This window comes from Streptomyces sp. NPDC056373, assembly GCF_042262425.1.
Taxonomy (GTDB): Bacteria; Actinomycetota; Actinomycetes; order Streptomycetales; family Streptomycetaceae; genus Streptomyces.
The window spans coordinates 1-42,344 of the sequence record NZ_JBHJPX010000030.1; the positions used below are offsets into that span (position 1 = coordinate 1).

Below are 42,344 nucleotides of genomic sequence, written 5' to 3' on the forward strand. Positions count from 1 at the left end.
GACGTCCACACACCCCGCAAAACGAGGGCTACCACGTCCCGGAACAAGAAGTCGACCACTCCCCGCCCCCGCCGCACAGGTTAAAGATCAAGCTAGGGGGTGTTCTGAAAGTCCCGCACAGCACCCACGGCGCCCGGCACGCACCCTCGCCACGCCTGTGCGTCTGTGCCCCGCTCCAGGCCCGCGCCCGCGTGGAGTTGTGGGCATCGGTCCGGGTGGCCAGGGTGGTTCGTCGATCGCGGACCGTACGTGGCCGGTCGCGCAGTTCCCCGCGCCCCTCACCCCGCGCCTCACCTCAGCCCGAGACCAGCCGGGCCGCCTCGTCCGCACATCCCCAGGCCACGGTGACGCCCGCGCCGCCGTGGCCGTAGTTGTGCACCAGCAGCCGCCCGTCCGGCAGGGTGTCACGCTCCAGCCGGACCGCCGGCCGGGTGGGCCGCAGTCCCACCCGGTGCCCCAGCACCCGGGCCCCGGCGACCTCCGGCCGGAGGGCCGCACAGCGGCGGATGATCGCCTCGGCCGTCTCGGGGTCGGGCTCCAGCGACCACGCGTCCTCCTCGGAGGTACCGCCGAGGACGAGTCCGCCCGGCTGCGGGAACAGATACGCGTGTTCCCCGGCCGCGTCGGTGGAGACCAGCCAGGTGTCGATCCCCGGGTTCTCCACGACGACCAACTGCCCGCGCACGGGCCGCACGGAGGGGTCCGGTACGAGCTCCCGCGCGGCGAGACCCGTGCAGTTGACCACGACGGGTGCGTCCACCTCCGCGAAGGAGGACACCGAACGCGTCTCGACCACACCGCCCGCCGCCGTGAACCGCTCCCGCAGCCACGGCAGATGGGCCGGCATGTCGATGAGCGGCAGCCGCGCCCACAGGCCCGTCCCCGCGTATTCGCCGGCCGTGGCCGCCCGCAGCCCCGGCACCCGGCCCGCCAGCCACGCGTCGGCCTCGTCGAGGCGGACCTCGCCCTGCACCCCCTCGGCCATGCGTACGCCTGCCGGTTCGGGCCCTCGCGCCAGCTCCTCGTACACCTCCAGCGACCGCAGTGCCCACACGCGTGCCGTCGCGACCGGCTCGATCCGGTACGGCCACCACAGGGCGCCCGCGACGGCGGAGGTGGTCTCATCGACGGCGTCCCGCGTCCACACCCGCACCCGTCGGCCCCGCTCCGCGAGAGCCAGAGCGGTCGTCAGCCCGATGACCCCGCCGCCGACCACCACGATCTCGCCACCCGGTTCACGTGTCATGCCCCGGACCGTAGCGGAATCCGTCATGCCGTGCTCACATCACGCGCAGTGTGGGGATACTCACCGTATGTGTGCCGAGTACGCGACCTTCGGCCTGGCGCCCGCGATGCGGGCCGGGGGAGTACGCAACGACGGTGGTTACCAGGTCCACCGGGACTTCGTGGACTTCATCGTCGACGGACGCCCCCTGCTGTTCCAGCTCTCCGACCTCGACGCGGTCTCCCCGCTCGCCTCCGACGTCCCACCCGCGATCTTCACCGCGCAGGTCCGCAGCCTGCTCCTGGAAAGCCCGCCCCCGCTGCCCGGCGGTCGCTACGTCGTCTACGGCTGCCCCGAGTGCGAGGACCTGGCCTGCGGCGCCGTCACCGCGGTGATTCGCCGCGACGGCGATGACTTCGTCTGGCGGGACTTCGCCTGGCAGACCGACGAACACGCCGACCTGGAGCTCAACGGGTACCACGGCATCGGTCCCTTCCGCTTCCGCGGCGCCGAGTACCGGACGGCGCTGAGCGCCCTGCTGAACGGCTGCGCGCCCGATCCCCGGCGCCGCGTCCTGCTGATCGGCGCGCGCGTCGCCGTCCTCGCCAGGCTGGCCGCCGCCCTGCGCACCATCGGCGTCGGCGCCGACATCGCCCGGGACGCGGACGGCGTACCCGCCGACGAACTCAGCCGCTACGGCGCTGTCGCCTTCGGTCACGCGGCCGGGGAGCGGGAACGCGCCGCCGTCCGCCTCGCCTTCGAGCGCGCCGGGGTCCCGGTCGCCCACGTCGACGGCCTCGCCCCGATCGTGCCGCTCCTCGTCGCCCAGATCGAACACGCGCTGGACCGCAGCCCGGCCGAGCAGCGCCGCCTCACCGGCCTGAGGGTGACCGACGGCGGCGCGGACGTCGACATCACCTCGGCCTGCCGCGTCACCCTGACCGTGTACCGCCTCGACCGGCTCTCCCGCACCCGCGCCCACGAGGTCTTCGACGGCGTCCTCCCGGCGGGCCGTCACCGGCTCGCCCTCGACGCGAAGGCGGCCAGGGGCCGGTCGTTCGTCGTGGCGCGCACCTCCGGAAGCGTCCTGGTGGCGGCCGTACGGCAGTGAGCGGCCCGGCGGCTAGGATCGGCGGCCTGATGACTGCCACCCTCGTCGCCAAGAACCTCGCCGCCGGCCACGGCGACCGCTCCCTGTTCACCGGACTCGACCTGGTCGTCGCGCCCGGCGACGTGATCGGCCTGGTCGGTGCCAACGGCGCGGGCAAGTCCACCCTGCTCAGAATCCTCGCCGGACTCACCGCTCCCGAGCAGGGCGAACTGCGCCTGTCCCCGCCGACCGCCACCGTCGGCCACCTCCCGCAGGAACCGGACCGCCGGCCCGACGAGACCGTACGGGCGTTCCTGGCCCGCCGCACCGGCGTCGCCGAGGCCCAGTGGACCATGGACGAGGCGACCCAGGCCCTGGTCGACGGAGCGCCCGGCTCCGACGACGCCTACGCCACCGCCCTGGAGCGCTGGCTCGGGCTCGGCGGCGCCGACCTCGACGAACGCGCCGAGGAGGTCGCCGACGGCCTCGGCCTCGCGGTCGGCCTGGACCAGCCGATGACGTCCCTGTCCGGGGGACAGGCGGCCCGCGCCGGACTCGCCTCCCTGCTCCTGTCCCGCTACGACGTCTTCCTCCTGGACGAGCCGACCAACGACCTCGACCTGGACGGCCTGGAGCGTCTCGAACGCTTCGTGAGCGGTCTGCGCGCCGGGACGGTGGTCGTCAGCCACGACCGCGAGTTCCTCACCCGCACGGTCACCAAGGTCCTCGAACTCGACCTCGCCCAGCGGCAGATCAACCTCTTCGGCGGCGGCTACGAGGCCTACCTGGAGGAGCGGGAGGTGGCCCGCCGGCACGCACGCGACGAGTTCGAGGAGTACGCCGACAAGAAGGCGGCCCTCCAGGACCGCGCCCAGACGCAGCGCTCCTGGATGGACAAGGGCGTGAAGAACGCGCGCCGCAAGGCGGGCAACGACAACGACAAGATCGGCCGCAAGTTCCGCAGCGAGGCCAGCGAGAAGCAGGCCGCGAAGGCCCGCCAGACGCAGCGCATGATCGAACGCCTGGACGTCGTCGAGGAGCCCCGCAAGGAGTGGGAGCTGCGGATGGAGATCGCGTCGGCCCCGCGCTCGGGGGCGGTCGTCGCGACCCTGCGGGACGCCGAGGTGCGCCACGGCGGCTCCGGCGGGTTCGTCCTGGGGCCCGTCTCCCTGCAGATCGACTGGGCGGACCGGGTGGCGGTGACGGGTGCGAACGGCGCCGGCAAGTCCACGCTGCTCGCCGCTCTCCTCGGCCGGGTCCCGCTTCAGGCCGGGCACGCCGCGCTCGGCTCGGGCGTCCTGCTCGGCGAGGTCGACCAGGCCCGCAAGCTGTTCCACGGCGAGGAGTCGGTGCTCGACGCCTTCCGCACGTCCGTCCCGGACACCGAACCGGTCGAGATCCGCACTCTCCTGGCCAAGTTCGGCCTCAAGACCGATCACGTCCTGCGCCCGGCGGCGAGCCTCTCCCCGGGCGAACGCACCCGGGCCGCGCTGGCGCTGCTCCAGGGCCGGGGCGTCAACCTGCTGGTCCTCGACGAGCCGACCAACCACCTCGACCTGCCGGCCATCGAGCAACTGGAGTCCGCTCTCGACGCCTACGAGGGCACCCTCCTGCTGGTCACGCACGACCGCCGCATGCTGGACGCCGTGCGCGTCACCCGCCGCCTGGAGGTGGCGGACGGCAAGGTGACCGAGCGCTAACGGGCCGTCAGGCGCGTGGCCAACTGCGGGTAGCCGACGACGAACCCCCCGTCGTCGAACTCCAGGTCGCTGCGGAAGCCGCCGGAGGAGTACCGGGCCCGCCCGGGACCGAGATGCGTGTAGGTCTGCCGCGACGGCCGCACCGCCAGGTCCGGTACCGACACCCAGGCCATCAGGAACTCCCGCTCGCCGGGCGTCCGATGGAGCCCGTGCCGGAGCACCGGCATGGTGTTGGTGAGCGGGCACAGCCCGAGATCGCAGTCGAGCGCTCCGTCGACGTCCGGGAGCGGCTCGCCGTTCGCGGTCCAGCCGCCCTCACCGTCGTGGAGCAGATCGAGCGCGCGGGTCCCGGCCTCGGCCTCCGCCGTGACAGTCAACCGCCTGGTCACGAATCCTTCGGCGGTCTCCAGCTCGTACGAGATCCAATACGGCTCCGGAACGGTACCGACAGCCCGCCCACGCGCCCGCAGCACGCCTTCTCCGAGCTGGACCCAGGCGGTCTCGAACCCCTGGCTCCCGGACACTTCCCAGGTGATGGCACGCATTCGGCAAGCCTAGAACGGAAAGGGCGCGAAGCGCCTCTTTCCCAGGGGCGCGGGGAACTGCGCGACCAGCCACAACCGGCCCGCAGCTCCCCACGGCCTCCCCGACGGAACAGTCAGCGCTTGCCACCCTTGGGGTCCGCCAGCCCCGCGCGGCGCAGCGCATCGGCCATCGCGCTGTTGGCAGGCGGCGGCGCCTGACGCGAACCGCCACCACCGCCACGGCCACCACCACGCCCACCCTGCCGCTGCTGCGGCGGACGCCCGCCGCGCTGCCGCCGCTCACCGGAGCCGCCGCCCTGCTGCCCCTGCTGAGCCGCCTCGTCCTCCAGTCGCAGCGTCAGCGAGATCCGCTTGCGCGGGATGTCGACGTCGAGCACCTTCACCTTGACGATGTCGCCGGGCTTCACCACGTCCCGCGGGTCCTTCACGAACGTCTTCGACATGGCGGAGACGTGCACCAGGCCGTCCTGGTGGACACCGACGTCGACGAACGCGCCGAACGCGGCGACATTCGTCACGACGCCCTCCAGGACCATCCCGGACGACAGGTCGGAGATCTTCTCCACGCCCTCCTTGAAGGCGGCCGTCCTGAAGGCCGGGCGCGGGTCGCGACCGGGCTTCTCCAGCTCCTTCAGGATGTCGGTGACGGTGGGCAGACCGAACGTCTCGTCCACGAAGTCCTGCGGCTTCAGCGAGCGCAGCACCCCGGTGTTGCCGACGAGCGAGGCGACCTCCTGCCCGGTGGTCTTCACCATGCGCCGGACCACCGGGTACGCCTCGGGGTGCACGCTCGACGCGTCCAGCGGGTCGCCGCCGCGGATCCGCAGGAAGCCCGCGCACTGCTCGTACGCCTTCGGGCCGAGCCGCGCCACCTTCTTCAGCTCACCGCGGGCCTTGAACGGCCCGTTCTGGTCCCGGTGCGCCACGATGTTCTCGGCGAGTCCGGAGGTGATGCCGGAGACCCGGGCGAGCAGCGGGGCCGACGCGGTGTTGACGTCCACCCCCACGCCGTTCACACAGTCCTCCACCACCGCGTCCAGCGAACGCGACAGCTTCACCTCGGACAGGTCGTGCTGGTACTGGCCGACGCCGATCGACTTGGGGTCGATCTTCACCAGTTCGGCCAGCGGGTCCTGCAGCCGGCGGGCGATCGACACGGCGCCGCGCAGCGACACGTCCATGTCGGGCAGTTCCTGCGAGGCGAAGGCGGACGCCGAGTACACGGACGCGCCCGCCTCGGACACCATCACCTTCGTCAGGTTCAGCTCGGGGTGCTTGGTGATCAGTTCGCCGGCGAGCTTGTCGGTCTCGCGGGACGCCGTGCCGTTGCCGATGGCGACCAGCTCGACCGCGTGCTCCTTCGCGAGCCGGGCCAGCTTGGCGATGGCCTCGTCCCAGCGGTTGGCCGGCACGTGGGGGTGGATGACGTCCGTGGCGACGACCTTGCCGGTCGCGTCGACCACGGCGACCTTCACGCCCGTACGGAAACCGGGGTCCAGGCCGAGCGTCGCGCGCGTGCCCGCGGGGGCGGCCAGCAGCAGGTCGCGCAGGTTCGCCGCGAAGACCCGCACCGCCTCGTCCTCGGCGGCCGTACGCAGCCGCAGCCGCAGGTCGATTCCGAGGTGGACGAGGATGCGGGTGCGCCACGCCCAGCGGACCGTGTCCTTCAGCCACTTGTCCCCGGGGCGGCCCCGGTCGGCGATGTCGAACTTGTGGGCGACGATCCCCTCGTACGAGGAGGGGCCGTCCGTCTGCTCCTCGGGCTCCAGGACAAGGTCGAGGACCTCCTCCTTCTCGCCGCGCAGCATCGCGAGGATGCGGTGCGAGGGCAGCTCGGTGAACGGCTCGGCGAAGTCGAAGTAGTCGGAGAACTTGGCCCCCGCTTCCTCCTTGCCGTCCCGCACCTTGGCGGCCAGCCGCCCGCGCACCCACATGCGCTCGCGCAATTCGCCGATCAGGTCGGCGTCCTCCGAGAACCGCTCGGTGAGGATCGCCCGGGCGCCGTCCAGCGCGGCCTGCGGATCGGCGACGCCCTTGCCGGCGTCGACGAACGCGGCGGCCGCCGCGAGGGGATCCACGGCGGGGTCGGCGAGCAGCCCCTCCGCCAGCGGCTCGAGCCCCGCCTCGCGGGCGATCTGCGCCTTGGTGCGCCGCTTGGGCTTGTACGGGAGATAGATGTCCTCCAGGCGCGCCTTGGTCTCGGCGCCCCGGATGCTCGCCTCCAGCTCCTCGGTGAGCTTGCCCTGCTCGCGCACCGACTCCAGGATCGCGGTCCGCCGCTCCTCCAGCTCCCGCAGGTAGCGCAGTCGCTCCTCGACGGTGCGCAGTTGCGCGTCGTCGAGCATCTCCGTCGCTTCCTTGCGGTAGCGGGCGATGAAGGGCACCGTGGAACCGCCGTCGAGCAGTTCCACGGCGGCCCTGACCTGCCGCTCCCGTACGCCGAGCTCCTCGGCGATCCTGCCTTCGATGGACACTGCGTTGATGGACCCGTTGGACCCGGGTGTCGTCACGATCCCGTACCGCCTTCTCCGCTGAGGTTGCGCGGCAATTGTGGCAGGTGGCACCGGCACATGGGGATCAGGGCGGCACCCGGCAGGTCCGTGTCCGGATCAGGCCCTGCGGGTGGAGGACGAGGCCCCGCCGAACAGCCGGGCCAGGGCCCGGAAGGGCAGGGTCACGACGGTGGCGATGGCACCGCCGATCTGGCGCAGCACGTCTGCAATAGCACGGAACACGGAATTCCCCTTTCTCCACTCCCGGCCGCGACAGCCGGTGGAGAGCGGGTACCTCACAGACGCGTCACTATGCGTCACCCTTGCCGATCAGATCCGCCGGGTACGCCCCGGCCACCAGAGCCGCGTGCGCGAACACCCCGCCCAGCTCGGTCAGCCGTGCCACGCCCTCCGGACCGAGGTGCTCGTACGGGGCACGGTCCAGGCGGTCCGTCTCCTCCTCGATCTCCCGGCGCAGGGCGACGCCCTGCCCGGTGAGGTCGCCGGAGGCGTCCAGCAGCCCGCGTTCCCGCAGCCGGTCCGTCGCCGCGCCCCAGTCCTCCCGGCTCCAGCCCCGGGTGGCACACACCCACTTCGGGTTCATGCCCTTGCCCGTCGCCGTGTGGGTCACCATCGCCTCCAGGCCGTCGAGACCCGCGGACATCAGAGCCGCCAGGTGCCCGTCGCCCCGGTGCTCACGCAGCAGGGTCGCCGCGTGCCAGTACGCGAGGTGCGAGTCCTCGGGGGCGGGCAGGTCGGCGTGGGCGGCGTACAGCGGCCGTGCCGCGCGTGAGCAGGCCTCGGCCGCGCGCAGCGCGAGCCGCGCGGCCTCGGCCATCTCCGCCGACGTCAGGGCCTCCTCGCCGAGCAGACGGCGCAGGGTCGCGTCCACCGCACGCGCGCGTGCCGCGAGGACCCGCGAGGGCGCGGCGGTCTCCCACACCGCCGGCACGTGCCGCGCCACCAGCTCGTACTTGTAGTTGTAGAAGGCCGCCGCCACCGGGCCGGCGCCGACCGGGCCGAAGGCGGCGGCCCGCACGGCGAAGTTCACGGCACGCGGATCGGTGACCCCGAGGGCGCCCAGCTCCCGCCCGAGATCGGGGGAGAAGTAGTGCGTCGAGTGCAGGGAGTTGAGCACGTTGTGGCAGCGTCGGCCGGCGCGCGGCTCCAGAGCGGCAGTCGTCATGCCCGGCAGATTACCAACCGCTTGGTATGTGCTCTACGGGCAGGCGCCGCATGGCAGGAAAGGTGGGCTACTCGTCATTGCGGCCATGTCCGGGCCTCGCGAAGAATCGACGGCATGGCCCCTCGCACGGTTCTCGCCGTCCTCTTCGACGGCCTGCAGAGTCTCGACGTCACCGGCCCCCTGGAGGTCTTCGCGGGCGCGGACGTGATCTCCCCAGGCGCGTACCGGATCCGCACCGCCTCCCTGGACGGCGCGCCCGTGCGGACCACCAGCGGCCTGACCCTCGTCCCCGACGAATCGCTGGCCGGGGCGAGAGACCCGGACATCCTCCTCGTCCCCGGCGGACCGGGCAGCCTGCGGCCCGACCCGCGCCTGGTGGACTGGGTGCGCGAACGCGGGCCGCGCGCCTCCCGTCTGGTCTCCGTGTGCACCGGCGCGGCCGTGCTCGCCGGGGCGGGCCTGCTGGACGGCCGCCGCGCCACGACCCACTGGGCGTACTGCGACCGGCTCGCCCGCGAGCACCCGGCCGTCGAGATCGACCCCGACCCCGTCTACGTACGCGACGGGCACATCTCCACCTCGGCCGGTGTCACCGCCGGCATCGACCTGGCCCTCGCCCTGGTGGAGGAGGACCTGGGCCGGGACGCCGCCCTGGCGATCGCCCGGCACCTCGTGGTGTTCCTTCGCCGCCCGGGCAACCAGGCCCAGTTCAGCGCCCAGCTCGCGGCCCAGACCGCTCACCGGGAGCCCCTGCGGGACGTCCAGCGGTGGATCACCGACCACCCCGACGCGGACCTGTGCGTCGACACCCTCGCGGCCCGCGCCCGTCTCTCGCCCCGCCACTTCGCCCGCGCCTTCCGCGCGGAGACCGGCATGACACCGGGCCGCTACGTGGACCGCGTCCGCCTCGAACACGCCCGGCGCCTCCTGGAGGACACCGCCGACGGTGTCGAGGAGATCGCCCGCACCAGCGGCTACGGCACGCCCGAGGCCATGCGCCGGGCCTTCGTCCGGACTCTCGGAACGCCCCCGGCCGAGTACCGCCGCCGATTCCGCCCCGCGACCACGCCCTGAACCCGTCGACAGCCATCCACAGCAACCGACAGCCACCGACAGTCAACGACGCCGGCCGACGAAAGGTCCCCATGCAGATCGCCATCGTTCTCTACGACCGCTTCACCGCCCTCGACGCCATCGGCCCCTACGAGACCATCGGCCGGCTCCCGGACGCGGAGACCGTCTTCGTCGCCGAGGAGGCCGGCCCCGTGCGCAACGACTCGGGGAACCTCGCGCTCATCGCCGACCGGACCCTGGCCGACGTACCGCACCCCGACATCGTCGTGGTCCCCGGCGGCCCGGGCCCGCTCCCGCTGGCGACGGACGGGCCCCTGCTCAGCTGGCTGCGCACCGCCGACGCCACCAGCACCTGGACCACGTCCGTGTGCACCGGCTCCCTGCTGCTCGCCGCCGCCGGACTGCTCCGCGGCCGCCGCGCCACGTCCCACTGGCTGGCCCTGGAGGAGCTGAAACGCCACGGCGTCGAGCCGACGGGGGAGCGGGTCGTCACCGACGGCAAGTACGTCACCGCGGCCGGCGTCTCCTCCGGCATCGACATGGGCCTCACCCTGCTCGGCCGGATCGCGGGCGACGACCACGCGCAACTCGTCCAGCTGGCCACCGAGTACGACCCGCAGCCGCCCTACGACGCCGGATCACCCGAGAAGGCCCCCGCACACCTCGTCGAACTGCTCCGCACGCACTCCGGCGTCATCCTGACGTAGGCACGCTCCAGCCGAACCGCGGCTGCCGGCGCTCCAGGAACGCGGCGACACCCTCCGCGGTGTCGCCGCTCGCCCGCGCCTGCCCGGCCCAGTGCGCGTCCCGGTCCGTACGTCCGTTCGCGAACTCCTTGGCCGCCGCCTGCGTCAGCTGCGAACGGGATGCCAGGACCCGGGTGAACTCGGCGACCCGCTTGCCGAGTTCAGCCTCGGGCAGCACCTCGTCCACCAGCCCGGTGCGCAGCGCCCGCTGCGCGTCGATCAACTCCCCGGAGAACAGAAGGTACTTGGCGGTCGCCGGGCCCACCAGCGACACCAGCCGCCGGGTCGAGGACGCCGAATACACGATGCCGAGCTTCGCGGGTGTCACACCGAACAGCGCCCCCTCCTCGGCGAACCGCAGATCGCAGGCCGCCGCCAGCTGCGACCCGCCGCCCACGCAGTGCCCCCTGATCGCGGCCAGCGTCGGCTTCGGGAACGCGGCCAGCGCCTCCTCGGCGCGCACGGCCAGCCCCTGCGCCTCCTCGGACGAGCCGCGCAGCGTCGAGATGTCGGCCCCGGCGCAGAACGTGCCGCCTTCGCCGGTCAGCACCAGCGCCCGTACGGCCGGATTCTCCGCGAGCTCCTCCAGCAGCGGAGGCAGGGAGCGCCACATCGTGGCCGTCATGGCGTTGCGCTTCTCGGGATGACGTATGACGACCGTCGCGACCGGCTCGGTCACGCGGTGCTCCAGCTGCGGCTCCATGCGCCGGATGCTATCCGGATGCCAAACCCGTACAACCCGAATAGTTCGCCGAGACGGCACAACAGGGGCAGGACCAGTCCCACAACTGACCGTGTCATACGCCAACGGTCAGAAGCGCTCGATACTTGCTGACTTCTGTTCAGTCCCGGGGTGCGAGGCGCATCGTTACCAACACTCGGTGTGTGGCGACAATCGAGCGCGAGGGTGGCGACCGGACTATGGACGACGACGGGCGCGGGTTCGGTCCGCGTCCAGAGGGCGGCGCGGCGCCCTTCGGCCCGGGGCCCGTGGATCCGCTGCCGTACGAAGGGGTCTGGAGGTTCACCGCACCGGCGGTTGACGCCTCGGTCCCCCAGGCACGGCACGCCGTGCGGGACCTGCTGCTGCGGCAGGGAGTGCCGGTCTCGGACGACCTGGCGCAGGGGCTGCTGCTGATCGTCTCGGAGCTGGTGACGAACGCCGTGAAGCACGCGGCCGTGCTGTCCCCGACGATCGCCGTCGAGCTGGCCGTCGGTGCCGAGTGGCTCCGGGTGTCCGTGGAGGACAACCATCCGTACCGGCCCACCGCTTTGGAGACGGACCACGGCCGCACCGGCGGGCGCGGACTGCTCCTGGTGCGCGAGGTCACCCGCGAGGCGGGCGGCGTGTGCGAGGTCGAGCACACCGCGAGCGGCGGCAAGGTGGTCTGGGCCGCCCTGCCGCTCAAAGCCGCGCGCTTCGCCTGACGCCCCCCGGCGCCGGGATCACCAGCCGGCGGACGGGCCCGTCAGCTCCCTGATGGCCGGCCGGGCCGCGTCCAGGACGGTCATGAACCAGGACGAGAAGGTGTCCTTGGTGTGCCGCTCCGCCAGCTCCGGCGGGGTCACGAACACCGTCGACGCCACCTCCTCCGGGTCCGGCCGCACCACGGCCTGCACCATGCCGACGAAGAGGTGGTTGTACTCCTGCTCCACCAGGCCGGACTCCGGGTCCGGGTGGTTGTAGCGGACCGTGCCCGCCTCGGCCAGCAGGGACGGGGACGCGCCGAGCTCCTCGAACGTGCGCCGCGACGCCGCCGCGAAGGGCGCCTCGCCGGGGTAGGGGTGCCCGCAGCACGTGTTCGACCACACACCGGGGGAGTGGTACTTGCCGAGCGCGCGCTGCTGGAGGAGCAGCCGGCCGTACTCGTCGAAGAGGAACACCGAGAACGCGCGGTGCAGCTGTCCGGGCGGCTGGTGGGCGGCGAGCTTCTCCGCGGTGCCGATCGTCACGCCGTTCTCGTCGACCAGTTCCAGCAAAATCGCGTCTGCGGTGCCGTTCGACGGGTTGTGCGTCGCGGTGGCAGGTGTGATCGGCATACCCATCCTTCACATCGGTCTTCGCGCCCCAAGTCTGCCGTACGAATCCGGCACTCCCGGCACTTCGCGGCACGCCCGCATGTCCCGCGCGGTGGCGCGGACCGCGGCCGGCACCGGTCGGACGCCGGGAAAGGGACCCGGTAGATGATCGTGCCCGGCCGGGCAGGCGGAAATTCGTCCATGCCGGGGCTGTGGGGCTCAGGGTGCGGGCCTGCGGCGGTAGGTTGCGCTCTCCGGCGCACGAGCAGCGAAGTGCGCCCCACCTGCTCCTGCCTGCCCCACCTGACCCGGATGCCCAGGCCCCACCAGAGCCTGGGGACCCACCGCGTCAGTGGCAGAGCCGCGCCTCGTGCTCCGCGTGCCCGACCGGTTCCAGCTGGAAGGTGCAGTGCTCCACGTCGAAGTGGTCGCCTAGGCAGCCCTGGAGCTCGTGGAGCATCTTCTCGTGGCCGATCGCGTTCAGGGCCTCCGAGCTGACGACGACGTGCGCCGACAGCACCGGCATGCCGGAGGTGATCGTCCATGCGTGCAGATCGTGCACGTCCTCGACACCGTCCGTCGCGAGGATGTGCGACCGCACCTCCGCCATGTCGACACCCTTGGGAGCGGCCTCCAGCAGCACGGAGAGCGTCTCGCTCAGCAGCTTCCAGGTCCGGGGGGCGATCATCAGCGCGATGACGAGCGAGGCGATCGGGTCGGCGGGCTGCCAGCCCGTGAGCATGATCACCACGGACGAGACGATCACCGTGACCGATCCCAGGGCGTCGGCCGCCACCTCCAGGAACGCGCCGCGCACGTTCAGGCTCTCCTTCTGCCCGCGCATCAGCAGCGACAGCGAGACGAGGTTCGCCACCAGGCCGATCACACCGAACAGCAGAGCCAGCCGGCCCTCGGTCTCCGCCGGCGTGATGAAACGCTGGACCGACTCGTACACGACGTAGCCGCCGGCACCGAGCAGCAGCAGACAGTTGGCCAGGGCGGCGAGGATCTCCGCCCGGGCGTAGCCGAAGGTCGCCCGCTCGCTGGGCGGCCGGTTCGCGAAGTGGATCGCGAGCAGTGCCATGCCGAGACCGAGGGCGTCCGTCGCCATGTGCGCGGAGTCCGCGACGAGCGCCAGGGAGTCGGCCAGGGCGCCGCCGACGATCTGCACGACCACGATGCCGAGCGTGATCGCCAGCGCGACGCGCAGTCTGCCGCGGTATGCCGAGGTCGCCGTACCGCCGGCCCCCGCGCCGTGCGCGTGCCCGTGATCGTGCCCAGCCCCCATGAGAAGTCAGCCTCCCTGTGTCCGCCTGATCGGTGTTCGGCGACCCCAGTGAACTACGGGGAGGGGGTATGTGCAACGCGGCACTGAACACCGTTGTCATGTGCCCTGACCTGCGGAAACGAAGTGCAGGTCAGGGCGTCACGGGGGGTCATGAGCCGTGGTGCAGCTGCCAGCCCCGCCAGGCCGACTCGGCCATCTCGCGCACCCCGCGCCGGGCCGTCCAGCCGAGCTCCGTGGCCGCCCGGGCGGCCGATGCCACCGCGCGGGGGGCGTCTCCGGGACGGCGCTCCTCGACGAGCGGAGGCCGGCGGTCGCCGGTGACCTCGCCGATGACCGTGACGAGTTCGCGGACCGAGACACCCTCACCGCGGCCGATGTTGACCGTCAGGTCACCCTGGCCGCCGCCCCCGGCCAGTCGCCGGGCCGCCGCCAGATGGGCCTCGGCGAGGTCGGCGACGTGAATGTAGTCACGCACGCAGGTGCCGTCCGCGGTCGGGTAGTCGTCGCCGAAGATCCGGGGCGCCTCGTCGCGCGTCAGCCGGTCGAAGACCATCGGGACGATGTTGAAGACGCCCGTGTCCGCCAGCTCCGGCGCGGCGGCGCCCGCCACGTTGAAATAGCGCAGACATACGGTGGAGATCCCGTGCGTCTTTCCCGCCGCCCGCACCAGCCACTCCCCGGCCAGCTTGGTCTCGCCGTACGGGTTCACCGGCGCGCAGGGGGTGTCCTCCGTGATGAGGTCCACACCCGGGTCGCCGTACACGGCGGCGGACGAGGAGAACACGAAGCGCTCGATCCCGGCCTCGGCGACGGCGTCCAGCAGGGTCACCAGACCTCCGACGTTCTCCCGGTAGTAGCGCGTCGGCTGCGCGACGGACTCGGCGACCTGCTTGCGCGCCGCGAGATGCACCACGCCCGTCACGCCGTGCTCGGCGAAGACCCGCTTCAGCAGCTCCCCGTCCAGCGAGGAGCCCCGCACGAGCGGGACCGCGGCGGGGAGCCGCGCGGGCACCCCGGCCGACAGGTCGTCCAGGGCGACGACGCTCTCCCCGGCCTCGGTCATGGCCCTCGCCACATGTGCTCCGATATAGCCGGCACCGCCGGTGATCAGCCATGTCATGGTCGCCCACCCTATGCGGACGGGTGCACGAGCTGCGCAATGTCCTCGATGTCCGATTGAGGGGGCACGGTTTGTGGGGCGGGCCCCGGATCCACGATGATGATCGCGGCAAAGGCTCGTGCGAACCGCGTCGATCCATCCGCCGAACAGGCGGTGAACGTGGCCCTCCCGGCATCCGATAGCCTCTGCCGACACGCCGCCCGGGAGCCACCGGAGAAGGCGCCCCCATCATGTACGTCACCGGCGCGGACGCGCCGGTACCCAGGGAGTGAATTCGGTTGTCGACCGCCATCCTCACCGGCCAGCCGGTCCCCGGATCGTCGATCGAGGCCGACCTGCGGTCCCTCGGGTTCGACCTCCGGACCGCGACCGACGCCGCCGAGGCCGAGACCCTCCTCGCCGAGGTACCCGGCGACCAGAGGGTCGCCCTGGTCGACGCCCGCTTCGTGGGCCACGTGCACGCGCTGCGCCTCGGCCTCACCGACCCCCGCTTCCCGCTCGCCGCGATCCCCGGCGCCGTCACCGCCCAGCCCGCCGGCCGAAAGGCGCTGACCCGGGCGATGGCCCGCGAGAACTCCGCCGGCGGCGGCACCACCCTCGTCGACAGCCTCGCCGACCGCATCCTCACCGCCCTCGACGCCGACGGCACCGCCGTGCACCGCCCGGAGCTGGGCAGTCTCGTCGCCGCCGTCCCCGTCGACCCGCAGGCCCGCAACGAGGCGCGGCAGGCGGTGAGCGACGTCGACGACGAGGCCGTACGCCTGAAGTCGGCCGTGAAGGCCCGCGACGGCTTCTTCACCACCTACTGCATCAGCCCCTACTCCCGCTACGTCGCCCGCTGGTGCGCCCGCCGCGGCCTGACCCCCAACCAGGTCACCACCGCCTCGCTGATCACCGCCCTCATAGCGGCGGCCTGCGCGGCCACCGGCACCCGCGGCGGCTTCGTCGCGGCCGGCGTCCTGCTCATCGCGTCCTTCGTGCTGGACTGCACCGACGGCCAGCTCGCCCGCTACTCCCTGCAGTACTCCACGCTCGGCGCGTGGCTGGACGCCACCTTCGACCGGGCCAAGGAGTACGCCTACTACGCCGGCCTCGCCCTCGGAGCCGCCCGCGGCGGCGACGACGTGTGGGCCCTGGCCCTCGGCGCCATGGTCCTGCAGACCTGCCGGCACGTCGTGGACTTCTCCTTCAACGAGGCCAATCACGACGCCACCGCCAACACCAGCCCCACCGCCGCCCTCTCCGACAAGCTCGACAGCGTCGGCTGGACGGTCTGGGTCCGCCGGATGATCGTCCTGCCCATCGGCGAGCGCTGGGCGATGATCGCGGTGCTGACGGCGCTCACCACGCCCCGCATCACCTTCTACGCGCTGCTCATCGGCTGCGCGTTCGCGGCCACGTACACCACGGCGGGCCGCGTGCTGCGGTCGCTGACCCGCAAGGCCAAGCGGACGGACCGGGCGGCGCAGGCGCTGGCCGACCTCGCCGACAGCGGCCCGCTCGCCCAGGGTTTCGCGCAGGCGCTCAAGAAGCCCGCCCGCGGGCTGCCGGGCTTCACCGCCCCCGCCATCGCCCTGCTCGGTGGTCTGGCGGTCGTCCTCACCGCGGCGCTGACGGACTTCGGCGGCCCCTGGCCGGTCGTCGCGGCCCTCGGCTACGTCCTGACCTCGGGCCTCGCCGTCGCCCGCCCCCTCAAGGGCGCCCTCGACTGGCTGGTCCCCCCGTTCCTGCGCGCCGCCGAGTACGGCACCGTCCTGGTCCTGGCGGCCGAGGCGGACGTGCAGGGGGCCCTCCCCGCGGCCTTCGGGCTGGTGGCCGCGGTCGCCTACCATCACTACGACACGGTCTACCGCATCCGCGGCGACGCCGGGGCGCCCCCGGCCTGGCTGGTGCGCTCCATCGGAGGGCACGAAGGGCGGACGCTGCTCGTCACCGTCCTCGCCGCACTGCTCACCGCCTCGCAGTTCAAGGTCGTGCTCACGGCACTGGCCGTGGCCGTGGCCCTCGTGGTGCTCGTCGAGAGCATCCGCTTCTGGGTCGGCGCCCACCAGGGCGGCGCACCCGCCGTACACGATGAAGGAGAAACCGCATGATCGGCCTCGTGCTTGCGGCCGGCGCCGGACGGCGTCTGCGCCCCTACACCGACAGCCTCCCCAAGGCGCTGGTGCCGGTGGGCCCCGCGGGCATAGAAGGCGAGCCCACGGTCCTCGACCTGACCCTCGGCAACTTCGCCGAGATCGGTCTCACCGAGGTCGCGATCATCGTCGGCTACCGCAAGGAGGCCGTGTACGCGCGCAAGGAAGCCCTTGAGCAGAAGTACGGCCTCAAGCTCACCCTGATCGACAACGACAAGGCCGAGGAGTGGAACAACGCCTACTCCCTGTGGTGCGGGCGTGACGCCCTCAAGGACGGGGTGATCCTCGCCAACGGCGACACCGTCCACCCGGTCTCCGTCGAGAAGACGCTGCTCGCCGCCCGCGGCGACGGCAAGAAGATCATCCTCGCCCTCGACACGGTCAAGGACCTCGCGGACGAGGAGATGAAGGTCGTCGTCGACCCCGAGAAGGGCATGACGAAGATCACCAAGCTGATGGACCCGGCCGAGGCCACCGGCGAGTACATCGGCGTCACGCTGATCGAGGGCGACGCCGCCCCCGAGCTCGCCGACGCCCTCAAGGCCGTGTGGGAGACCGACCCGCAGCAGTTCTACGAGCACGGCTACCAGGAGCTGGTCAACCGCGGCTTCCGCATCGACGTGGCGCCGATCGGCGACGTCAAGTGGGTGGAGATCGACAACCACGACGACCTCGCCCGCGGACGGGAGATCGCGTGCCAGTACTGACCCGGCTCATCCCCTCGCCGCTCGTCGTCGACATCCGCCCGGGTGCCCTCGACGACCTGGCCTGTGTCCTCGCCGACGAGCGCATCTCGCACTCCGGCCGTCTCGCCGTCGCCGTCAGCGGCGGCTCGGGCGCCAGGCTGCGTGAGCGCATCTCGCCGAGCATGCCCGGCGCCACCTGGTACGAGGTCGGCGGCGGCACCCTCGACGACGCGGTCCGGCTGGCGAGCGACATAAAGGCCGGCCACTTCGACGCGGTCGTCGGCCTCGGCGGCGGCAAGATCATCGACTGCGCCAAGTTCGCCGCGGCACGGGTCGGCCTGCCCCTGGTCGCCGTGCCCACGAACCTCGCGCACGACGGCCTCTGCTCGCCGGTCGCCACCCTCGACAACGACGCGGGCCGCGGCTCCTACGGGGTGCCGAACCCGATCGCGGTCGTCATCGACCTGGACGTCATCCGCGAGGCCCCGGTGCGTTTCGTGCGCGCGGGCATCGGTGACGCGATCTCCAACATCAACTCGATCGCCGACTGGGAACTGGCCAACCGCGTCAAGGGCGAGAAGATCGACGGACTCGCCGCCGCCATGGCCCGCCAGGCAGGCGAGGCGGTGCTCCGGCACCCGGCGGGGGTCGGCGACAACGGCTTCCTCCAGGTACTCGCCGAGGCGCTCGTCCTCACCGGCGTCGCGATGTCGATCTCGGGCGACTCCCGGCCGGCCTCGGGGTCGTGCCACGAGATCAACCACGCCTTCGACCTGCTCTACCCCAAGCGGGCCGCCGCCCACGGCGAGCAGTGCGGTCTCGGCGCGGCCTTCGCGATGTGGCTGCGCGGAGCGCACGAGGATTCGGCGTACATGGCCGAGGTCCTGCGCCGCCACGGCCTGCCCGTGCTGCCGGACGAGATCGGCTTCACGACGGACGAGTTCGTCAAGGCCGTCGAGTTCGCCCCGGAGACCCGGCCCGGCCGCTACACCATCCTCGAACACCTCGACCTGAACACCGAACAGATCAAGGACATCTACGCCGACTATGTCAAGGCCATCGGTAGCTGAACTCCGCCCCGTCGTTCACCCCGCGGGGGTGAAGGACCGGCGCAGCGGTGAGCACTGGATGGGACGCCTCTACATGCGTGAGGTGTCCCTGCGGGTCGACCGTTACCTGGTGAACACCAGGGTCACACCCAACCAGCTCACGTACCTGATGACCGTCTTCGGTGTGCTCGCGGCCCCGGCACTGCTCGTGCCGGGGATCGCGGGCGCCGTGCTCGGTGTGGTGTGCGTCCAGATGTACCTGCTGCTGGACTGCGTCGACGGCGAGATCGCGCGCTGGAAGAAGCAGTACTCGCTCAACGGGGTCTACCTGGACCGCGTCGGCGCCTACCTGACCGACGCCGCCGTGCTCACCGGCTTCGGCCTGCGCGCCGCCGACCTGTGGGGCACCGGCCGCATCGACTGGCTCTGGGCCTTCCTCGGCACCCTGGCCGCCCTCGGCGCCATCCTGATCAAGGCCGAGACCGACCTCGTCGGCGTCGCCCGGCACCAGGCCGGCAAGCCGCCGGTCAAGGAGGCCGCCGCGGAGATGCGCTCCTCCGGCATGGCGCTGGCCCGCAAGGCCGCCGCCGCCCTGAACTTCCACCGGCTGATCCTCGGCATCGAGGCGTCCCTGGTGATCCTGGTGCTGGCCATCGCCGACCAGGCCCGCGGCGACCTCTTCTTCTCGCGGCTCGGCGTGGCCGTCATGGCCGGCATCGCGCTGGTGCAGACCCTGCTGCACCTCGTCTCCATCCTCGCCTCCAGCAGGCTGAAGTGAGCGGCATGAAGGTCGGCGCCGTCATCATCACCATGGGCAACCGGCCCGAGGAGCTGCGCGCCCTGCTCGACTCCGTCGCCAAGCAGGACGGCGACCGGGTCGAGGTGGTCGTCGTCGGCAACGGCTCGCCCGTCCCGGACGTCCCCGAAGGCGTCCGCACCATCGAGCTGCCCGAGAACCTGGGCATCCCCGGCGGCCGCAACGTCGGCATCGAGGCCTTCGGCCCCTCCGGCCGGGACGTCGACATCCTGCTCTTCCTCGACGACGACGGACTGCTCGCGAGCCACGACACCGCCGAGCTGTGCCGCACGGCGTTCGAGGCCGACCCGAAGCTCGGCATCGTGAGTTTCCGCATAGCCGACCCGGAGACCGGCGTCACCCAGCGCCGTCACGTCCCCCGGCTGCGCGCCGCCGACCCGATGCGCTCCTCGCGCGTCACCACCTTCCTCGGCGGCGCCAACGCCGTGCGCACCCGCGTCTTCGCCGACGTCGGCGGACTCCCGGACGAGTTCTTCTACGCCCACGAGGAGACCGACCTGGCCTGGCGGGCCCTGGACGCGGGCTGGATGATCGACTACCGGTCCGACATGGTGCTGTACCACCCGACGACCGCCCCCTCGCGGCACGCGGTCTACCACCGCATGGTCGCCCGCAACCGCGTCTGGCTGGCCCGCCGCAACCTCCCCGCGCCGCTCGTCCCCGTCTACCTCGGCGTGTGGCTGCTGCTCACTCTGCTGCGCCGCCCCTCGCGCAGCGCGCTGCGGGCCTGGTTCGGCGGATTCCGGGAGGGCTGGACCACCTCGTGCGGTCCCCGCCGGCCCATGAAGTGGCGTACGGTGTGGCGGCTGACCCGGCTGGGCCGGCCCCCCGTCATCTGACAAGCTCGTATCCGGGAGACACCCGGGAGCCCCCGGGCCGTACCCTGGCCCCGGCGCGTGCCGGACCGGCACAGGCCGAGCATCTCGAAGACGAAAGTTTCCACTAGTGAGTGAGACAACGCACGACGCCACGGTCGCGGTGACCCCGCCCGCGGCGCCCGACGAGGGCCTCACGGCGGGGGAACTCGCCGCCAAGCACGGGCTGACCGTGAGCGGCGCCCGTCCGTCCCTCATCGAGTACGTCCGTCAGCTCTGGGACCGGCGGCACTTCATCCTCGCCTTCTCCCGGGCGAAGCTGACCGCCCAGTACAGCCAGGCCAAGCTGGGCCAGCTGTGGCAGGTGGCCACCCCGTTGCTGAACGCGGCCGTGTACTTCTTCATCTTCGGCCTGCTCCTGGAGGCCGACCGGGGCATGTCCCGGGAGGTGTACATCCCGTTCCTGGTCACGGGCGTGTTCGTGTTCACCTTCACGCAGAGCTCGGTCATGGCGGGCGTGCGCGCGATCTCCGGCAACCTCGGCCTGGTCCGCGCCCTGCACTTCCCGCGCGCCTCGCTGCCGATCTCCTTCGCGCTCCAGCAGCTCCAGCAGCTGCTGTTCTCGATGATCGTGCTGTTCGCCGTCGCGGTCGGCTTCGGCAGCTACCCGGACCTGTCCTGGGCGCTGATCGTGCCGGTGCTCGTCCTGCAGTTCTGCTTCAACACCGGTCTCGCGCTGATCATGGCCCGGGCGGGCGCGAAGACCCCCGACCTGGCGCAGCTGATGCCGTTCGTGATGCGCACGTGGATGTACGCCTCCGGCGTGATGTTCTCCATTCCGATCTTCCTCAAGGACAAGCCGGAGTGGATCGCGAACCTCCTCCAGTGGAACCCGGCCGCGATCTACATGGACCTGATGCGCTTCGCCCTCATCGACGGCTACGGCTCGGAGAACCTGCCCGACCACGTGTGGGCGGTCGCGGGCGGCTGGGCCGCGCTCTTCGCCCTCGGCGGCTTCGTGTACTTCTGGAAGGCGGAGGAGAGGTACGGCCGTGGCTGAGCAGCAGCAGGACGCACGCATCCCCACCGTCGTCGCGGACGACCTGCACATCGTCTACCGCGTCAACGGCGCCAAGACGGGCAAGGGCAGCGCCACCGCCGCCCTCAGCCGTATCCTCAAGCGCGGCTCCGACGACACGGCACGGGGCGTGCGCAAGGTGCACGCCGTGCGCGGTGTCTCCTTCGTGGCGTACCGCGGCGAGGCCATCGGCCTGATCGGCTCCAACGGCTCCGGCAAGTCGACCCTGCTGCGCGCCATCGCCGGTCTGCTCCCCGCCGAGCAGGGCAAGGTCTACACCGACGGCCAGCCCTCGCTGCTGGGCGTCAACGCGGCCCTGATGAACGACCTCACCGGCGAACGCAACGTCATCCTGGGCGGCCTCGCCATGGGCATGTCCCGTGAGCAGATCAAGGAGCGCTACCAGGACATCGTCGACTTCTCCGGCATCAACGAGAAGGGCGACTTCATCACCCTGCCCATGCGCACCTACTCCTCCGGCATGGCGGCCCGGCTGCGCTTCTCCATCGCGGCGGCCAAGGACCACGACGTCCTCATGATCGACGAGGCCCTGGCGACCGGCGACCGCAAGTTCCAGAAGCGCTCCGAGGACCGCATCCGGGAGCTGCGCAAGGAAGCCGGCACGGTGTTTCTGGTCAGCCACAACAACAAGTCCATCCGCGACACCTGCAACCGTGTCCTGTGGCTGGAACGCGGCGAGCTGCGCATGGACGGCCCCACGGACGAGGTGCTCAAGGAGTACGAGAAGTTCACGGGCAAGTAGCCCCACTTTCGGACAGGGCCCCGACGGAACTGTTCCGGCGGGGCCCCGCGTCTGCAAAGGAAGCGTCAACTCCGGCCCATCTCAGGAATCTTGGGGCCAATCGGTGTGTTCTCGTGATGCTCGGGACACCCTGACGAACCGTGTCGCGTTGTACAACGTAAGCTGTACCGGTCCCGAAACACGGCAATCAGGGCGATAATGCGCGACACCGCCCGTCGGACCACCGTGCGGACGGCGGGGCGGCGTGTCCGAAATAGTGTGTATTGGGTCGGCAGTGTAGAACGGGAGATGTGACGGCGATGGCTACGGAAACTCCCCAGCTCCACGCAGCACGTGCCGTCCCCGCGCCGGGCAGCCGGCGATGACGGGAACCGGCACGGCGCGCCCCCTCGATGCGGAGCGCGGCACGCTCGACAAGGCCGCCGGAGAGAACTTCCCGGTGGCCCCCTTCTTCCTGCCCCGGGCCTGGCGCACCGACCTCATGGCCGTCTACGGCTTCGCCCGTCTGGTCGACGACATCGGCGACGGCGACCTCGCCCCCGGCGGCGCCGACGCCCGCCTGCTGGGTGTGTCCCCGAGCGAGGCCGAGGACCGCCTGGTGCTGCTCGACGCCTTCGAGGCCGACCTGCGCCGCGTCTTCGACGCGACCCCGCGCCATCCCCTGCTGCGCCGCCTCCAGCCGACCGTGCGCCGCCGCTCCCTGGCCCCCGGCCCGTTCCTCGGCCTGATCGCCGCCAACCGCCAGGACCAGCTGGTCGGCCGCTACGAGACCTACGACGACCTGGTCGCCTACTGCGAGCTGTCCGCCAACCCCGTCGGCCGTCTCGTCCTCGACGTCACCGGCACCTCGACGCCCGAGCGCATCCGCCGCTCCGACATGATCTGCACGGCCCTCCAGATCGTCGAGCATCTCCAGGACGTCGCCGAGGACCTCGCCCGCGACCGGGTCTACCTGCCCGCGGCCGACATGAAACGCTTCCACGTCCAGGAAACGGATCTCGCCACGAAATCCGCCGCTGCGTCGGTCCGTGCGCTGATTGCGTACGAAGCGCAAAGGGCCCGGGACCTCCTGAATGAAGGCGCCCCCTTGGTGGGTAGCGTCCACGGCAGGCTGAAGCTGCTGCTCGCAGGGTTCGTGGCGGGGGGAAGGGCGGCCCTCGACGCGATCGCCGCCGCCGAATACGACGTACTTCCCGGCCCGCCCAAGCCCGGCAAGCTCCGGTTGCTGCGTGAGGTGGGCGTGACTCTGCGAGGAGAGGGGTGATCCGGACCGTGGAGTCTGAACCACACGCGTCCCCACCGGTACTCGCCGCCTACAGCTACTGCGAGGCCGTCACCGGGCGGCAGGCCCGTAACTTCGCCTACGGCATCAGGCTGCTGCCGACGCCTCAGCGCCGGGCCATGTCGGCGCTGTACGCGTTCTCGCGGCGGGTCGACGACATCGGCGACGGCGCGCTCGCCGGCGATGTCAAGGTGGCCAGGCTGGAGGAGACCCGGGCACTGCTCGCCCGGATCCGCGAGGACCGGGTCGACGAGGACGACACCGACCCGGTCGCGGTCGCCCTCGCACACGCCGCCGGCGCCTTCCCGATTCCGCTCGGCGGCCTGGACGAGCTCATCGACGGCGTCCTGATGGACGTCCGCGGCGAGACGTACGAGACCTGGGACGACCTGAAGGTCTACTGCCGCTGCGTCGCCGGTGCGATCGGGCGTCTCTCGCTCGGTGTCTTCGGCACCGAACCCGGGGCGCGCGGAGTGGACCGCGCGCCGGAGTATGCCGACACGCTCGGGCTCGCGCTCCAGCTCACCAACATCCTCAGAGACGTCCGCGAGGACGCCGTGGGCGGGCGGACCTATCTGCCCGCCGACGATCTCGCCAAGTTCGGCTGTTCTGCCGGCTTCAGCGGGCCGCGGCCACCGGAGGGCTCCGACTTCGCGGGTCTCGTGCACTTCGAGGTGCGACGGGCCCGCGCTCTGTTCGCCGAGGGGTACCGGCTGCTCCCCATGCTCGACCGGCGCAGCGGCGCCTGCGTCGCCGCCATGGCCGGCATCTACCGCCGCCTCCTCGACCGCATCGAGCGCGACCCACAGGCCGTGCTCCGCGGCCGGGTCTCCCTGCCCGGCCGGGAAAAGGCGTACGTCGCCGTGCGCGGCCTGTCAGGACTCGACGCCCGGCACGTGACCCGGCGGACCGTCAGGAGGCGCGCGTGACGGACACGGACGCCGCCTTCGGCGAGAAGCGGCGGGCAACCCTCCGGCCCGGGGCCGCGTCCCTGACGGAGACGGCCGGATGTGCACCGTTCGAGCAGCACGCCCGGGCCGCGGGGGAGGGGGCGCGATGACCCACGGCACACGGTCCGGGGAACCGGCCGCACAAGGGCGGCACGCCGTCGTGGTGGGCGGCGGGCTCGCCGGTGTCACCACGGCGCTCGCGCTCGCCGACGCCGGGGTGCGCGTCACACTGCTGGAGGGCAGGCCGCGGCTCGGCGGGCTCGCCTTCTCTTTCCGCCGCGGCGAACTCACCGTCGACAACGGCCAGCACGTCTACCTGCGTTGCTGCACCGCCTACCGCTGGTTCCTCGACCGCGTCGAGGGCACGGCGCTGGCCCCGCTGCAGGACCGGCTCGACGTACCCGTCCTGGACCTCGCCCGGCCCGAGGGGCGGCGGCTCGGCCGGCTGCGGCGGGACGCCCTGCCCGTGCCCCTGCACCTGGGGCGCAGCCTCGCCGCCTACCCGCACCTCTCGCTCGCCGACCGCGCCAGGGTGGGCCGGGCCGCGCTCGCGCTCAAGGGCCTCGACCTCACCGACCCGGCCCTGGACACACAGGACTTCGGCAGCTGGCTCGCCGCGCACGGCCAGTCGGCGCGCGCCGTGGAGGCCCTGTGGGACCTGGTGGGGGTCGCCACCCTCAACGCGGTCGCTTCCGACGCCTCGCTGGCGCTGGCCGCGATGGTGTTCAAGACCGGTCTGCTGTCCGACCCGGGCGCTGCCGACATCGGCTGGGCGCGGGTCCCGCTGGGCGACCTGCACGACCGGCTGGCCCGCAAGGCGCTCGACTCCGCGGGCGTCCGAACCGAGGTCCGCACCCGCGTCACCTCCGTCTGCGCCCACGGGAACGGGCAGTGGAGCGTCGAGGTCCCGGGCGAGACGCTCCAGGCAGACGCCGTGATCCTCGCCGTACCGCAGCGCGAGGCGCACGACCTGCTGCCCGCGGGTGCCCTCGACGCGCCCGAACGACTCCTGGAGATCGGCACCGCGCCGATCCTCAACGTCCACGTGGTCTACGACCGCAAGGTCCTCGGCCGGCCGTTCTTCGCCGCCCTGGGCAGCCCCGTGCAGTGGGTCTTCGACCGGACCGACGCGTCCGGGCTGCGCGAGGGCCAGTACCTCGCCCTGTCGCAGTCCGTCGCCCAGGACGAGATCGACGAGCCCGTGGCCGTGCTGCGCGAGCGGTACCTGCCCGAGCTGGAGCGACTGCTGCCGCTGACCCGCGGCGCCGACGTGAAGGACTTCTTCGTCACCCGGGAGCGCACCGCGACGTTCGCTCCCACCCCGGGCGTCGGGCACCTCAGGCCCGGCGCCCGCACCAAGGCATCCGGCCTCTATCTGGCCGGAGCGTGGACCGCCACCGGGTGGCCCGCGACCATGGAGAGTGCGGTCCGCAGTGGTGTGAGCGCGGCGGACGCCGTGCTGGGCGCCCTGGGCCGGCCCCGCCCCCGCCACCTCTTCGACTTCGAGGAGGCGGCATGATGCCGGCCCGGACCGGCGCGGCAGGCGGCCCCCGCACCCCCGGTACCGCAACAAGAGGAGAGACTGTGCCCACTGTGCCCCCGGCCTCGAAGACTGCCGAGGCGGTGGACGTGACCGCGCTCCTGGAGCGCGGCCGGACCCTGGCCACTCCGGTACTGCGGGCGGCCGTCGACCGCCTGGCGCCTCCCATGGACACTGTTGCCGCCTACCACTTCGGATGGATCGACGCCCAGGGCAGGCCCGCGGAGGGGGACGGCGGCAAGGCCGTGCGCCCCGCCCTCGCGGTGCTGTCCGCCGAGGTCATGTCGGCCGCCCCCGAGACCGGCATCCCCGGCGCCGTCGCCGTGGAGCTCGTCCACAACTTCTCCCTCCTCCACGACGACCTCATGGACGGCGACGAGCAGCGCCGTCACCGCGACACGGTATGGAAGGTGCACGGGCCCGCCCAGGCCATCCTGGTCGGCGACGCCCTCTTCGCCCTCGCCAACGAGGTGCTCCTCGAACTCGGCACCGTCGAGGCCGGCCGCGCCACCCGCCGCCTGACCACCGCCACCCGCGCCCTGATCGACGGCCAGGCCCAGGACATCTCCTACGAGCACCGCGACCGCGTGAGTGTCGAGGAGTGCCTGGAGATGGAGGGCAACAAGACCGGCGCCCTGCTCGCCTGCGCCAGCTCCATCGGCGCGGTCCTCGGCGGCGCCGACGACCTCACCGCCGACACCCTCGAGAAGTACGGCTACCACCTGGGCCTCGCCTTCCAGGCCGTCGACGACCTGCTCGGCATCTGGGGCGACCCGGTCTCCACCGGCAAGCAGACCTGGAGCGACCTGCGCCAGCGCAAGAAGTCCCTGCCCGTCGTGGCCGCCCTCGCCGCCGGCGGCTCCGCCTCCGAGCGGCTCGGCGAGATCCTCGCCGCCGACGCCAAGGCCCACGACTTCGAGAACTTCTCCGAGGAGGAGTTCGCGGCCCGCGCCGCCCTCATCGAGGAGGCCGGCGGCCGCGAGTGGACCGCCGACGAGGCACGCCGTCAGCACACCATCGCCATCGAAGCCCTCGACGCCGTCGACATGCCCGACCGGGTGCGAGCCCAGTTCACGGCCCTCGCGGACTTCGTCGTCGTACGAAAGAGATGATCACTATCGGCCGAATAGCCCTCGCGTAGTCGCCGGCCGGTGCCGTGAGTGATCACGGTGCACCGGCCGACGGCGGACCCACAGCAGCTGCACACCTTGCACCACTGCACGAAGGGGAAGCCATGACAGCGACGACCGACGGAAGCACCGGGGCCCTGCCACCCCGCGCCGCCGCGGCCAGCGACACCGACACGCACACCCCCGGGGCGGCCGGGGCACCGGAAGCCGCCGCACGCGCCGCCCGGCGTGCCACCGACTTCCTGCTCTCCCTCCAGGACGCCGAGGGATGGTGGAAGGGCGACCTCGAGACCAACGTCACGATGGACGCCGAGGACCTGCTGCTCCGTCAGTTCCTCGGCATCCGCGACGAGAGGACCACGCAGGCGGCCGCCCTCTTCATCCGCGGCGAGCAGGGCGAGGACGGTACCTGGGCCACCTTCCACGGCGGACCGGGCGAACCGTCCGCCACCATCGAGGCGTACGTCGCCCTCCGCCTGGCCGGTGACGCCCCCGAGGCCCCGCACATGGCGAAGGCCTCCGCCTGGATCCGCGCGCAGGGCGGCATCGCCGCCGCCCGGGTCTTCACCCGGATCTGGCTGGCCCTGTTCGGCTGGTGGAAGTGGGAGGACCTGCCCGAACTCCCGCCGGAGCTCGTCTTCTTCCCCAAGTGGGTGCCGCTCAACATCTACGACTTCGGCTGCTGGGCGCGGCAGACCATCGTCCCGCTCACGATCGTCTCCGCGAAGCGACCGGTACGCCCCGCACCCTTCCCGCTCGACGAGCTGCACACCGACCCGGACCTTCCCAACCCGCCCAAGCCCCTGGCGCCGCCGTTCAGTTGGGACGGGGCGTTCCAGCGGATGGACAAGGGCCTGCACGCCCTGCGGAAGGTCGCCCCGCGCAGACTGCGCAGAGCCGCCATGAACAGCGCCGCCCGCTGGATCATCGAGCGGCAGGAGAACGACGGCTGCTGGGGCGGCATCCAGCCCCCCGCCGTGTACTCGATCATCGCCCTGCACCTGCTCGGCTACGACCTCGAACACCCCGTGATGCGCGAAGGGCTGGCGTCCCTGGACCGGTTCGCCGTGTGGCGCGAGGACGGGGCCCGGATGATCGAGGCCTGCCAGTCACCGGTGTGGGACACCTGCCTGGCGGCCATCGCCCTGGTCGACGCCGGACTGCCCGCCGATCACCCGCAGTTGGTGAAGGCGGCCGACTGGATGCTGGGCGAGGAGATCGTCCGGCCCGGCGACTGGTCCGTGAAGCGGCCCGGACTGCGGCCCGGCGGCTGGGCGTTCGAGTTCCACAACGACAACTACCCCGACATCGACGACACCGCCGAGGTGATCCTGGCACTGCGCCGGATCACCCACCCCGACCCGGAGCGGCTGGAGAGGGCCGTCGTGCGCGGCATGCGCTGGACGCTCGGCATGCAGTCAAAGAACGGTGCCTGGGCCGCGTTCGACGTCGACAACACCAGCCCCTTCCCGAACCGGCTGCCGTTCTGCGACTTCGGCGAGGTCATCGACCCGCCCTCCGCCGACGTCACCGCGCACGTCGTGGAGATGCTCGCGGTGGAAGGGCTCGCCCACGACCCGCGCACCCGGCGCGGCATCGAGTGGCTGCTCGCCGAGCAGGAGCCGGACGGTTCGTGGTTCGGGCGCTGGGGCGTCAACTACGTCTACGGCACCGGGTCCGTCGTCCCCGCGCTGGCCGCCGCCGGCCTCCCCGCCGCCCACCCGGCGATCCGGCGGGCCGTGACCTGGCTGGAGTCCGTCCAGAACGACGACGGCGGGTGGGGCGAGGACCTGCGCTCCTACAAGGACGTCAGGGAGTGGAGCGGCAAGGGCGCCTCGACCGCCTCACAGACGGCGTGGGCGCTGATGGCCCTGCTCGCGGCGGGGGAGCGCGACTCCAAGGCCGTCGAACGCGGGGTCGGGTGGCTCGCCGCCACACAGCGGGAGGACGGCTCCTGGGACGAGCCGTACTTCACGGGGACGGGCTTCCCGTGGGACTTCTCGATCAACTACCACCTCTACCGCCAGGTGTTCCCGCTCACCGCGCTGGGGCGCTATCTGCACGGAGAGCCCTTCGCCGAGAGGCTGCGGGGGAGCGGTCAGCTCGGGCAACTCCACGCAAGCGGATCCGGCGCGCCGCTCGCGGGGGCCGGGGACCACCGCACGAGTGGGTCCGGCGGGTCGCTCGCAGGGGCCGGAGGCACGAGTGGGTCGGACGCGCCGCTCGCAGAGGCCGAGGGGAGCTGATGAGCGCAACCCCCGCCCCGGCCCCGCTGCTGATCGCCTGTGCGCTCGGCATCGAGCAGTTCGCCCTGCGCGCGGGCGGCCGGGGCGGGGCCGGCGGGCCGGTCACGGTGCTCCGGACGGGCATGGGCCCGGCCGCCGCCGAGCGGGCCGTCACCCGTGTGCTGGCCGACCCGGCCCTGCGCGACGCCGCCGTCCTGGCCACCGGCTTCTGCGCGGGCCTGGCGCCGGGCATGCATCCCGGCGATCTGGTCGTCGCCGAGGAGACCCGCGACCCGCGCGGTACGACGCCCTGCGTCGGGACCGAGCTGCTCGTGAAGGAACTGGCCCGCGCGCTGCCCGGCCGGACCGTGCACACCGGGCCGCTGACCGGCTCCGACCACGTCGTGCGGGGGCCCGAACGGGGCGCGCTGCGCGCGACCGGCGCGATCGCGGTCGACATGGAGTCCGCCGTCACGCTCCTGAGCGCCGTGCGCGTGGGCGAGCGCCCGGTTGCGGCCGTCCGGGTGGTCGTGGACGCTCCTGAACATGAACTCGTCCGGATCGGCACGGTGCGCGGTGGAATATCAGCTTTCCGTGTTCTTCGTTCCGTCCTTCCCGCTTTCTTCGAATGGCACCGTTCCTTGCTGCTCCCCAGGAGGTGAGCCAGATGGCCATGCCGCTCCGACAGTCCATCAAGGTCGCTACATATTTGGCTGAACAGAAGATCCGCCGGCGGGACAAGTTCCCGCTGATCGTCGAGCTGGAGCCACTGTTCGCCTGCAATCTCAAATGCGAGGGCTGCGGCAAGATCCAGCATCCGGCCGGGGTGCTCAAGCAGCGTATGCCGGTCGCCCAGGCCGTCGGGGCGGTCGTGGAGTCCGGCGCCCCGATGGTGTCCATCGCCGGCGGCGAGCCGCTGATGCACCCGCAGATCGACGAGATCGTGCGTCAGCTGGTGGCAAAGCGGAAGTACGTCTTCCTCTGCACCAACGCCATGCTGCTGCGCAAGAAGATGGACAAGTTCACGCCCTCGCCCTACTTCGCCTTCGCCGTGCACATCGACGGTCTGCGCGAGCGGCACGACGAGTCGGTCGCCAAGGAGGGCGTGTTCGACGAGGCCGTGGAGGCGATCAAGGAGGCCAAGCGGCGCGGCTTCCGGGTCACCACCAACTCGACCTTCTTCAACACCGACACCCCGCAGACCATCATCGAGGTGCTGAACTTCCTCAACGACGACCTCCAGGTCGACGAGATGATGATCTCGCCCGCCTATGCCTACGAGAAGGCCCCCGACCAGGAGCACTTCCTCGGCGTCGAGCAGACCCGCGAGCTGTTCAAGAAAGCCTTCTCCGGCGGCAACCGGCGGCGCTGGCGGCTCAACCACTCACCGCTCTTCCTGGACTTCCTGGAGGGCAAGGTCGACTTCCCGTGCACGGCGTGGGCGATCCCGAACTACTCGCTCTTCGGCTGGCAGCGCCCCTGCTACCTGATGAGCGACGGGTATGTCCCGACGTACCGGGAGCTGGTCGAGGACACCGACTGGGACAAGTACGGCCGCGGCAAGGACCCGCGCTGCGCCAACTGCATGGCGCACTGCGGCTACGAGCCCACCGCCGTCCTCGCCACCATGGGATCGCTCAAGGAGTCCCTGCGCGCCATGCGCGAGACGGTCTCCGGGAACCGGGAGTGAGGTCATGACCGCTGTCTCGCTGGGCGTCCCCGAGGTGCCGGCCCGGCCGATCGCCGAGCGCCGCGTCTCGCGCCGCATCCAGGTCGGTCCGGTGGCGGTGGGGGGCGGGGCCCCGGTGTCGGTGCAGTCGATGACGACGACCCGGACGTCGGACGTCGGCGCGACGCTGCAGCAGATCGCCGAACTGACCGCTTCCGGCTGCCAGGTCGTCCGCGTCGCCTGCCCGACCCAGGACGACGCCGACGCGCTGGCGACCATCGCGCGCAAGTCGCAGATCCCGGTGATCGCGGACATCCACTTCCAGCCGAAGTACGTGTTCGCGGCGATCGAGGCGGGCTGCGCCGCCGTCCGCGTCAACCCCGGCAACATCAAGCAGTTCGACGACCGGGTCAAGGAGATCGCCCAGGCGGCGAAGGACCACGGCACCCCGATCCGGATCGGCGTCAACGCCGGGTCGCTGGACCGGCGCCTGCTCCAGAAGTACGGCAGGGCCACCCCGGAGGCGCTCGTGGAGAGCGCGCTGTGGGAGGCGTCCCTGTTCGAGGAGCACGGTTTCCGGGACATCAAGATCTCCGTCAAGCACAACGACCCGGTCGTGATGATCGAGGCGTACCGGCAGCTGGCCGAGCAGTGCGACTACCCGCTGCACCTGGGCGTGACGGAGGCGGGCCCGGCCTTCCAGGGCACGATCAAGTCGGCGGTCGCCTTCGGTGCGCTTCTCTCCCGGGGCATCGGCGACACGATCCGGGTGTCGCTGTCCGCGCCGCCGGCCGAGGAGGTCAAGGTCGGCATCCAGATCCTCCAGTCCCTCGGGCTCAAGGAGCGCCGGCTGGAGATCGTGTCGTGCCCGTCCTGCGGGCGCGCCCAGGTCGACGTCTACAAGCTCGCCGAGGAGGTCACGGCCGGGCTCGAGGGCATGGAGGTACCACTGCGCGTCGCCGTCATGGGGTGTGTGGTCAACGGCCCCGGCGAGGCGCGGGAGGCCGACCTCGGCGTCGCCTCCGGCAACGGCAAGGGCCAGATCTTCGTCAAGGGCGAGGTCGTCAAGACCGTGCCGGAGTCGAAGATCGTCGAGACGCTGATCGAAGAGGCGATGAGGATCGCCGAGCAGATGGAGCAGGACGGCGTGGGGTCGGGGGAGCCGGCCGTCACCGTGAGCTGAGCAGCACGGAACCGAAGGGGGCCCGAGCGTGACGATTCTGGAGAGCATCCGGGGACCGCACGACCTGAAGGCGCTGTCCGAGGCGGAACTGGGGGAACTGGCTGAGGAGATCAGGGAGTTCCTGGTGCACGCGGTGGCCAGGACCGGTGGCCACCTGGGACCCAACCTGGGCGTGGTGGAGCTGACCATCGCCCTGCACCGGGTCTTCGAGTCGCCGGCCGACCGCATCCTGTGGGACACCGGCCACCAGAGCTACGTCCACAAGCTGCTGACCGGCCGCCAGGACTTCTCCAAGCTGCGCGGCAAGGGCGGCTTGTCCGGCTACCCCTCGCGCGAGGAGTCCGAGCACGACGTCATCGAGAACAGCCACGCCTCCACCGCCCTCGGCTGGGCGGACGGGCTCGCCAAGGCCCGTCGGGTGCAGGGGGAGAAGGGTCATGTCGTCGCGGTCATCGGCGACGGGGCCCTCACCGGCGGCATGGCCTGGGAGGCCCTGAACAACATCGCGGCCGCCAAGGACCGTCCGCTGATCATCGTCGTCAACGACAACGAACGCTCCTACGCTCCCACCATCGGCGGCCTCGCCAACCACCTCGCGACCTTGCGCACCACTGACGGTTACGAGCGGGTCCTCGCCTGGGGCAAGGACGTCCTCCAGGCCACGCCCCTGGTCGGCAACACCCTGTACGAGGCTCTGCACGGCGCCAAGAAGGGCTTCAAGGACGCGTTCGCCCCGCAGGGCCTGTTCGAGGACCTGGGCCTGAAGTACGTGGGGCCGATCGACGGGCACGACACCGGGGCCGTGGAGTCCGCGCTGCGGCGCGCCAAGCGCTTCCACGGGCCGGTGCTGGTGCATTGCCTGACGGAGAAGGGCCGCGGCTACGAGCCCGCCCTCGCCCACGAGGAGGACCACTTCCACACCGTCGGCGTGATGGACCCGCTGACCTGCGCACCGCTCTCGCCGTCGGGCGGCCCCTCCTGGACCTCGGTGTTCGGCGAGGAGATCGTCCGGATCGGCGAGGAGCGCGAGGACGTGGTGGCGATCACCGCCGCCATGCTGCACCCGGTAGGTCTGGGCGCCTTCGCCGAGCGGTTCCCGGACCGGGTGTGGGACGTCGGCATCGCCGAGCAGCACGCGGCCGTGTCCGCGGCGGGCCTGGCGACGGGCGGACTGCACCCGGTCGTCGCCGTCTACGCCACCTTCCTCAACCGCGCCTTCGACCAGCTCCTGATGGACGTGGCCCTGCACCGCTGCGGGGTGACCTTCGTGCTCGACCGGGCCGGGGTCACCGGCGTCGACGGGGCCTCCCACAACGGCATGTGGGACATGTCCGTCCTCCAGGTCGTGCCCGGACTGCGCATCGCCGCGCCGCGCGACGCCGACCAGCTGCGCGCCCAGCTGCGCGAGGCCGTCGCCGTGGACGACGCGCCGACCCTCGTGCGCTTCCCGAAGGAGTCCGTCGGCCCGTCGGTCCCGGCGGTGGACCGGGTGGGCGGACTGGACGTGCTGCACCGATCCTCCGAGCCACAGGTCCTCCTGGTGGCCGTCGGTGTGATGGCGCCGGTCTGCCTCCAGGCCGCCGAGCTGCTCGAAGCGCGCGGCATCGGCTGCACCGTCGTCGACCCCCGCTGGGTCAAGCCCGTCGACCCGGAGCTCCCGGGCCTCGCCGCCGAGCACCGGCTGGTCGCCGTCGTCGAGGACAACAGCCGCGCGGCCGGGGTCGGTTCGGCCGTGGCCCTGGCCCTGGGCGACGCAGACGTCGACGTGCCGGTTCGGCGGTTCGGCATCCCCGAGCAGTTCCTCGCACACGCCAAGCGCGGTGAGGTGCTCGCCGACATCGGCCTGACACCCGTCGAGGTCGCCGGACGGATCGGCGCGAGCCTGGCCGTCAAGGAAGAGCAGTCCAAGGAGCCACAGGAATGACCACCGCCGAATCCGCGTCGGAGTCGTCGCAGGCCGGGGAGTTCGACCTCGGCAAGCTGCTGGCCGAGCGCGGGGCCGAGCGCTACGAGCTGCATACCCGGTACCTCAACCACCAGCTCCCGCGCATGCTGCACACCATCGGCTTCGACAAGGTCTACGAGCGCGCCGAGGGCGCCTACTTCTACGACGCGGACGGCAACGACCACCTGGACATGCTCGCCGGGTTCGGAGTGATGGGCCTCGGCCGCCACCACCCCGTGATCCGCAAGGCGCTGCACGACGTCCTGGACGCCTCTCTCGCCGATCTCACCCGGTTCGACTGCCAGCCGCTGCCGGGCCTGCTGGCCGAGCAGCTGCTCGCGCACAGCCCGCACCTGGACCGGGTGTTCTTCGGCAACAGCGGCACCGAGGCCGTCGAGGGCGCCCTGAAGTTCGCCCGGTTCGTCACCGGCAGGCCCAGGATCCTCTACTGCGAGCACGCCTTCCACGGCCTGACCACCGGCTCCCTCTCCGTGAACGGCGAGTCCGGCTTCCGCGACGGCTTCGCCCCGCTGCTGCCCGACACGGCCGTCCCGCTCGGCGACCTCGACGCGCTGGAGAAAGAGCTGAAGAAGGGAGACGTCGCCGCGCTGATCGTCGAGCCGATCCAGGGCAAGGGGGTCCTCACCGGCCCGCCCGGCTGGCTGCGGGCCGCCCAGGAGCTGCTGCACCGGCACAAGGCGCTGCTCATCGCCGACGAGGTGCAGACCGGCCTCGGCCGCACCGGCGACTTCTACGCCTACCAGCACGAGGACGGCGTGGAGCCCGACCTGGTCTGCGTGGCCAAGGCACTCTCCGGTGGCTATGTGCCCGTCGGCGCCACGATCGGCAAGGACTGGATCTTCAAGAAGGTCTACTCGTCGATGGACCGCGTGCTGGTCCACTCGGCGAGCTTCGGGTCCAACGCCCAGGCCATGGCGGCCGGCCTCGCGGTGCTGTCGGTCATGGAGAACGAGCAGATCGTCGCGAACGTCCGGGCCACCGGTGAGCGGCTCAGGTCCCGGCTCGCGGCGCTGACGGACCGGTACGAGATGCTCGCCGAGGTGCGCGGCCGGGGGCTGATGATCGGCATCGAGTTCGGCCGGCCGCAGTCGCTGAAGCTGCGCAGCCGCTGGACCATGCTCCAGGCGGCGCGCAAGGGGCTGTTCGCGCAGATGGTCGTCGTGCCGCTGCTGCAGAAGCACCGGATCCTCACTCAGGTCTCCGGCGACCACATGGAGGTGATCAAGCTGATTCCGCCGCTGATCATCGGCGAGCGCGAGGTGGACCGGTTCGTCGACGCCTTCACGGCCGTGATGGACGACGCGCACAACGGCGGGCTGGTGTGGGACTTCGGCAAGACGCTCGTGAAGCAGGCCGTGGCCAGCCGCTGAACCGGGTTTTGCCTGTGAGGCAAGAAATTTGCCGCCGAGGCAAAGCTCCGGCTGAATGGAGGCATGAACTCCTCCGAGGCCGAGCGGCCTCCCGAGGCCGAGCGGCCCCCCGGGGCCGACTCGTCGGCCGATCCGGCGGCCGGTGGGCTGCCGCCCGTGGTGGCGCCCCAGCTTCGGGCCCTGCGGCGCCAGGCCTCCCTGACCCTGGAGGCCGCGGCCCGCGCCGCCGGGCTGTCGCCCGCCCACCTCTCCCGGCTGGAGACCGGGCAGCGCCAGCCTTCGCTGCCGATGCTGCTCGCACTGGCCCGCATCTACGGTACGACCGTCTCCGAGCTGCTCGGCGAGACGGTCGCCGACCGGGACGCCGTCATCCGCGCGGCCGACATGGAACCCACAGCGGCGGGCGGCTGGACCTACTGGCAGGCCGGTGCCCCCGGCCGTGGGATGCAGGCCCTGCGGGTCCATGTCCCGCACGGCTCCCAGGGCGACATCGTGCGCGTCCACCCCGGGGAGGAGTGGCTCCACGTGCTGCGCGGCCGGCTGCGGCTGCGGCTCGGGGACACCACGCACCGGCTCGCGCCCGGTGACAGCGCCCACTTCGACTCGCTCACCCCGCACCGGATCGCCGCCGAGGACCACGAGGGCGTCGACCTGCTCTTCGTCCACACCCTGCTGCAGAGCCCCACGGCCGCCCTGTGCCTGGGCCCCACCCCCGGAGACGTGTCATGAGCAACATGGAGGAGAAGTTCCCCCGGGCCCTGTGGGTGAGGTTGTTCGTCTACCTCATCGCCGGCCACGTCTTCGCCGCTTTCGTGTACCTGCTGTTCGAGGTCGGGGCGAAGTAGCCCCCGCTCGCGGACCTCAGTCGAGGAACCGCTCGCGCAGCCGCTCCCGGGTCTCCGCGGACAGGCCGAGCCCCTTCTCCAGGTAGGTGTCGACGCCGCCCCATGTCTCCTCGATCGTGTCGAAGGCCGCCGTCAGGTACTCGGCGCGCGCGTCGAAGAGGGGGCTGAGCAGCTCCATGACCTCGGGGGAGTAGGCCGAGGCGGCGGAGCTGGAGCGGTGCACCTTGTAGCGGCGGTGCTTGGCGTTCGACTTGAGGTAGTCCTCGACGATCGCCTCGCGCTCGACGCCCACCGCGAGCAGCGTCACCGCCACGGACAGCCCCGCGCGGTCCTTGCCCGCAGCGCAGTGCATCAGGGCGGGGACACTGTCCTCGGCGAGCGCGTGCAGCACCCGGGAGTGCTCCTCGGTGCGGTGCTTGATGATCGTGCGGTACGAGGCGATCATGCGGCCCGCGCCCTTGCCGTCCGAAAGGATCTCGCGCAGCTGGTCCAGGTCGCCGTCGCGCACCATCTTCCAGAACTCGGCGCCGTCGGCGGGGTCGCTCAACGGCAGGTTCACATTGCGCACGCCGGGCAGCTCGACGTCCGGCCCCTCGAGCTTCTGGTCCGCCGCGTTGCGGAAGTCGAAGACGGTGTGCAGGCCCAGAGTCGTCAGGAAGGCGGCGTCCTCCACGGTCGCGTGGGCGAGGTGGCCACTGCGGAACAGCACGCCATGGCGCACCCGCCGCCCGTCCACGGTCGGAAGTCCGCCCACGTCACGGAAGTTGCGCACTCCGGCCAGCTCGGGCTCGGTCGACGGGACCTGCTGTGTCACGAGGGCTCCTCCCCTTCGGCGCCGCCGGCGCGGCTCGTCGACGGGCGTCACTCGACGATACGACATGCCTGCCTGGGGCAATGAGTTGTCCACAGGCGTTGCCGGGAAGCCCCGCGGCCCCTGATGATGTTGCCGCCTGGTCGCACCTGGTCGGGCTTGTTCGAATATGTGAGGGCACGATGCTGGACATCTCCGAAGACGGTCGTACCTGGGTCCTCTCCGGGCCGGCCAGCAGCTATGCCGTCCATGTCACCGACCGGGACGAGCTGCTGCACCTGCACTGGGGCCCCCGGATCGGCCTGGCCGACGCCGAGGCCCTCGCCGTCCGGCCGCTGCCGGACTTCTGGCCCTTCGAGTCGCAGCTCGACGGACGCGAGGAGTACCCGGTCGAAGGCGGCCCCCGCTTCGTCCGCCCCGCCCTGTCCGTACGCACCGCCGAGCGACGGGGCACCGAGTGGGCCTACGCGGGGCACGACGCCGAGGACGGCGAGCTGCGGCTGCGGTTCCGCGACGGCGAGCTGGCCATCACCCTGCACTACCGGATGCGCCCCTCGGCGGATGTCGTCGAGCGCTGGGTGACCCTGGACAACCAGGGGCCGGCCGTCGAGCTGCTCCGTGCCGACTCCGCCACCTGGACCCTGCCCGACCGCGACACCTGGCGTCTGTCCCAGCTGCACGGCCGCTGGGGCGCCGAGTCCCGGCTGACCCGCTCCGGGCTCACCCACGGCGAGAAGGTCATCGGCAGCCGTCGCGGCCATACCTCCCACCAGCACCTGCCCTGGGTCGCCCTCGACACCGACGCCACCGAGGAGCGCGGCGAGGTCTACAGCTGCGCCCTGGGCTGGTCCGGGTCCTGGCGCATCGCCGTGGCCCAGCTCCCGGACGCGCGCGTGCAGATCACCGGCGGCGCCGGCTACGACGACTCGGGCCTGCTGATGCTCGGCGCGGGGGAGTCGTACACGACCCCCGTCTTCGCCGGGCTCTGGTGTGACGGCGGGTTCGGCGGGGCGAGCCGCGCCTGGCACGCCTACCAGCGGGCGTACGTGATCCCGGACGCGGACCGGGACCGGCCGGTGCTGTTCAACTCCTGGGAGGCCACCGAGTTCGACATCTCCGAGGAGCAGCAGCGGGAGCTCGCCGCGCGGGCCGCCGCCATGGGTGTCGAGCTGTTCGTGGTCGACGACGGCTGGTTCGGGGCGCGTACCAGTGACCGGGCCGGGCTCGGTGACTGGAGCCCGAACCTCGACCGCTTCCCGGGTGGGCTGAAGCCGCTCGCCGACCATGTGCACGGCCTCGGTATGCAGTTCGGGATCTGGGTCGAGCCCGAGATGGTCAACCCGGACAGTGACCTGTACCGCGCGCACCCGGACTGGGTGCAGTACCAATCAGGACGAAAGCGGACGGAATTCCGTAATCAGCTGGTGCTCAACCTCGCCCGTGAGGACGTCCGGGAGTACCTCTGGGAGCAGCTCGACGGCCTCCTCTCCAGTGCGCCGATCGACTACGTGAAGTGGGACTTCAACCGCTGCTTCACCGACGCCGGCTGGCCGGACGACGCCTACCCGCAGCGGCTGTGGGTCGACCACGTGCACGGCCTGTACGCCCTGCTGGACCGGCTGCGGACCGCCCATCCGGGGGTGGCCTTCGAGTCCTGCTCGGGCGGCGGCGGGCGGATCGACCTCGGCGTGCTGAGCCGCACGGACCAGGTGTGGACCTCCGACAACACCGACCCTCTCGACCGGCTCGCCATCCAGCACGGCTTCAGCCAGATCCATCCGGCCCGGGTCATGGCCGCCTGGGTCACCGACAGCCCGAACGCCATGCTCAACCACCGGGCCAGCTCGCTGCGGTTCCGGTTCGTGAGTGCCATGGCGGGGGTGCTCGGGGTCGGCGGCGACCTCACGAAGTGGACGCCGGAGGAGCTCGCCGAGGCGGCCGAGTGGGTGGGGCTCTACAAGGAGATCCGGCCCGTGGTGCAGCGCGGCGACCAGTACCGGCTGCGGCCTCCGGAGGGCGGGCTGAGCGCTGTGCAGTACGTCCTCGGCGAGGAGACGGTCGTCTTCGCCTGGCTGCAGGCCCAGCGCTACGGCGAGCCCGTTCCGACGCTCCGGCTGCGTGGCCTCGACCCGGCGGAATCGTATGAATGCCTTGAAACGGGAGAAGTTCACCGAGGGGCCGTACTGCTTCATCACGGACTGCGGGTCGGATTGCGCGGGGACCTGGACGCCACCGTCGTCCGCCTTAAGCGGAAGTAGCCATTCTGTCCGAATAGGGAATTTTAGCCGCTTGAGGATAACGTGCCCCGATCGCATAGGAGATGGGGTCGGGGTGCGTGACCATCGTCATATTCGTGACGATATGCTGTCGCCATGTTCACGTAATCCCCGCATTTTCCAGGGCGATTGAAGCAAGCGGGAGATCGGTAATCCACGCTCGGTGACGGCATATGTGGCGACACGTCAAGAAAAACGCCGTCACGAGCAACCGCAAGCTTGTCCTATTGCGTCGTGGTCGCTTACGTTCCACACCAATCCGGACGGACGCCTAATCCTGCCGCCGCCCGGAGCCCGCACACACTGACCCGAAGCACGGCAGGAGCGGGGGACCCACAGGTAAGACGCCTGTTCCGGTTCCCGGAACGGCTTGGGGTTCAGCCGCGCCACGGCACGGCCGGGCATCTCCAGCCCGCACCCGACAGCTCACCTCGCAGGCGACGGAGAGGAATTCGCCATGCCCGCGAAGGGTAAGCACCGCCGTCCCAAGACCCAGCGTTTCACCCGCTCCATCGCCGTCGCCGGAACCGGCGGGGCCGCTCTCGCCCTGCCTCTCATGGGGGCCGCCGGCGCCCACGCCGCCACCCCGCAGTCCGCTCCGGACAAGGCCGTCCAGTCGGCTCCGGCCGCCGCGGAAAAGGCCGCCCAAAAGGCAGACGGCGGCCGCTCGTACACCGTCAAGGCCGGCGACTACCTCGCGAAGATCGCCGGTGAGCAGCACGTCAGCGGTGGCTGGAAGAAGCTCTACGCGGACAACCGTGACGCCGTCGGCTCCGACCCGTCGCTGATCCACCCGGGCCTGAAGCTGTCGATCGGCAAGAAGGCGGCGAGCGCCCCGAAGGCCTCGGCCCCGTCCGCGCCGAAGGCCTCCGCTCCGAAGCCGTCCGCCGCCGATTCGGCCCCGAAGACGGAGACCGCCGCGAAGCCGGCCGCCGCCGAGAGCGACACCGGCGGCTTCACCCTCCCGGTGACCGGTGCCACCATCGGCACCCCGTACCACATGTCGGGCAGCATGTGGTCCAGCGGCTACCACACCGGTGTCGACTTCGTCGTGCCGACCGGCACCTCCCTCAAGGCCGTCGGCGCGGGCACGGTCGTGTCCGCCGGATGGGGCGGCGCGTACGGCAACCAGGTCGTCATCAAGCTCGACGACGGCTACTACGCCCAGTACGCCCACCTCTCCCAGCTCTCCGTCTCGGCCGGCCAGACCGTGACCGAGGGGCAGCAGGTCGGCCTCTCGGGTGCGACCGGCAACGTGACCGGACCGCACCTGCACTTCGAGATCCGCACCACGCCGGACTACGGCTCGGACGTGGACCCGGTCGCCTTCCTGCGCTCGCACGGCGTCTCCGTCGGCTGACCCACCGCACGACCACCTGCCTGACACGCCACCGAAGGCCGGACCCCGATCCCCGGGTCCGGCCTTCGGTGTGTGCGCCCGCCGTCGCCCGCCCCAAGGGATCGACAGGCGGCGGCAGTTGGGACAGAGTGATCACGGCCGGAGTGCAAGCGCTTTCCAGAGCCTTCCCGGCGGATTCCGAGGAGTTGTGTCACCGTGCCGACCACCCGCAGAGCGTTCGGAGCCCTGGCCGCCGGAGCCGCCCTGGGGGCCCTCGCCCCCACGGCCACCGCGCACGCCGCGTCCCCGCACCGCCGTCTCCTCGCACGCGACGACTTCTGTCACGGCCTCGGGCAGTGGGCGGCCGAACTGCAGGACGGCGGCACCGTCACCGCCTTACGCGGCACGCTGGAGATCGACGTACCGAGTGGCGCGACCGTGTGGTTCAGGCGGCGGCTGGACGGGCCGTACCTGCTCGAATACACCGCGACCCCCGTCTTCGAGGGCGGCGTCAACGACCGGGTCTCGGACCTCAACAACTTCTGGAACGCGACCGACGTCCGCTCCCCGGGCGACCTCTTCGCGACACCGCGCGGCGGAGCCCTCGACGAGTACGACCACCTCACGACGTACTACGCGGGCTACGGGGCCAACTACAACACCACGACCCGGCTGCGCCGCTACGTCGGCGAACCGGGCGTCCGCCCCCTCGTCTTCGACTACACCGAGCCGCTGCTGGTGCCGAACGAGCCCAACCGGGTGCGGATCGTGTCCGACGGTTCCACGGTCCGATGGTGGAACAACGGACGACTCGTCTTCGACCTCACCGATCCGCACCCCTACACCGGCGGCCATTTCGCCTTCCGGACCGTCTGGAGCCATTTCCGGATCAACGGGTTCCGGGTCTGGCGGCTCACCCCGAAACATCCCTGACAAGCGGGGTATTCCGGAGTTGGCGAACACTTTAGGAGTGGCTTATCTCACCGCCCGTCAACCCTTTCCTACGGTCGCGTAGGTCACATTCGAAGGTGAATCATGGGCTGCTGTGGCAGACGATTCGAAGAGTGACAGCAAAGCAGTGATCGGGTCGTACGTGGCGGTGGGGGACAGCTTCACCGAGGGCGTCGGCGACCCCGGCCCCGACGGGGCGTTCGTCGGCTGGGCCGACCGGTTCGCCGTCCTGCTCGCCGACCGCAGGCCCGAGGGCGACTTCCAGTACACCAATCTCGCCGTACGCGGAAAGCTCCTCGACCAGATCGTGGCGGACCAGGTTCCGCGGGCCGTCGGCATGGCCCCGGACCTCGTCTCGTTCTGCGCCGGGGGCAACGACATCATCCGGCCCGGCACCGACCCGGACGAGGTGGCCGAGCGCTTCGAGCGGGCTCTGGCCCAACTCACCGCCGTGTCCGGCACGGTCATGGTGACGACCGGCTTCGACACCCGTGGCGTGCCCGTGCTCAAGCACCTGCGCGGCAAGATCGCCACGTACAACGGGCACGTCCGGGCCATCGCCGACCGGTACGGCTGCCCGGTGCTCGACCTGTGGTCCCTGCGCAGCGTGCAGGACCGCAGGGCCTGGGACGCCGACCGGTTGCACCTGTCTCCGGAGGGGCACACACGCGTGGCGCTCCGCGCGGGCCAGGTGCTCGGCCTCGACGTGCCGGCCGACCCCGAGCAGGCGTGGCCTCCGCTGCCCCCGCGCGGCGCTCTCGACATGCGGCGTGACAACGTCGCCTGGGCGCGTGAGTTCCTGGTGCCGTGGATCGGGCGCCGGCTGCGCGGGGAGTCCTCGGGCGACCACGTGACGGCCAAGGGGGCGCTGTCGCCGGACGACATCAGGATGCGGATCGCGTCGGTGGCGTGAGCGGCTCCTGTGCGTGGGGGCCGTGCCGGGGGCCCACCCCGCACGGCCCCAGTCTCGTATTAACAA

General features: G+C 71.6%; 39 protein-coding genes and 1 riboswitch. Of the genes, 29 read left to right on the plus strand and 10 right to left on the minus strand.

Annotated features, from left to right (window positions below):
- Positions 1 to 295: 295 nt before the first annotated feature.
- The gene (locus ACFCXS_RS38165; RefSeq protein WP_376647937.1) at positions 296 to 1,246 is read right to left on the minus strand and encodes an NAD(P)/FAD-dependent oxidoreductase; all 951 of its coding nucleotides are present in this window, start codon (positions 1,244 to 1,246) and stop codon (positions 296 to 298) included.
- A 67-nt stretch (positions 1,247 to 1,313) separates the two neighbouring features.
- Here ACFCXS_RS38165 and ACFCXS_RS38170 point away from each other — a divergent pair, with 67 nt between their 5' ends.
- Both ACFCXS_RS38170 and ACFCXS_RS38175 read left to right on the plus strand, forming a co-directional pair.
- Positions 1,314 to 2,336 (plus strand): oxidoreductase, encoded by a 1,023-nt coding sequence (locus ACFCXS_RS38170; RefSeq protein WP_376647938.1) that lies wholly within the window; start codon positions 1,314 to 1,316, stop codon positions 2,334 to 2,336.
- A gap of 29 nt (positions 2,337 to 2,365) precedes the next feature.
- Positions 2,366 to 4,015, plus strand: coding sequence for an ABC-F family ATP-binding cassette domain-containing protein (locus ACFCXS_RS38175; RefSeq protein WP_376647939.1), 1,650 nt, complete (start codon positions 2,366 to 2,368; stop codon positions 4,013 to 4,015).
- On the opposite strand, the gene ACFCXS_RS38180 is transcribed toward ACFCXS_RS38175, so the two are convergent.
- From ACFCXS_RS38180 to ACFCXS_RS38195, 4 genes are all read right to left on the minus strand, one after another.
- The gene (locus tag ACFCXS_RS38180; protein ID WP_376647940.1) at positions 4,012 to 4,560 is read right to left on the minus strand and encodes a putative glycolipid-binding domain-containing protein; all 549 of its coding nucleotides are present in this window, start codon (positions 4,558 to 4,560) and stop codon (positions 4,012 to 4,014) included. The two genes, ACFCXS_RS38175 and ACFCXS_RS38180, sit on opposite strands and share 4 nt — an antisense overlap.
- Positions 4,561 to 4,673: 113 nt before the next feature.
- Positions 4,674 to 7,070, minus strand: coding sequence for a Tex family protein (locus tag ACFCXS_RS38185; protein ID WP_376647941.1), 2,397 nt, complete (start codon positions 7,068 to 7,070; stop codon positions 4,674 to 4,676).
- A 99-nt stretch (positions 7,071 to 7,169) separates the two neighbouring features.
- Positions 7,170 to 7,295: an LPFR motif small protein gene (locus ACFCXS_RS38190; RefSeq protein ID WP_267889763.1), complete on the minus strand. Its 126-nt coding sequence runs from the start codon at positions 7,293 to 7,295 to the stop codon at positions 7,170 to 7,172.
- 67 nt (positions 7,296 to 7,362) lie between these two features.
- A complete protein-coding gene (locus ACFCXS_RS38195) occupies positions 7,363 to 8,238 on the minus strand; it encodes a hypothetical protein (RefSeq protein WP_376647942.1) in 876 nt (291 codons plus the stop codon).
- A gap of 114 nt (positions 8,239 to 8,352) precedes the next feature.
- Here ACFCXS_RS38195 and ACFCXS_RS38200 point away from each other — a divergent pair, with 114 nt between their 5' ends.
- Together ACFCXS_RS38200 and ACFCXS_RS38205 are read left to right on the plus strand one after the other, a co-directional pair.
- Positions 8,353 to 9,312 (plus strand): GlxA family transcriptional regulator, encoded by a 960-nt coding sequence (locus ACFCXS_RS38200; protein WP_376647943.1) that lies wholly within the window; start codon positions 8,353 to 8,355, stop codon positions 9,310 to 9,312.
- A gap of 71 nt (positions 9,313 to 9,383) precedes the next feature.
- A complete protein-coding gene (locus tag ACFCXS_RS38205; protein WP_376647944.1) occupies positions 9,384 to 10,019 on the plus strand; it encodes a DJ-1/PfpI family protein in 636 nt (211 codons plus the stop codon).
- On the opposite strand, the gene ACFCXS_RS38210 is transcribed toward ACFCXS_RS38205, so the two are convergent.
- Positions 10,006 to 10,761 carry an enoyl-CoA hydratase/isomerase family protein gene (locus ACFCXS_RS38210; protein ID WP_376647945.1) on the minus strand — a complete coding sequence of 252 codons (756 nt, stop codon included), beginning with the start codon at positions 10,759 to 10,761 and terminating at the stop codon, positions 10,006 to 10,008. The two genes, ACFCXS_RS38205 and ACFCXS_RS38210, sit on opposite strands and share 14 nt — an antisense overlap.
- 218 nt (positions 10,762 to 10,979) lie before the next feature.
- Here ACFCXS_RS38210 and ACFCXS_RS38215 point away from each other — a divergent pair, with 218 nt between their 5' ends.
- Complete coding sequence (locus ACFCXS_RS38215; RefSeq protein ID WP_376647969.1) at positions 10,980 to 11,486, plus strand: ATP-binding protein; 507 nt, start codon at positions 10,980 to 10,982, stop codon at positions 11,484 to 11,486.
- 18 nt (positions 11,487 to 11,504) lie between these two features.
- On the opposite strand, the gene idi is transcribed toward ACFCXS_RS38215, so the two are convergent.
- The 3 genes from idi to galE form a co-directional block, all read right to left on the minus strand.
- Positions 11,505 to 12,098, minus strand: coding sequence for an isopentenyl-diphosphate Delta-isomerase (idi, locus tag ACFCXS_RS38220; protein ID WP_376647946.1), 594 nt, complete (start codon positions 12,096 to 12,098; stop codon positions 11,505 to 11,507).
- Between the two features lie 328 nt (positions 12,099 to 12,426).
- Positions 12,427 to 13,365, minus strand: a complete 939-nt coding sequence (locus tag ACFCXS_RS38225) for a cation diffusion facilitator family transporter (protein WP_376647947.1) — start codon at positions 13,363 to 13,365, stop codon at positions 12,427 to 12,429.
- A gap of 148 nt (positions 13,366 to 13,513) precedes the next feature.
- Positions 13,514 to 14,485, minus strand: a complete 972-nt coding sequence (galE, locus tag ACFCXS_RS38230) for a UDP-glucose 4-epimerase GalE (RefSeq protein WP_376647948.1) — start codon at positions 14,483 to 14,485, stop codon at positions 13,514 to 13,516.
- 278 nt (positions 14,486 to 14,763) lie between these two features.
- Between galE and ACFCXS_RS38235 the strand changes: the two genes are divergently transcribed.
- The 20 genes from ACFCXS_RS38235 to ACFCXS_RS38330 all read left to right on the plus strand — a co-directional run bounded on the left by ACFCXS_RS38235 (position 14,764) and on the right by ACFCXS_RS38330 (position 35,988).
- On the plus strand, positions 14,764 to 16,578 hold the full coding sequence (locus ACFCXS_RS38235; protein ID WP_376647949.1) for a DUF5941 domain-containing protein: 1,815 nt from the start codon (positions 14,764 to 14,766) through the stop codon (positions 16,576 to 16,578).
- Positions 16,575 to 17,327, plus strand: coding sequence for a sugar phosphate nucleotidyltransferase (locus ACFCXS_RS38240; protein ID WP_030840917.1), 753 nt, complete (start codon positions 16,575 to 16,577; stop codon positions 17,325 to 17,327). Before ACFCXS_RS38235 ends, ACFCXS_RS38240 begins: the two co-directional genes overlap by 4 nt.
- Entirely contained in the window at positions 17,315 to 18,376 is a 1,062-nt protein-coding gene (locus ACFCXS_RS38245) for an iron-containing alcohol dehydrogenase family protein (protein ID WP_376647950.1), read from the plus strand. The genes ACFCXS_RS38240 and ACFCXS_RS38245 overlap by 13 nt, the downstream gene beginning before the upstream one ends.
- Positions 18,354 to 19,133: a CDP-alcohol phosphatidyltransferase family protein gene (locus tag ACFCXS_RS38250; RefSeq protein ID WP_376647951.1), complete on the plus strand. Its 780-nt coding sequence runs from the start codon at positions 18,354 to 18,356 to the stop codon at positions 19,131 to 19,133. Before ACFCXS_RS38245 ends, ACFCXS_RS38250 begins: the two co-directional genes overlap by 23 nt.
- A gap of 5 nt (positions 19,134 to 19,138) precedes the next feature.
- On the plus strand, positions 19,139 to 20,011 hold the full coding sequence (locus ACFCXS_RS38255; protein WP_376647952.1) for a glycosyltransferase family 2 protein: 873 nt from the start codon (positions 19,139 to 19,141) through the stop codon (positions 20,009 to 20,011).
- Between the two features lie 106 nt (positions 20,012 to 20,117).
- Complete coding sequence (locus ACFCXS_RS38260) at positions 20,118 to 21,047, plus strand: ABC transporter permease (protein WP_376647953.1); 930 nt, start codon at positions 20,118 to 20,120, stop codon at positions 21,045 to 21,047.
- A complete protein-coding gene (locus ACFCXS_RS38265; RefSeq protein WP_376647954.1) occupies positions 21,040 to 21,828 on the plus strand; it encodes an ABC transporter ATP-binding protein in 789 nt (262 codons plus the stop codon). Before ACFCXS_RS38260 ends, ACFCXS_RS38265 begins: the two co-directional genes overlap by 8 nt.
- Positions 21,829 to 22,189: 361 nt before the next feature.
- Positions 22,190 to 23,092, plus strand: a complete 903-nt coding sequence (hpnC, locus tag ACFCXS_RS38270; RefSeq protein WP_376647955.1) for a squalene synthase HpnC — start codon at positions 22,190 to 22,192, stop codon at positions 23,090 to 23,092.
- On the plus strand, positions 23,089 to 24,039 hold the full coding sequence (hpnD, locus tag ACFCXS_RS38275) for a presqualene diphosphate synthase HpnD (RefSeq protein WP_376647956.1): 951 nt from the start codon (positions 23,089 to 23,091) through the stop codon (positions 24,037 to 24,039). The genes hpnC and hpnD overlap by 4 nt, the downstream gene beginning before the upstream one ends.
- Positions 24,036 to 24,170: a DUF6380 family protein gene (locus tag ACFCXS_RS38280; protein ID WP_376647957.1), complete on the plus strand. Its 135-nt coding sequence runs from the start codon at positions 24,036 to 24,038 to the stop codon at positions 24,168 to 24,170. Before hpnD ends, ACFCXS_RS38280 begins: the two co-directional genes overlap by 4 nt.
- On the plus strand, positions 24,167 to 25,579 hold the full coding sequence (hpnE, locus tag ACFCXS_RS38285) for a hydroxysqualene dehydroxylase HpnE (RefSeq protein WP_376647958.1): 1,413 nt from the start codon (positions 24,167 to 24,169) through the stop codon (positions 25,577 to 25,579). Before ACFCXS_RS38280 ends, hpnE begins: the two co-directional genes overlap by 4 nt.
- Positions 25,579 to 26,712: a polyprenyl synthetase family protein gene (locus ACFCXS_RS38290; protein WP_376647970.1), complete on the plus strand. Its 1,134-nt coding sequence runs from the start codon at positions 25,579 to 25,581 to the stop codon at positions 26,710 to 26,712. Before hpnE ends, ACFCXS_RS38290 begins: the two co-directional genes overlap by 1 nt.
- A 122-nt stretch (positions 26,713 to 26,834) precedes the next feature.
- Positions 26,835 to 28,976, plus strand: coding sequence for a squalene--hopene cyclase (shc, locus tag ACFCXS_RS38295; protein WP_376647959.1), 2,142 nt, complete (start codon positions 26,835 to 26,837; stop codon positions 28,974 to 28,976).
- Entirely contained in the window at positions 28,976 to 29,617 is a 642-nt protein-coding gene (locus ACFCXS_RS38300) for a 1-hydroxy-2-methyl-2-butenyl 4-diphosphate reductase (RefSeq protein WP_376647960.1), read from the plus strand. Before shc ends, ACFCXS_RS38300 begins: the two co-directional genes overlap by 1 nt.
- Before the next feature lie 5 nt (positions 29,618 to 29,622).
- Positions 29,623 to 30,645, plus strand: a complete 1,023-nt coding sequence (gene hpnH / locus ACFCXS_RS38305; protein WP_184907499.1) for an adenosyl-hopene transferase HpnH — start codon at positions 29,623 to 29,625, stop codon at positions 30,643 to 30,645.
- Between the two features lie 4 nt (positions 30,646 to 30,649).
- Complete coding sequence (gene ispG, locus ACFCXS_RS38310; RefSeq protein WP_376647961.1) at positions 30,650 to 31,807, plus strand: flavodoxin-dependent (E)-4-hydroxy-3-methylbut-2-enyl-diphosphate synthase; 1,158 nt, start codon at positions 30,650 to 30,652, stop codon at positions 31,805 to 31,807.
- Positions 31,808 to 31,835: 28 nt separating this feature from the next.
- Complete coding sequence (dxs, locus tag ACFCXS_RS38315) at positions 31,836 to 33,731, plus strand: 1-deoxy-D-xylulose-5-phosphate synthase (protein WP_376647962.1); 1,896 nt, start codon at positions 31,836 to 31,838, stop codon at positions 33,729 to 33,731.
- A complete protein-coding gene (locus tag ACFCXS_RS38320; protein WP_376647963.1) occupies positions 33,728 to 35,143 on the plus strand; it encodes an aspartate aminotransferase family protein in 1,416 nt (471 codons plus the stop codon). Before dxs ends, ACFCXS_RS38320 begins: the two co-directional genes overlap by 4 nt.
- A 63-nt stretch (positions 35,144 to 35,206) precedes the next feature.
- Positions 35,207 to 35,872 (plus strand): helix-turn-helix domain-containing protein, encoded by a 666-nt coding sequence (locus ACFCXS_RS38325; RefSeq protein WP_376647964.1) that lies wholly within the window; start codon positions 35,207 to 35,209, stop codon positions 35,870 to 35,872.
- Positions 35,869 to 35,988, plus strand: a complete 120-nt coding sequence (locus tag ACFCXS_RS38330; protein WP_344465409.1) for a DUF6126 family protein — start codon at positions 35,869 to 35,871, stop codon at positions 35,986 to 35,988. The genes ACFCXS_RS38325 and ACFCXS_RS38330 overlap by 4 nt, the downstream gene beginning before the upstream one ends.
- Positions 35,989 to 36,004: 16 nt before the next feature.
- On the opposite strand, the gene ACFCXS_RS38335 is transcribed toward ACFCXS_RS38330, so the two are convergent.
- Entirely contained in the window at positions 36,005 to 36,802 is a 798-nt protein-coding gene (locus ACFCXS_RS38335) for a tyrosine-protein phosphatase (RefSeq protein ID WP_376647965.1), read from the minus strand.
- Between the two features lie 179 nt (positions 36,803 to 36,981).
- Between ACFCXS_RS38335 and ACFCXS_RS38340 the strand changes: the two genes are divergently transcribed.
- The 4 genes from ACFCXS_RS38340 to ACFCXS_RS38355 all read left to right on the plus strand — a co-directional run bounded on the left by ACFCXS_RS38340 (position 36,982) and on the right by ACFCXS_RS38355 (position 42,278).
- On the plus strand, positions 36,982 to 39,057 hold the full coding sequence (locus tag ACFCXS_RS38340) for an alpha-galactosidase (protein WP_376647966.1): 2,076 nt from the start codon (positions 36,982 to 36,984) through the stop codon (positions 39,055 to 39,057).
- Between the two features lie 314 nt (positions 39,058 to 39,371).
- Positions 39,372 to 39,528, plus strand: a riboswitch (cyclic di-AMP (ydaO/yuaA leader).
- 4 nt (positions 39,529 to 39,532) lie between these two features.
- Positions 39,533 to 40,435: a peptidoglycan DD-metalloendopeptidase family protein gene (locus ACFCXS_RS38345; RefSeq protein ID WP_376647967.1), complete on the plus strand. Its 903-nt coding sequence runs from the start codon at positions 39,533 to 39,535 to the stop codon at positions 40,433 to 40,435.
- 195 nt (positions 40,436 to 40,630) lie between these two features.
- Complete coding sequence (locus tag ACFCXS_RS38350; protein ID WP_376647968.1) at positions 40,631 to 41,347, plus strand: DUF6250 domain-containing protein; 717 nt, start codon at positions 40,631 to 40,633, stop codon at positions 41,345 to 41,347.
- Positions 41,348 to 41,492: 145 nt separating this feature from the next.
- Positions 41,493 to 42,278 (plus strand): SGNH/GDSL hydrolase family protein, encoded by a 786-nt coding sequence (locus tag ACFCXS_RS38355; RefSeq protein WP_376647971.1) that lies wholly within the window; start codon positions 41,493 to 41,495, stop codon positions 42,276 to 42,278.
- Positions 42,279 to 42,344 lie beyond the last annotated feature (66 nt).

What these genes read in the sequence shown, in the direction of transcription:
- ACFCXS_RS38165 (WP_376647937.1), bottom strand. Translation starts at nt 1,246, where the DNA reads ATGACACGTGAACCGGGTGGCGAGATCGTGGTGGTCGGCGGCGGGGTC.
- ACFCXS_RS38170 (WP_376647938.1), top strand. Translation starts at nt 1,314, where the DNA reads ATGTGTGCCGAGTACGCGACCTTCGGCCTGGCGCCCGCGATGCGGGCC.
- ACFCXS_RS38175 (WP_376647939.1), top strand. Translation starts at nt 2,366, where the DNA reads ATGACTGCCACCCTCGTCGCCAAGAACCTCGCCGCCGGCCACGGCGAC.
- ACFCXS_RS38180 (WP_376647940.1), bottom strand. Translation starts at nt 4,560, where the DNA reads ATGCGTGCCATCACCTGGGAAGTGTCCGGGAGCCAGGGGTTCGAGACC.
- ACFCXS_RS38195 (WP_376647942.1), bottom strand. Translation starts at nt 8,238, where the DNA reads ATGACGACTGCCGCTCTGGAGCCGCGCGCCGGCCGACGCTGCCACAAC.
- ACFCXS_RS38200 (WP_376647943.1), top strand. Translation starts at nt 8,353, where the DNA reads ATGGCCCCTCGCACGGTTCTCGCCGTCCTCTTCGACGGCCTGCAGAGT.
- ACFCXS_RS38205 (WP_376647944.1), top strand. Translation starts at nt 9,384, where the DNA reads ATGCAGATCGCCATCGTTCTCTACGACCGCTTCACCGCCCTCGACGCC.
- ACFCXS_RS38210 (WP_376647945.1), bottom strand. Translation starts at nt 10,761, where the DNA reads ATGGAGCCGCAGCTGGAGCACCGCGTGACCGAGCCGGTCGCGACGGTC.
- ACFCXS_RS38215 (WP_376647969.1), top strand. Translation starts at nt 10,980, where the DNA reads ATGGACGACGACGGGCGCGGGTTCGGTCCGCGTCCAGAGGGCGGCGCG.
- idi (WP_376647946.1), bottom strand. Translation starts at nt 12,098, where the DNA reads ATGCCGATCACACCTGCCACCGCGACGCACAACCCGTCGAACGGCACC.
- ACFCXS_RS38225 (WP_376647947.1), bottom strand. Translation starts at nt 13,365, where the DNA reads ATGGGGGCTGGGCACGATCACGGGCACGCGCACGGCGCGGGGGCCGGC.
- galE (WP_376647948.1), bottom strand. Translation starts at nt 14,485, where the DNA reads ATGACATGGCTGATCACCGGCGGTGCCGGCTATATCGGAGCACATGTG.
- ACFCXS_RS38240 (WP_030840917.1), top strand. Translation starts at nt 16,575, where the DNA reads ATGATCGGCCTCGTGCTTGCGGCCGGCGCCGGACGGCGTCTGCGCCCC.
- ACFCXS_RS38250 (WP_376647951.1), top strand. Translation starts at nt 18,354, where the DNA reads ATGTCAAGGCCATCGGTAGCTGAACTCCGCCCCGTCGTTCACCCCGCG.
- ACFCXS_RS38255 (WP_376647952.1), top strand. Translation starts at nt 19,139, where the DNA reads ATGAAGGTCGGCGCCGTCATCATCACCATGGGCAACCGGCCCGAGGAG.
- hpnC (WP_376647955.1), top strand. Translation starts at nt 22,190, where the DNA reads ATGACGGGAACCGGCACGGCGCGCCCCCTCGATGCGGAGCGCGGCACG.
- hpnE (WP_376647958.1), top strand. Translation starts at nt 24,167, where the DNA reads ATGACCCACGGCACACGGTCCGGGGAACCGGCCGCACAAGGGCGGCAC.
- ACFCXS_RS38290 (WP_376647970.1), top strand. Translation starts at nt 25,579, where the DNA reads ATGCCGGCCCGGACCGGCGCGGCAGGCGGCCCCCGCACCCCCGGTACC.
- shc (WP_376647959.1), top strand. Translation starts at nt 26,835, where the DNA reads ATGACAGCGACGACCGACGGAAGCACCGGGGCCCTGCCACCCCGCGCC.
- ACFCXS_RS38300 (WP_376647960.1), top strand. Translation starts at nt 28,976, where the DNA reads ATGAGCGCAACCCCCGCCCCGGCCCCGCTGCTGATCGCCTGTGCGCTC.
- hpnH (WP_184907499.1), top strand. Translation starts at nt 29,623, where the DNA reads ATGGCCATGCCGCTCCGACAGTCCATCAAGGTCGCTACATATTTGGCT.
- ispG (WP_376647961.1), top strand. Translation starts at nt 30,650, where the DNA reads ATGACCGCTGTCTCGCTGGGCGTCCCCGAGGTGCCGGCCCGGCCGATC.
- ACFCXS_RS38320 (WP_376647963.1), top strand. Translation starts at nt 33,728, where the DNA reads ATGACCACCGCCGAATCCGCGTCGGAGTCGTCGCAGGCCGGGGAGTTC.
- ACFCXS_RS38325 (WP_376647964.1), top strand. Translation starts at nt 35,207, where the DNA reads ATGAACTCCTCCGAGGCCGAGCGGCCTCCCGAGGCCGAGCGGCCCCCC.
- ACFCXS_RS38330 (WP_344465409.1), top strand. Translation starts at nt 35,869, where the DNA reads ATGAGCAACATGGAGGAGAAGTTCCCCCGGGCCCTGTGGGTGAGGTTG.
- ACFCXS_RS38340 (WP_376647966.1), top strand. Translation starts at nt 36,982, where the DNA reads ATGCTGGACATCTCCGAAGACGGTCGTACCTGGGTCCTCTCCGGGCCG.
- ACFCXS_RS38345 (WP_376647967.1), top strand. Translation starts at nt 39,533, where the DNA reads ATGCCCGCGAAGGGTAAGCACCGCCGTCCCAAGACCCAGCGTTTCACC.